The organism is Ruminococcus bicirculans (ex Wegman et al. 2014), assembly GCF_000723465.1.
Lineage (GTDB): Bacteria > Bacillota > Clostridia > Oscillospirales > Ruminococcaceae > Hominimerdicola > Hominimerdicola aceti.
In genome coordinates, this window is sequence record NZ_HF545616.1 from 1,153,429 (window position 1) to 1,211,099 (window position 57,671).

The window sequence follows — 57,671 nt, forward strand, 5'->3', positions numbered from 1 at the left end:
ATGAGGGTGACGAACTTGTGGGAAGCGGCATAATAATCATCGTTCATGGCGAACACGTCAAGGTAGCTGTCAAGAGTGGCAAGCTGCGTCATACAGCCGTATTCTGTCAAAGCGGTCAGCTGTCTAAGATCAGTTTTGCCGCTGCCAGAGCCTTTTTTGTTTAGAAGACGTTTTGCTGATCGTTCTGTGAAGCTTTTCAGCTTTTCCTCCAGCAGACAGCCTTCACCGCAATTGTAGGTATCGAAGCAAACGTTAGACAGGGCAGTGGTAAACCTTTTGCTTCTTGCCAAAAGCGACTTGTTTTTGTCTGTGACCTCAATTATTTCAGATTTGAAGGTTTTCAGCTTTTCTTCGTCCCAATACTCTCCTAAGTTGATTATTTTCTGACAAACTCCTGGATATGAACATTCCATAACGTGGGGCGCAGTGCCGTCGCAGATTATGGCCTTTGATGTATGCAGAACGATTGCATCAAGGGAAGCAGGGTCAGAGGAGCAATAAAACCTAGTGACGTCCTCTGTCGGCTCAAACTCAGCGGCTATCTTTTTCATAAGTGAAGATTTTCCCGTGCCTGCACCTCCTTTGAGTATGAATGTGAAATACTCCTTATCAGCCATTATCTTGCCAAATTCCGTGGAAAAACCATTCTGCGTCATTGCACCCAAAAAATACTTTTCTGACATAAATTACCCTCCATATCTCAAACGCATTAGATCAGTGTGACTGCGTTTGCATTTTCATTTTTATAATATGTCAGAAAAAGCATGATTGTTCAAAAAAAATAGGTGGACAAAAAAAGCTTGAAAAAAGCAAAGAAACTTTCATTGCATGACGTTGCAACTTGACATTGTAATAACGACTTTATCTTTCCTGCCTGCAGTCGGGTACAAAACGCCGTCCGCTTTATGCAGTGCCTTTTTTACTATTGCAGAACTTTTCATTATGTTCCGCCTTTCTTATCTATCTTACTATCTTACTTCTGCGGTATCATACAGCTAGTTATGACTAACTCGTAAACTTTTGTGATAGCACAACAAGGTGGAAATGTCAATAGAATTGGGGCGATGGAAGGCGGTAAGGACAGAAAAATACCGATACAGAGGGGGCTGTATCGGTGGAATATATGGGTAAAGCTTAGTCTGGAAATTCAAGAGATCTTGTACATATCATTTTTGTAGAACATTATTGAATCGTTTTTTTCAGGGCGCCTTAGAACGGTAAGGACATTATAAACATCTGGAAATGGCGAAACCATACCCATACACGCCATACCAAAATTCAATCCATTAAATACTCTAAATTCGGCAGGACTAATTAAAAATAATATAAAAGGAACCACCCCAAGAACAAAAGGCAGCAGACACATCAATATAAACCTATCTCGTTTTAATGGATATGATGCTAATGCCACAAATGTTGCCTTTCCTTTAATTCTTCCTATTGTTACATCTGCGTCCTTAGGATAAACGATTCCGTGTAACCACTCGTGAATTATCAACAATAAAAAGCCTAAAGCAAATCCCACCAGAATAAATATTGGAGAGATCACGACCACCTTGCACACAATGGTTTTACCAAGCATAGCGGCAAAAAGTAAAACACATAGAATTACAGCTATCGGCAACGCTTTTTTCATCAGTTCATCGACGCTCTTAGGCGTTTCTATCTTTATTGCATTATCGGGTAAGTTTCCTGTTTGATATTTATTTATATCTTTTATTGACCACACAATTTTTATCATATTACATACCTTTGTTTATCTAATCTCGATTTATCGTCTAACTATATCGTATTATTCATTATACCACACCATATGCCCCAAAGTCAAGCAAACTATTCGATCCGTTATAGTTTGAAACTATATCTATCCCACAGAAATAAATATTTTACTATCGCCCTTTTTCGTGCTATACTAAATACCAGCAAACCAATAGGAAATAAACTATAATAAAATGAAAGAGGTAATAAAAATGAGCAATAATATCAAAGCACCATGCCGCTACGATTTTGTGGGCAGCTTTCTCAGACCTGACTATCTGAAAAAGGCAAGAGCAGATTTTGAAAAGGGCGCTATCACAGCCCAGCAGCTTAAAGAGGTAGAGGATAAGGCTATCCTTGATCTCGTTGCAAAGCAGAAAAAGGCTGGTTATCATATCATCACAGACGGCGAGTTCCGCAGAGCAACATGGCATCTTGACTTTATGTGGGGCTTCAATGGCGTTGGTCACAGCAAGACACAGACAGGTCTGCCATTCCATGGCGAGGCCGCAATGATAGACGATACATATCTCACAGGCAAGGTATCAGTTGGCGACCACCCATTTGTTGAGCATTTTAAATTTGTTAAGGCTCTCGAGGACGAGAACACAGTCGCAAAGCAGACTATCCCTGCACCTGCACAGTTTCTTGAGCAGATGATAATGCCTTTCGCACTGGAGAACACAAAGAAGTATTATAACGATACAGAAGAGCTTGTTCAGGATATCGCAAAGGGCTACAGAAAAGTCATCGCTGATCTTTACGCAGCAGGTTGCCGCAACATTCAGTTTGACGATTGCTCATGGGGCATGATAGTTGACCCTAATGCAAAGGCTATTTTTGGAGTTGACGACGCAGGACTTGAGGATATAAAAAGACTTCTGCTGAGAATAAACAACCTTGCTATCGAGGGCAAGCCTGAGGATCTTGTTATCACAACTCACGTTTGCCGTGGTAACTTCCACTCAACATATGCAAGCAGCGGTGCTTATGACAGCGTTGCAGAAACACTTTTCGCAGGTGAAAACGTAAGCGCATATTATCTTGAATTTGATGATGAGCGTTCAGGTGGCTTTGAACCTTTGAAAGCTGTAAGCGGCGACAAGAAGGTAGTCCTCGGACTTATCACATCAAAGAAACCTGAGCTTGAGGACAAGCAGACTGTTATCGACCGTATCCACGATGCTGCAAAGTACATCTCACTTGACAGACTTTGCCTTAGCCCACAGTGTGGTTTTGCGTCCTGCGAGATAGGCAACAAGCTCACAGAGGAGGAACAGTGGGCAAAGCTTGCACTTGTTAAGGAAATCGCAGAGGAAGTTTGGGGATAACCAACAGATTTAACATATATCCCGAGGGATACTCAATATTCTTGATAAAAAATGACTCGCGTCAAAACATATCCGACTTCTTAACAGATCATACGAGTGCAGAGAAAAGGACAAATAAAAACAGGTAGATAACTCAATTGAGGTATCTACCTGTTCTGTTCATAGTTCACTATATAGGTCATTCATATTAGTTCTTTGAAAATGTCTATATGAGTATCTATCAAATTGATGTGAGTCATTTTTTTAGCTTAAATATGTTGCCACACGCAACATATTTTTATAGCCTATGTACCCAATCAATAGCCGCCTCTGCCCAATGAGCCGCCACCGGCTGATAGTGACCTTCCCATGTGGCAGTTGTTTCGTCGCACAATGCAAGTCCATGTCCACCGTATTCATAAATGTGGCTCTCGAATGGAATGTGATACTTTGAAAGACTGCACATATACCAAAGTGTGTTCTCAACCCTTACACAGCCATCATCAGCACAGTGCCAGATAAATGTAGGAGGAGTGTTCTCCGATACTCTCTTCTCCATTGAAACAAGCTCTCTGAGCTCCGATGATTTTTCCTCGCCAATAATATTGAGTATTGAGCCTTCATGAGTGTATTCAGGGTCGGATGTGATAACAGGATAGCCCAAGATAGAGCCGTTTACCTTGATGTCCTCAGGATTGCAGCCAAGAGGCTTTGTGAGCAGCTCGCTGTTCCAGAAGTTTGCCATTGTTGCCGCAAGGTGTCCGCCTGCTGAAAAACCGCATACTATTATCTTGTCAGGGTCAATGTCAAATTTCTCCGCATTATCTCTAACATATTTGACAGCCGCCCCACATTCCAAAGCGTCAGTAGGAAATTTTTTCTTGACGCATGAGTATCTTAGCACAAATGCACATATGCCTGCACCCAAAAATCTGAATGCAACAGGTTCAGCTTCACGCTCAGAACACCAATCATATCCTCCGCCCGGGCAGATTATAATTGCCTTGTGCTTCTTTCTGCCTATTTCCTCAGTAAGTGTGTTGTAATAGCAATCAAGCACAGGTGCGCAGCCTTCGCTTGAAACGCCAGCCTTTTCATAATCCACTTTTATTTCTACTGTTTCTTTAAGCATTTTATTTCCTCCGAAAAATTTATTCTGTAGCCGCCTGCTGGTCTGTCTGAGAGGACGAGTCAGCAGGTGCTGCATTTTCTGTCATATTCACGCAGACGATATAACCGTCAACGTTGTTGCCTGAGATAGTGTTAGGACGCTCATTGTTGCTGTCGTCAAGTGGTACAGGCACGTTCGTGGTGCTGCCCTTGTCTGCGGCAACGTAGTAAACTGAATACTCAGTGTCGTCAAAAGCCGTGAATGTGAGCGGTTTTTCAAATGTATAGTCCTTGACAAAATCTATGTATTCTTCAAGGCAAAGCTTGTTTGCTGTCATTATCTCAGCGTGAGGTATTCCCACATATCTGAAATGATAAGCCATAGGGCTTATACCTGTGATGTCAGCTTTGTCCTCTGGGTATCTGAGGATAAGTCCGTATTTCCAGCAGTTTTCAGATATCCAACTATAATCTCCTTCGCCTGTAAACTCGGGATATGCGCCTGTGCTTGAGTCATAAAGATGCAGGTCAAAGGCAAGTCCAGTGTCATGCTCGTAGCAGGCAGAGCTGCTGTCTTCATCATCTTCCGCAGGCATAGCTGTGTTTATCATAAGTGTTGATATCTTCTTGTCAGCATAAAAATCATTTCCCATTTTGCCAAAGGCTTCAAAGGTCTCTTTTTTAGCCGTCAGTTGAGTGCTGCTGGTGGACATTATTTGACTTCCGTTCTTGTCAAACAAATAGGAATAAACTGTGTCTGTGTTATTCACTGTACCGGTGAAGGAGTGGTCGCCATTAACGAGAATAAGATCTCCATTTACCATATCAGTTTTGTTTTTTGCGGTAACATACATATAATTGCCCGTAAGCTTTTTTACAGCTTTTTTACTGCTGCTGTCAGCCTTGACCGCAGAGGAGTTTGACGAGCTGTCGGAAATTTTCTTAGGGCTGTCAGCTTTTGAACTGCACGATGTAGATATTCCCAGAATGATCAAAAGCAGTATGGCAAGAGCCGCTGCAATATTCTTGTATTTATAACGTTTTACTTTTGGCACTTAACATCACCTTCCTGTATAACATACACCTAAATTATAACACATTTTTCGTAATAAGTGAACCATATGCCACTGTAGTGTCGGCACTTTTGTTATATCAGACAAATGTTTTGCGGGCGTTTTATGCAACAAGCACAAACAAAATAAGGGCTGTACCGCAAAACAGTACAGCCCTTAGCAATAAATATTCTGTTAGTTTCTTACATAGTCAACAACAGAATTTATGAACGCACGTCCCTCAGGTGACTTGGAAAGCTTATCAAAATCGCATGAGCAAACTACCACCTTGCCGCCGTCCTTTTCATACTCGTAGAGGAGTGAAAGATCGTGGTTGCGGTCGAAGTTGTCGATAGTTCTCACGATAACATTTTTCTCACCCTTAAAGTCGTCAAGAATAACCGAGCGTGAGTTCTGAACTATCTCCCACCACTGAGGTGTTGAGTATTTTTCCCCTGCAAAGCCTGCAAGAGCAGGGTGGTCGGTGTCGATAAGAAGTCCCATTGTGCCAACAGGGTCAGGCTTTTTCATCATCTGTGAGATGATACAGAACATATGATAGCACCAGAAGTCCTGACAGTAGAAGCCTTCGATAGAGTTTTCAAGCTTTGAAAGGTCAGGGACGATAAGCACTGTCTTGCCCTGTTTCAGCAGACTTTCAGCTTCCTCGTTTACCTCGTTAAAAATGTATGCGCCGCTTATATCTGTCTTTTCAACTGTCGGTATCACCCAAAGGTCATAGTGATTGTGTATGTCAGTACCCTCAATTTCAAGTGCAAGCACAGCCTTTGTGTTCTTTGTTACCTGTGGGAGAGTAAATTCTACATCGCAAATGTCAGTGTAGTTGCCTTCTGCAACAAAATTCTTTTTGACCTTGCCAATGACATCACCGTTTTCAAGAGTGAGAGTGCAAATAAGCTTGCCGTCTTTAAGGTCAGGTCTGTAATTGCAAAGCTCTGTGTGCGCCTTGAAACTGCTGACAGCTTCAAGAACATAGCTGTCAAAACGTGCCATTACAACAGCATCATTGCAGAACTCTCTCCACTCGCTGTCTGTGATAAGTCCCTTGCTGTCCATGAATGCGTCAAGTACACCCACAAGGGCAGTACCCTGACCGCTGAAATCCTGAATATCAAGTATCTGGAAACCGCCAAGAAGTCTTGAACGGAAAACAGCCTCCATTTCTTCTTTATAGCACTGCACAGCAAGCTTGCCTGAGCATTTGAAATAATCCTCAGCCAGCGGAAGCAGACCCTTTTCATCAAGTCTTTCTCTGAATACCTCAAAGTTTCTGGCTTTAAGGGAGCCTGTGTATTTTTCTATCTCCTTGAAGTTCGGATAAGTTTCATACTGACCTATTTCGTGAGTAACGATAGGCACTTCAGGGATAAAATCTGCGTCAGCATCGCTTGCCTTGACAGTTTTCATGGTCGTGCCGTACTGTATCTGAACAGTGCCGTCCTCTGAAATTTCCGTGGAGCTTGCCTGCTTCTTAGGTCTTATAATGCTGTCATAATCGTGATTTGCCGCAGGCTTGTCAGTCTGAATATGACCAAGTGGAGCGTCACACATAGCGTATGAACCTCTTATAAGCCTATCGTTTGCAAGTCTTACGCCAACAAAGAAATCGTCATTTTCTATAACGTTAGGAAACCACTGGAAATTGTTTGAACCTTGTGTGTAAAGGTGTCTGCTGTCGAACTTCTTATAACCGCCTATGATATCGTTAAGTATCTTCTTTGAACCCCAAAGCTCGTTGCCCATTGACATCATGCAGTAGGAAGGGTGATTGCCGAAGAATTTCAGCATATTGAAGCCCTCTTCAACGAGGAAATCCTGCTCCTCCTGATTGTGGTTCTCCTCGCCCTCTTCTGTGATAGTTCCCCAGAAAGGAAGCTGTGGCTCCATGTAAATTCCAAGCATATCCGCAGCGATAAACGCAGACTCAGGGGGACAGCAGGTGTGATAGCGGTAGTGGTTCATGCCGTATGACTTTGATATCTTCATTATCCTCAGCCATTCCTCAAGGTCGGTAGGTGCAAAAGCGGTCTTAGGGAATATCATGCCGTCATGTTTTCCTCTGAGAAAGGTTTTTTCTCCGTTTATGGTGAACTTTCCACCCTCAGTCCTGAACTCACGCATACCGATGATATGCTCGCTCACGTCGCCGTAGATATCTATTCTCAGCTTGTAGAGATTAGGCTCATGCTCACTCCAAAGCAGGCAATCGTCGCCCATTTTGTATAAAGCGTCAAGCTTGCCGTCTTTGTACTCAAAGCTCTGCACAGCAGGTGTATGATTCTTTTCACTGTTGAAGCTCTCTGCACTTATGACAGCTTTTCCACTTTTTCCGCCTGTTATGTTGGCTGTTACTCTTACTGTCTTGTTGTGGATATCGCACCAAAGCATAACATTTTCAGCGTGGGCGTTTTTGTAGCCTATAAGCTCGATGCGTCCTGTGATACCATTCCAGTTGGTTTGAGTGTCAGGTGAAGTCAGGTGTCCGCCCTTGGTCTTGTAGCCAACATTTGAAACGCAGATAGTCATTTCATGTATGCCAGTACCGATATACTCGTTCAGGTCATAGATGTGCGGAGTGCAAAGGCTCTCCTGCCTGCCTATCTTTTTGCCGTCTATATAAAGTTCAGTTATTCTTGTTCTTTCAAGATAAAGTTTAAGATTTTCACATTGCAGAGCAGAGAAGTCAACGTTTTTTCTGAACCATGCAAAGCCCTCAAATTTATATGTGTCTGTAAGAAAGCCTGTTTCTCTCTCAGTATTGTATTCGCCTTTTTTAGCGTTGGAAGTGGTGTTTGGAAGGTTTATTGTATCATCAAAAACAAGGTCAGTACCCTTACATTCCTTGTCAAGACACAGCAGCCACTCGCCGCTGAGGTCAAGCTTGTTTATCATTAAGCAACGATCCTTTCAAGTTCAAATTTTCAATATCCATTATAACATATGGTCTTGCCCATTTCAACCGAAATCGTTTGATTTAACCAAAATGCTATAAAATTTTGTTGTTTTTAACAATAAAATATGATACAATAAGATTAAAAGAAATCTGCCAACTGGAGGTGCAGGAAAAATGCTTGAAAATACAGATAGAAAGCTGTTGTGGCTGTGGCTCGATGTTGCGTTCGGACCTGCGGACAAGCGCTTGTGGGACGTTATGTCATATTATGACAGCGTCGAAGAAATGTGCGATGATCTATTGTCACTGCGCTGTGGATATGTTACTCAGCAGGAGGCTGAAAAGATAGCCTGCTGCACGTTCTTTCAGGCGAAACAGGTGGCTGAATACTGCGAGAAAAAGGGTATATATATCCTCACCCCTGACGATCCTCTTTATCCTGAACGGTTGAAACAGATAGAATGTCCACCTGCTGTGCTTTTCTGCCGTGGCGATGTAAGCTGTCTGTCTATTGAAAAGAGCGTTGCCATTATCGGCACTAGAGAACCAAGCGATTATTCTGTAGCCGTGGCGGAGGAGTTTTCAAGTTTTCTTGCAGAGCAAGGAGTAAATATCATAAGCGGATTTGCTATGGGTATCGACACTGCCGCACACCGCAGTGCGATGCGTGCAGGTGGAAGCACTGTAGCTGTTATGGGCTGTGGGCTAGAATATGATTATCCTCGTGGCAGGACGGGCTTCAAGCGTGAGATAGCAACACATGGGGTAGCCATATCAGAATTTTTCCCGCAGGCAAGACCTGTTCCTGAGAATTTTCGTATAAGAAACCGCATTGTTTCGGCACTTTCACATTGCGTTCTTGTGGTTGAAGCAGGAATACGCAGTGGCACCCTGAATACTGTAAATCATGCTTTATCCCAGAATAAAGACGTTTTTGTTATACCGCCTCATGACATTTTCAGTGAGAAATACGCAGGACAGTGTGCGCTTCTCCGTGACGGAGCGGTAGAAGCTTATTCTCCAAAAGATATTCTCTATTTTCTCAATAAAGCCAAAATGTAGAACTACACTTAGTTAGTGTTTAATATCATACCTGTACCAAATCAACAATATCTATGTTATTTGTAGGGGAGCGGCTCAATTTCTGTTTCGCAGAAATGCGACGTGCCGATCATTCGTTTTTACACTCTAAATGAAAAAGGCTGCGACTTTTTGCCGCAGCCTTTTGTGATATTTGAAATTACTTTGAAAGTGGGCTTTCTCTGTAGATGATGTCCTCTCTCTTTGGTCCGTTTGAAACCATCGTGATAGGGAAGCCGATATGCTTTTCAACGAAGTCGATATACTTCTTGCAGTTTTCAGGAAGATCTTCATACTTCTTGATGCCCCTGATGTCTGACTTCCAACCGTCGAGAACTTCGATAACAGGCTTTGCCTTTTCGAGCTTTCTTGTTGTAGGGAAGTCTGTTGTAACCTCGCCGTCTATCTCATAGCCTACGCATACAGGTATCTTGTCAAGATAGCCAAGAACGTCAACTACTGTGAAAGCAACATCTGTTGTGCCCTGGATACGGCAGCCATACTTAGTTGCAACGCAGTCGAACCAACCCATTCTTCTAGGTCTGCCTGTTGTTGCACCAAACTCTCCGCCGTCGCCGCCTCTCCTTCTCAGCTCGTCAGCCTCGTCGCCGAATATCTCAGAAACGAATGCACCTGCACCTACTGCGGAAGAATAAGCCTTAACAACAGTTACGATAGTCTTTATCTCATAAGGAGGTATACCTGCACCGATAGCACCGTATGCTGCCAGTGTAGATGAAGATGTTACCATTGGATAGATACCGTGGTCAGGATCCTTCAGTGAGCCAAGCTGACCCTCAAGAAGAACGTTCTTGCCCTCTTTGATAGCGTTCCAAAGGAATGCAGATACGTCGCAAACATATGGAGCGACCATTTCCTTATACTCCATAAGAGTATTGAAAAGCTCATCAGCGTCGATAGGAGGCTTATGATAAAGGTGTTCAAGAAGAATGTTCTTAGTTTCAAGAACTCTCTTGATCTTTGTCTTGAGAGCTTCCTCATCGAACAGCTCCTGTACCTGGAAACCTATCTTTGCATATTTATCAGAATAGAAAGGTGCGATACCCGATTTTGTTGAGCCGAAGCTTGCCTTTCCGAGTCTTTCTTCTTCGTACTGATCGAACAAAACGTGATATGGCATTACCATCTGCGCTCTGTCGGAAATAAGTATCTTAGGCATTGGAACGCCTTCGGAAGTTACCTTTTTAAGCTCATTGAAAAATACAGGGATATTAAGTGCAACACCGTTGCCGATAATATTTGTTGTGTGATCATAGAATACGCCGGAAGGCAAAGTGTGCAAAGCGAACTTTCCGTAGTGATTTACAATAGTATGTCCTGCGTTAGCACCGCCCTGAAATCTTACTACTATATCAGACTTTTCAGCAAGCATATCGGTAAGCTTGCCCTTACCCTCGTCGCCCCAGTTTGCGCCGACAATCGCTCTAACCATTTAATTTTATCCTCCTTGCCATAAAACAGCAAAATTAGTAGCAGATATTTATTAAAATCAATACTGCCACTAGGATATTATAGCACAAAACATTCTATATGTAAAGGCACTTTTAAACATTTAACACTTTTATAACATTTAGCGTATTACCATACTGCTATGATAAAGAATAAAAAGTTTTAATATATCTTGCAAAAATCAGATTTGTGTATTATAATATAGTGTAACGGCTCGTGCTGTGAGATAACAAAATAAAATACGAGGGGATAACGATGACAAAAAGAAAACAATGTGCGGCTCTTGCGCTTGCATTGACGCTGACAATTTCTATGTTCGGCTGTGAAAAAGACAAAGAAACAACACAGTCGTCTGCGGTGTCGCAGATAAAGACAAGCGACTCAGCTCAACCAAGCAATGTGAAGGTCAAGGAATACAAATTTCCGGAGTTTCTGAATAAAATAAAAAGCCTTGACGAGCTTTCACGAAAGCTTTATACAAGCTTTGACAGCACTCAGTATGTTGCCGAGGTTGAGGAGCAGCCTTTTGAGGAATATAAATGTGAAGAGCTTCTTGCAGATCTTTTCTTCACTTATCGTGACGGCAGAGCAGTGGGACTTCTTGACAAGTCGGGAAACGTTGTGCTTGAAGCTGATGAGTACACTGAAATAACTGTGGTGAGCAATGGTATTCTACAGCTTTCTTATGATAAAGAGCGCAACGCTCCTATGCAGTATATGAAATATGACAGCGACGGAAATTTAAGTGACTATAAGCATAAGAAATTCTCCGCTGACAGCCTTTATACATATGAGTCGCAGGCTGATGACAGCGGCACGGACGCTGTTTATTCACTTATGATTCCTGACGGTAAAAATGTTGTGTCATCAGACGGCTCGGATAAGTGGGATTCTGTTGAGAAGATATCAGCCGACAGCATAGATACAAATAAGGCGTACAAAGGCTTTTACAAGCTCACAAAGAATGGCGGCATATACTATGCTTGCTTTGATGACTTTTATAATTATGATATCTACGAGGGCGCATATGCAAAGGTTTGTGTGAAAGTAGGCGGAGAATACGGAGAATGCTATCTTGCCGATCATGATGATTACAACGAGCTTGTGAAAATGATAGACAGCTTCGGAAACGCTTCATACAGGACGGCTCCGTCTAAAGATCCGGGACTTGATTTTATACAGATAACTCTAGGACTTAAAGAGAACACCAAAACAGAGATAACCATTTCTTCTGACGGCTATTGCCTGACGGACACCATAAAAGCTGCTGAGGGTGAGGCTGTGAACAAGTATTTCTCCTATCTTGACAAGGAAGATTTCGCGGATCTTATACTTTGGTGTGAACAGGTGCTTGCTGAGGAGTATCAAAAATAGATTTAAACTTTTTATAAATAATTTGCAGGATAGCGTAAATTTCCTGCAAAATTGTTTTTTTTAGCCCTTGCAAGTTGTTGACATTAGGTAGAACTTGTGCTATTATATTAAAGGTGTGGCGGTTTTCCTGCATATTTTCAATGAACACTGCAAATACTTCTCTTGTGACGAAAGTTACTAATGAAGAACGGGAGGTATCTGAGTGTCTGAACAAGAAGAAAACGTAGAGAGCGAAAAGCTTGCTGAGGATATAAGGCAGATAAAGGAAATGGGTTCTGTCACATTGCCAGATGCAAAGCACGTTATACACTGCCTGAACATTATCGGTCAGGTGGAGGGGCATTATATTTTGCCTGCACAAAACAAGACCACCAAGTATGAGCATATCATACCTGCCCTTGTTGCTATCGAGCAGGATAGGAGCATAGAGGGGCTTGTGATAATCCTCAACACTGTGGGCGGAGATGTGGAAGCAGGACTTGCCATTGCAGAGCTTATTGCTAGTATGAAAACGCCTACTGTGTCAATGGTTGTGGGCGGAGGTCACTCCATAGGCGTGCCGTTGGCGGTGTGTGCGAAAAAGTCATTTATAGTGCCAAGCGCCACAATGACCATACACCCTGTTAGAATGAACGGGCTTGTGCTGGGAGTACCTCAGACGCTTTCTTATTTTGATAAAATGCAGGAAAGGATAGTTCGCTTTGTGTGCGATAATTCAGCCATAAAGCCTGAGCGTTTCCGTGAGCTTATGATGTCAACGGGCGAGCTTGTAATGGACGTTGGTTCTGTTATCGACGGGGAGCAGGCTGTAAAAGAGGGGCTTATCGACAGGCTCGGAGGGCTTTCCGAGGCGATAGACTGCCTTTATGATATGATAGAAAACAGTTCTGAAAAGGAGAAAGCTGAAAATGTTTCAGACAATAATCGACCTTTATGACGTATTCAGGACTGACGTAGATATCGGAGAAGAGTTTGAGGATGATGATACTGCTGTGGACACAGACCCGGCACATTATCTCAGCCGTGACGGCTTTTATCTCTGACAAACAACAAAATTTCGGAGGACAGCAATGGGTATCATCAATGCGATTTTTCAGGCTATAATTCAGGGCTTGACGGAGTTTCTTCCAGTTTCAAGTTCAGGACATCTTTCACTGTATCAGCATTTTACAGGAAACAGCGGAGAGGGAGCTTTGTTTTTCTCGGCGATACTTCACCTTGGCACGCTGGTAGCAGTATTTGTGGCTTTCAGGAAGACAATATGGGATATGATAAAAGAGCTTGGCGTTATGATAAAGGATATTTTTACAGGCAAGTTCACTCTTAAAAATATGAATCCTCCAAGGCGTATGATAGTTATGATAATAGTTTCCTGCTTCTGCCTTGTACCGTTCCTGCCATTTAAGGGCTGGTTTGAGGGCATTGCAGAGGATTCAAGCATTTTTGCAGAGGGCCTTTGTTTCCTTTATACATCGGCAATACTTTTTATGTCAGACCGCTGTATAAAGGGTAAAAAGACTCAGGGCAATATAGCTTATAAGGACGCAATAACGGTCGGACTTTTTCAGGGAGTTGCACTGTTGCCTGGCGTTTCAAGATCAGGCTCGACTATTTCAGCGGGACTTTTCTCAGGCATGACCAGAGAAACATCGGTAAAGTATTCTTTCATTCTGGGCATACCTGTTATACTTATGAGCTGTCTGCTTGAAGTCAAGGACGCAGTTTCAACACATACTGATATAGATTGGGTTAGCTGTGCAGTTGGATTTGTAGTTGCCGCATTTGTGGGACTTTGTGCTATCAAGCTTGTAAACTGGCTCGTTAAAACGGATAAATTCAAGGTGTTTGCTTATTATACCCTTGTGCTTGGCGCCATAGTCCTTGTTATCTCATTTATTGAGATGTGCATGGGTCACCCTATATCCTTTGCAAAGTAATGACATAAGATAATACAGTTTCTGTGAAAAAGCTTGAAATTCTGTTTTCAGGCTTTTTTGTGGGTTATAAAGGCAAATAACATTTTGCCTTTATTTGCTTAAATAAGACAAATACCGAAAGGAATGGTAAAATAAATGGCAGCTCAAAAGAAAGGCTCAAAGCCTGCGCCAAAGCAGACAGCGGCAAAGAAAAAGCCCGCACAAAAGCCTGCGCAAGCTGCAAAAAAGAATACAAAACAGCAAAAGCCTCAGAGCAAGCCGCCACAGTCAAATTCCATGACAGCAGTGAGAGAAAGAGAGAACAGACGCTTCTGGTCTTACATACTTTTCTTTTTCGGAATACTTGAACTGCTTATTACGTTCGTGGAAGGAGACGGCTTGTGGAAATGGCTCCATGAGCTGAACCGAGGATTTTTCGGCGTGACAGTATTTCTGTTTGCACCTATGATAATCTATGTTGCCCTTATGATAGCTTCAGATGTGACCCACAACAAGGTCATAGCGAAGGTGGTGGAGGGAAGCGTTCTTATGCTTCTTATAAGCGGCATGGCTCAGATAATCCAAGTGGGCTCTGTGGACGGAAGTTCGTTCTGGCTCAAACTTGTGGGGCTTTTCAATGATGGAAAACAGCTCCGTGGCGGCGGACTTGCAAGCGCATTGCTTGGCTGGCCTTTGCTTTCGCTTTTCAAAAGAGTTGGCGCAGGTATCGTTATCGTGCTTGTGGCGTTCACTTTTATAATGCTGCTTACAAATGTTACGCTTCTACAGCTTCTAAAGGCAGTTTCAAAGCCTTTTGTAAAGAGCTATGAAGCGGTGAATGAGGAGCGTATCGAGCGTGCGGCTCAGCCTCCGAAGCCTCCAAGAGAGAAGAAAGAACCAAGGCGTAATGGTAGGGTTGATATTGCAAAGTTCTATCCTGATGATGGCCCTGATACTGCGGCGGAAGCCTTTGTGCCTGTGGCTGATGAGGAAGAGGCTGCGGATAAGGTGGACGCCTCAAAGATAGATATGCCGGTCCACCCTGTGAAAGCTCCTGTGATAACACATGAAAAGCTTGAAGAAACGGCTAAGACTACCGATAATGAGGAGCTTAAAAAGATAATAGAAAACGCCATAGGCGACAGCAGAGAAGAAAAGAAGTCCAAGGATGAGCCTGTTAAGCCACCAGTAGTGAATGTTGATAAGAACGGTCAGACAACGTTCTTTGAGAAAGATAATAAAATATCTGCTTACGTTTATCCGCCTGTGGATATACTCAAATATGCTAAAAATCCTGTGGCTTCCGAGATAGTCCAGCAGGAAATACAAGAGAAATCTGCTAAGCTTGTGGAAACGCTTGAAACATATGGCGCTAAAACAAGGATCGTGGGCATACACAGAGGTCCGTCCGTTACAAGATATGAGCTTCAGCCTGCAGCAGGCGTAAGAGTGTCGAAGATAACGGGTCTTGCAGACGATATCGCACTTAACCTCGCGGCAATGAGCGTTCGTATCGAAGCTCCTGTGCCGGGCAAGGCGTGCATAGGCATAGAAGTGCCGAACGATCATAGAGATACGGTTTCTCTCCGTGAGCTTATCGACAGCGAGGAATACAGAAAGGCAAAGGGCAAGCTTACATTTGCAGTGGGCAAGGATATCGAGGGTAATATCATTATCGGCGATATCGCTAAAATGCCGCATATGCTCGTTGCAGGTACAACAGGTTCAGGTAAGTCTGTTTTTACAAACTCTATCATACTTTCTATACTTTACCATGCGTCGCCTGACGAAGTAAAGCTTATTCTTATCGACCCAAAGAAAGTCGAGTTTCCTATTTATAATAAGATACCGCATTTGCTTATCCCTGTTGTTACCGAGCCTTTAAAGGCGGCTGGTGCGCTTGGCTGGGCGGTAAATGAAATGAACAAGCGTTATCTTATGTTCGAGGCGAACAATGTAAAGAACTTGCAGGAGTTTAACGACATGGTTCTTGAAGAACGCAATAAGCCTGCCGAGGAGCAGGACGAAGTCCGTGCAAAGATCGACCTGCTGCCACAGATAGTTATTGTGGTCGATGAGTTCGCCGATCTTATGATGGCTGCGAGAAGCGAGGTAGAGGACTCAGTTTTAAGACTTGCACAGCTCGCTCGTGCGGCAGGAATACATATGATAATCGCAACACAGTCCCCTAGGGCGGATGTGTTGACAGGACTTATCAAGTCAAATATCCCATCGAGAGTTTCTCTCAGTGTATCCAGCAACGTTGACTCACGAGTTATACTTGATGAAAGCGGTGCAGAGAAGCTTCTTGGAAACGGTGACCTGCTTTATAAGCCTGTTGGCGTTAAAAAGCCTATAAGAATGCAGAGCGGCTATGCAGCGACTTCTGAGATAAGAGAGGTTGTAAACTTCCTAAAGAACGAGCATACCGCAGAATATAGCGACGAAGTTATCGCAGAGGTGGAGGAGAATACTCCACAGCCAAAGGACAGCGGTTCGGCAGGCAGCGATAATGTTTCCGTAAATCCTGATGATGACCTTGTAAATCAGGCAATATCCATAATAGTGCAGACAAACAACGCTTCCACTGCGTTCTTGCAAAGAAAGCTAAAGCTCGGTTTCCCTAGAGCCGCCCGTATCATGGACGAGATAGAGGAAATGGGCATAATAGGACCACAGGAAGGCTCTAAGGCACGAAAGATAAACATAACAAAAGAAGAATGGGCTGAAATGCAGGCTAGAAGATAGCTCAGGCGGAAAGGGATAACATGGCAGGCAGATCTGTGAAAAAGAAAAATTCGACAGCACCGCTTAAAAAGGCGGTAACGCTCATAGCGGTTTTTGTGGTGCTGCTTTTTACAGTGCTTGACCTGACGGGGTTAGTTTCTTTCGACAGCTTGCTAATCAAGGCAGGCGTTGAGGACAAGCCGGCGGAACACGCTCAGACAGAGGTGCATTTTATCGACGTTGGTCAGGGCGACAGCACCCTTGTGATTTCACAAGGGGAGGCTATGCTCATTGACAGCGGCGATAAAGATGACAGTAATAAAATAGAAAAATATCTTGAAAAGCAGGGAGTGACAGAGTTAAAATATCTCATTGCCACCCACCCTCACGCTGACCATATTGGTGAAATGAGCGAGATAATAGACCAGTTTCAGGTGGATAAATTCATTATGCCGAAAGTCAAGGCTGATATGACGCCCACCACAACGATATATGAGAAAATGCTCAAAAGCATAAAGGCAAAGGGCTTGAAGATAACACAGGCAAAGCCTATGGAATTTGAGCTTGGAAGCTGTAAGGTGGAGCTTTTCACACCAAAAAAGGATTATGATGATCTTAATAACTATTCCACCCTTGTGAAGATAACAGACGGTGAGAACAGCTTTCTTATCACGGGGGATTGCGAGACCACTGAGGAGAAAGATATACTTTCTCAGGGTTATGACGTTTCCGCAAAGGTGCTTAAAGCAGGTCATCACGGCAGTTCCACTTCTTCGGGGGTCGATTTTCTTAACAAGGTCATGCCGAGATATGCTGTTATATCCTGCGGCAAGGGCAACAAGTATGGTCACCCACACGAGGAAACTGTCACAAGGCTGAAAAAATATGCTTCCCATTTGTATGTCACTGCAGATGTGGGAACGATAGTTTTCAGCTCAGATGGCGAGGGGCTGAGCGTTTCTGCTGAAAAGGGAGAAAAGTGATATGGAAGAGATTCTTATAGTTGACAGGATAGAAAACGGCTATGCCGTGTGCGAAACTGAGCAGGGAGAAAAAAAGGATATACCGCTTTCTGAAACAAAAGACGTTCACGAGGGTGATGTGCTTATCTTAAAGGACGGCGTTTATATCCCGGATAAGGACAAAACAGAAGCAAGAAGAAAAAGGATACTCGCCCTACAGGAGGATCTGTGGGATTAAATATATGCTGAAAGGTATAGATAGAAATGGAAAAAGATTTATTTACGCTTATCAATGAAAAGCTTTCAGGCTTGTCAAAGGGACACAAGCTAATTGCGAACTACATTCTCTCCCACTATGACAAAGCGGCTTTTATGACGGCTCAGAAGCTTGGAAAAACTGTGGGCGTCAGCGAATCAACGGTGGTAAGATTTGCCTCAGAGCTTGGCTATGACGGCTATCCTGCCCTTCAAAAAGGCTTGCAGGAGCTTATGAGAAACAAGCTTACAACTGTTCAGAGAATAGAGGTCACTTCCGACCTTATGAGCAGTGACAACGTGCTTGAAAGGGTACTCAATCTCGACATCGACAAGATAAGGCGTACTTTGGAGGAAACCTCAAAGGAGGACTTTAACAATGCCGTTGACACTATCGTTTCCTGCAATACCCTTTACATAATGGGTACGAGAAGTGCAGCTTCTATCGCTTCGTTCCTTGCTTATTATCTGGGACTTATTTTCCCCCATGTAAAGCTCGTTCAGAGTACGACTACTTCCGAGCTTTTTGAAAAGATAATGAGAATAGACGAAAAGGACGCCATGATAGGAATTTCTTTCCCAAGATATTCAAAGCAGACTGTCAAGGCTTTGAAGTATGCAAAGAGCAACGGTGCGAACGTTATAGCTATAACAGACTCAAAGGCTTCGCCTATCGCAAAGTATGCAGACAGCCTGCTTCTTGCAAGAAGCGATATGGCTTCTTTCGTTGACTCTCTCGTTGCACCGCTGAGCCTTATAAATGCACTTATCGTTGCGGTATCCATAAGAAATATCGACAGAGTGTCCCAGACCTTTGAACGTCTTGAAAAGGTTTGGGCTGAGTATGACGTTTACGCAAAAAGCGAGGAAGATACACAGTGAGAAGATTTGACGCAGTTATAGCAGGCGCAGGTGCGGCAGGAATGTTCTGCGCAGTTCAGCTTGGCTGGCGTGGAAAGAGCGTTGCTGTTATCGAGCATAGCGGCTGTCAGGGCAGAAAACTCATGATAACAGGCAAGGGCAGGTGTAACGTCACAAACAACTGTACCGCTGACACTGTTATGAAAAATATCCCACGCAACAGCAAGTTCATGTATTCAGCACTGAGCAGATTTTCTCCAGAGGACGTTATGAGCTTCTTTGAGTGCCTTGGGGTGGAGCTTAAAACTGAGCGTGGCAACAGGGTTTTCCCTGTAAGCGACAAAGCAAAGGATATCGTCAAGGCTCTTGTGAAAGCCTGCGAGGACAGTGGTGTGCAGTTTATCGACGATGAGGTAAAAGAGCTTATCATAAAGGACGGCAGAGCAGAGGGCTTTAAATGCGAGCATGGATATTATTATGCAGACAGCGTTATCGTTGCAACTGGCGGAAAGTCCTATCCACGGACAGGCTCAACAGGCGACGGCTATAGGCTTGCCAAGTCTGTGGGGCATAAGGTCACGGCAATAACGCCATCACTTTGCCCTGTGGTCACATATGAGCGTGAGGAATGTGCTTCTGCAATGGGGCTTTCCCTTAGAAACTGCACCTTGACGCTTCGTGAAGAGGACAGAGATAAACCAATTTTCCACGAGCTTGGAGAAATGCTTTTCACACACTTTGGTCTGAGCGGACCGCTTGTACTTTCGGCTTCGGCTCACCTTGGTGATATGAATAAGTCAAGGTATTATATGGATATCGACCTTAAACCTGCACTGAGCCATGAACAGCTCGACAGCAGGATACTTCGTGATTTCGGTGATTTTCCAAACAGGGATTTTCAGAATTCACTGGGCAAACTCCTGCCTTCAAAGATAATACCACTTATAATAAAAAGGTGCGGCATCGATCCTGAGAAAAAGGTCAATCAGATAACCCGTGAGGAGCGTGAAAGGCTTGTTTCCACAGTGAAAAAGCTAACGTTCACAGTGAAGTGTATGCGCCCTGTAGAGGAAGCTATCATCACCCGTGGAGGAGTTGATGTTTCGCAGATAGACCCACGGTCAATGGAGTCAAAGCTGTGTAAAGGACTTTACTTTATCGGTGAGGTGCTTGACGTTGACGCTTATACAGGGGGCTTTAATTTGCAGATAGCGTTTTCCACGGCGTATAGCTGTGCGGATAAAATAGGATAAGGAGATTTTAATATGGGAATAAACGTGGCTCTCGACGGACCTTCCGGAGCAGGAAAGTCCACTATCGCAAAGGCGGTAGCGAAAAAGCTTGAATATGTATATGTAGACACAGGTGCGATGTACCGCTCCATAGCTTATTATGTTATAAGCAAGGGTGCAGACCTTTCTGACCCTGAGCAGATAAAACCCCTTCTTGGTGAGATATCCATAAAGCTTTGCTACACAGAAGCAGGGCAGAGAGTAATGCTCAATGACGAGGACGTTTCAGACAAAATAAGAACGCCTGAGATATCCATGGGTGCGTCAAAGGTGTCTGCTATACCTGAGGTAAGAGAATTTCTGCTTGAACTTCAGAAGAATATCGCAAAAGAAAACAACATCATCATGGACGGCAGAGATATCGGCACTGTGGTTTTGCCAAACGCTGACGTGAAGATTTTCCTCACAGCCGCACCAGAAGCCAGAGCGGAAAGACGTTTCAAGGAGCTTCAGGAAAAGGGCGACAAGTCTACATATGACGAGGTATTGCAGGATATAATCCAGCGTGACTATAACGATACACACAGAGAGATAGCACCGCTGAAAAAGGCTGATGATGCTGTTGAGGTGGACTCTACTGAGTTGACTCTTGAAGAGTCTGTTGAGGCTATCTACAAGGTAATAACCGACAAGACTAAAAAAAAGAGCGTAAGATAAAAGAGATAATGCCGGTGAGACCTGTGAAAAAAGAACACAGGCTTGGTCATTTCCATATGTTTTGGTACACAGTGCTGAGATATATCGTTATCGGACTTTATCATCTGTATTTTAACATCACTTTCGAGGGTACGGAAAATATCCCAAAGGACGGTGGGAATATATTCGCATCAAATCACAGAAGCTATCAGGACCCTGTTTTTATCGCACTGCCAACAAGAGTGCCGCTTTCTTATATGGCTAAGGAGGAGCTTTTTCATCAGAATGTGTTCTTCACTCTGCTTATAAAAGCGTTCGGAGCATTCCCTGTTACAAGAGGAAAGGGCGACACTCAGGTCATAGATACATCTATAGAAAAGCTTGAAAAGGGCAGAAACCTTGTCATATTCCCTGAGGGAACACGTTCAAAGGACGGCAAGGTAGGAAAGGGCAAAACAGGTGTTGCATTGGTGGCGGCTGTGGCTCAGGTGCCTGTGGTCCCTGTTGGTATCAATTTCGAGGGCAAGCTCAAATTCAGAAAGCGTGTAGTTGTAAGATTTGGAAAGCCTATAGTGCCTTGCGAGATAGGCGTTACAGCCACCGACCCTCATTCTCTTAGGACTATCAAGAACGAGATCATGAAAAATATCACGGAGCTGGTACATTAAATGTTAACAAAGTGTAAAATTTGCGTTGCAAAGACCGCAGGTTTCTGTTTTGGTGTAGACAGAGCCGTAAAAATAGTGTATAATGAATTAGATAACCGAAATAATGTTGTAACGTTAGGCCCAATCATTCACAATCCAAACGTAGTTTCTGACCTTGAAGCAAAAGGAGTTTACTCCACCGATGTGGATAAGGTCACGAAAGACCAGACAGTTGTTATCAGATCCCACGGAGTTGGACTGGACGTGTATGAAAAGCTTGCAAAGGTAGGTGCGGAGGTAATTGACGCTACCTGTCCCTTTGTGGCAAGGATACACAAGATAGCAGCCGAAAAATCGGGCGAGGGATACGTTATTCTTATCGCAGGTGATGAGGCTCACCCGGAAATAATGGGTATAAGAGGTCATTGCAGCGGAGAGAGTTATGTGTTCAGTTCATGTGACGATTTTGAAAATTTGGTGAAAGAGAAAGATTTTTCGTCAAAAAAGGTTGCAATTCTGGCTCAGACAACGTATAATAAGAATATGTGGAGAAAGTGCGAAGAGCTTTTTGAGAGGTATCTGCCTGAGGCTGTGGTGTATAACACCATATGCAGTGCCACTTCTGAAAGACAGAAGGAGGCGGCGGAGCTTGCGAAGGCTGCCGACATAATGATAATAGTCGGAGGGCTGCACAGCTCCAATACTCACAAGCTTAAAGCCATATGCGATGAATATTGCAAATGTTGGCTTGTGGAGGACGCCGAAGGACTGAGGGCATGTGATATTGACTTATCAGGTGCAAAATTTATCGGGATTTCTGCTGGTGCATCGACGCCGGCTTATATAATCAAGGAGGTACAACAGACCATGAGTGAAATGTTGAACAATGTTGACGAAGAATTTAATTTTGAGGAGGAACTGGAAAAGACTCTGAAAAAAATACATACGGGAATGAAGGTTGAGGGCGTTGTCACCGATATCAATAACGGTGAAGTAGCCGTAGATATCGGAACAAAGCACACAGGCTATATTCCTGCATCTGAACTTACAGATGATCCTACTAAGAAGCCAGAGGATATCGTAAAGGTAGGCGACAAGATCGATCTGATCGTTCTTAAGACAAATGACCAGGAGGGTATCGTTACACTTTCTAAGAAGAAGGTTGACGCAGTTCTTGGTTTCCAGAAGATAGTTGAGGCTAAGGAAGCTGACGCTACACTTACAGGTACAGTTACAAACGTTGTTAAGGGCGGTGTACTCGTATCAGCTAACGGTGTTAAGGTATTTATCCCTGCTTCACAGGCAGCTCCAAGAAGAGATTTCGATCTTAACGATCTGCTCAAGCAGTCAGTAAGCTTCAAGATCCTTGAGGTAAACGAGGCTAAGCAGAGAGCAGTTGGTTCTATCCGTGCAGTAGCAAGAGAGGAAAGAGCAGCAGCTCAGGCTAAGTTCTTTGAGACAGCTCAGATCGGTTCTGAGGTAGAGGGTACAGTTAAGTCTATCACAGATTACGGCGTATTCGTAGATCTCGGTGGTGTTGACGGCCTTATTAGAAGAATGGATCTTTCTTGGAACAGGATCAAGCACCCTTCAGACGTTGTTTCCGTTGGCGATAAGATCACTGTTACTATCAAGGATATCGACAGCGAAACAAAGAAGGTTTCATTGACATATAAGAAGGCTTCTGAGAATCCATGGGAGATCTTCAAGGCTAATTATGAGGTAGGTCAGGTAGTTAAGGCTACTGTTGTTTCTATCACAAGCTTTGGTGCTTTTGCACAGATCATTGACGGTATCGACGGTCTTATCCATATCTCTCAGATCGCTAACCAGAGAGTAAACAATGTTGCAGATATCCTTTCTGTAGGTCAGGTAGTTGATTGCCAGATCACAGAGATCGATCTCGACAAGAAGAGGATCAGCCTGTCTATGAGAGCTTTGCTTCCTGCTGATGACGAGGCTTCTGAGGACGCTGAATAAGCAATAAAATTCATGGGGGCGAGTGATCGCCCTCGTTTTTTATTTTCAATGAAATAACGGCAGCTTTGTTCTGTCAAAAAATCCTTAGAAAAAACTAAAGATTTACCGAAAAGACTTAACTTTTTGATTCGTATGTGGTATAATAATATCAGATCAAATAAAGACGAAAGGTTAAATTTATGGATGAAATAAAAAACACGGCAGTGAAAAAACGCAAAAAGAAAAGATCCACTAATCCTGCTGTCAGAGTTCTCAAAATATTAGGCACAGCTTTGCTGTCGATATTCCTGATACTCATTATCACCTGTTCTATATTTGCAACAGTTCTGACTATTTACGTCCTTAACTTTGCAGATACCACAACAACTATCAGCCTTGATAAGACGGAAACAAGCAACATTTCGAGATTTTTGTCTGTCAACCCTGACTATGATGAAGATGATGAGGATTCACAGGAGTATGACCTTTATTATGCTCTGAAAAACAGCAATAAGCACGTTGTATGGGCTGATCTTGAGGATATCCCTCAGTATGTTCAGGACGCTTTTGTGTACACCGAGGACGAGAGATTTTATTCTCATGACGGCGTTGACTTCAAGAGAACGTTCGCTTCATTTGTCAATGTATTCATTCCGATATACGGCGGCAGACAGATAGGTGGTTCGACTATCACTCAGCAGACTATCAAGAACATCACGGGTGATGACTCCAGAGATTCTATCCATGGTATCGAGCGTAAGATACGAGAGATCTTCCGTTCTATCAACGTGGAAAAGACCTACACAAAGGAAGATATCCTCCAAAGCTATCTTAACCTTGTGCCACTGACAACTCAGGAGTATGATATCATCGGAGTTCAGGCTGCTGCAAACTTCTATTTTGGCAAGGACGTAAAGGATCTTAACCTTGCTGAGGCAGCTTCACTTGCGGGTATGACAAGCTGGCCTGCTGCAAACAACCCATATGATAATATGAAAAACAACAAGCTCAGACAGAAGTATACGCTGGATCATATGCTCGATAATGGTGCAATTTCTGAGCAGGAATATAACGAAGCCCTCAACTATGAGCTTAAAATAACAGGCGATATAACCTACACAAGCTCATCTATCTATGAGGACGAAACAAAGGATCAGGGTCCGACATCTTATTTCATGGACGCTGCTATCAATCAGACTATACAGATAATCGCTGACTATTATGGCATTTCATGGGAGGACGCTTCCGCAAGACTTTATGACGGCGGATTTACTGCATATACCACTGTTGACAGAAGTATGCAGAAGAAGGTTGAGAAGGAAATGCAGAAGCAAAGCAATTTCACCACCTATGAAATGAACAAAAAGGACGATACTCTGTGGTCAGGCTTTATCGCTATGGACTACCAGGGCAATGTTAAGGCTATCGTTGGCGGACGTGATAAGAAAGAGGAGTCGAGAGTTTATAATATTGCTACTGATGCCAAACGTTCACCAGGTTCTTGTATCAAGCCTATAGCTTCATACGCTCCAGCGCTGGATCAGGATCTTATGACATGGTCAACCCTGTTCACTGATGAGCCTATCACTATTAAGGTAAAGGGCAAGGACAAAAAGTGGCCTGTAAACTATTCTGAAACAGGCGACAGTGCAAACTGGTCTTATCAGCAGCTTACAACTGTAGAAATGCTCACAAGGTCGCTGAACACTCTTCCTGCACAGCTTATCAAAAAAATGACACCTGCTTATTCCTATAACTTCCTTAAGGAAAAGCTTGACATCACTACGCTTGCAGACTCCGACGCTGACTATTCACCAGTAACTGTCGGCGGTCTTACAAATGGTACTAAGCTTGAGGAGCTTGTAGGCGCTTATATGATATTCGGCAATGGCGGTAAGAAGTATGACGTTACCTACGTTTCAAAGGTAGAGGACGCTGACGGAAACGCTATCTATGAAAAGAGCGACGGATACAAGCAGGCTATCAGCGAGTCTACCGCTTACGTTATGAACAGAATGATGCAGAATGTTATAACTCAGCAGGACGGTACTGGTAGATATGCTAAGCTAAACAATACTGACCTTGTCGGTAAGACAGGTACTTCATCTGACTGGTTTGACCTTTCATTTGTAGGCTGTACTCCTGACTACGTTTCAGGTATCTGGATAGGTTATGAAAACCCTGCCACTATCCCTACGAACGAGTATCAGAATATCGGTGCGATTTGGAAGAACGTTTTTGGTGATATCGCTGAGAATGAGAAGCATAAGTCATTTGACAAGACTTTCAAAATGCCCGATACAGTTGAAAAGCTCACCTACTGCACAAAGACAGGTAAGCTTGCGTCAAATTCATGCTATAGCACGGCAACTGGATATTACAAGAAATCCAACGAGCCTGAGTATTGTAGCGGAAATCATTAAAATTAAAGCCTCCATAACTCTATGGAGGCTTTTTTGAAAGGAAATCATTATGGAAAATAAACTGCGAATGTGCGTTCCATGCCATTTTGGGCTTGAAAGCGTGCTTGCATATGAGATAAAAAAGATAGGCGGTGAAAATCTTACCACAACTGACGGGAAGATAAGCTTTGAAGGTGGCTTTGACGTGCTTGCAAAGGCAAATCTTTGGATTGCCACAGGAGAGCGTGTGCTTATCGAGCTTGGCAGCTTTAGAGCAGAAAGCTTTGAACAGCTTTTTGACGGTGTTATGAATCTTCCGCTGGAGAACTTTATCGGCAGGGAGGACGCTTTTCCTGTTAAGGGTCATGCCCTTAATTCAAAGCTTCATTCTATCCCTGATTGTCAGAAGATAATCAAAAAAGCCTGCGTTAAAAGACTTGAAAAAGCCTATGGCATAAGCTATTTTGAGGAAACTGCATCGAAACATCAGATACAGTTTGCTATCCATAAGGACATTGCGACTATCTATCTTGATACATCAGGTGTAGGACTTCACAAGCGTGGCTACAGAAGAAATTCCAACGACGCACCTATCAAGGAAACACTTGCCGCAGGTATAGTTGACCTTGCAAGAGTTCGTGCGGACTCAGTTGTGGTGGATCCTATGTGCGGTTCAGGTACATTTCTTATTGAGTCGGCATACAAGGCACTGAAAGTTGCACCTGGTCTGAGAAGAAATTTTGCGGCAGAGCAGTGGTCACAGATACCTGAAACAGCGTGGCGCAATGCAAGAGCCGAGGCTATGGACGCTATCGACAGGCAGGGTGCATTCAAGGCGTTTGGCTTTGATGTTGATGATATAGCGGTTGAGCTTACAAGAAACAACGCTAAAAAGGCAGGAGTAGGCTCGAAGCTTACAGTAAAACAGCAGGATATCTCAAAATACAGCCAGATAGAGGGTTCGATAACAATTGTCAATCCCCCATATGGCGAGCGTATGCTTGAAATAAAGGAAGCCGAGGAGCTTTATAAGAAAATGGGACAAAGACTTTGCCCGTCAAAGGAGAACCCATGCTATATAATCTCCCCACATGAGGAGTTTGAGGTGTTTTTCGGCAAAAAGGCTGACAAAAAGCGTAAGCTTTACAACGGCATGATAAAATGTAATCTGTATATGTATTTCAAGTGAGGTGCGTGGTGGGTTTGAAATTATCAGAACTTGACGGGATCGTATTCGATATGGACGGCGTTATTTTCGACAGCGAAGTAATAGGTCTTGAAAGCTGGGAGCGCCTTGGAAAGAAATATGGTCTGACCAACGTTCACGAAAATGCTATGAAGTGCATTGGCAGAAGCACTGTTGATACAATGGCTATCCTAGAAGCCGCATATGGTGACAAAGTGTCAATACCCGAACTTTATGACGAAGCAAAAGCCATTTGTGCAGATATTATCGCTGAGTGTGGTTTGCCTCTGAAAAGCGGAGTAAGGGAGTTGCTTTCTTATCTTAAAGAGCGTGATATAAAGGTAGGACTTGCTTCATCAACGTCTTACAAAGGGGTTATCAAAAATCTAAAGGGAGCAGGTCTGCTTGATTATTTCCATGTGATTATTGGCGGAGATATGATAAAACATTCAAAGCCACAGCCTGAGATATATTTACTTGCCTGTGAGAAGCTGGGAGTAAGGCCTGAGAAAACTGTTGCTGTAGAGGACTCTTACAATGGCATAAAGGCGGCTTACAATGCAAAGATGATACCAATAATGGTGCCAGATCTTATTGCACCGACAGATGAGATATTGTCAATGGTGTACAAGAAAATGGATAGTTTGGACGCTGTCCTTGAATATTTTAAAGCATAAACAAAACCCCTCGGCTTATCACCGAGGGGCTTTGCTTTAAGTGTGATGAAATAAATGCAATGTACTCGTCAAATCCTCCACACTCTACTCTAAAAAACAGACCATGCAAGGAATTTCCATCCCAGCAGGAGCGAATAGACTTTTCTTTGGCAAACGCTTACGAAAAGAAACACCCACTCAGTTACAAAACTGAGTGGGCTTTTCGTTTCGCTTTTACTTGACAAAATAGACTTTTCTTTGGCAAACCCTCACGAAAAGAAACACCGCCAATAATCTCACAAGTAACGGTGTTTCTTTTCACTAAATCTTTGGGAGAAACCGCTTAGCCAATAGGCTTATGCAGTACCCTTTTGTCATTTTTATTATATCACAATGCTAATAAAAAGTCAAGAGCTATAAGTTCAGAGGATGCCGCTTCTTATCTTATTTTTCGTTCCAATACATTTTTAGATAGTTTTTCAGTTTCGCTACTAAAAAAGCTACACTACGCAAGATATTTTTTAGTGTGTTCTGTCTGCTCAAAAACGAGCTTGCCATTCTTTTCACGGCGTATCAGCAAAACCAACGGACACGGAGTATCATCAAGAAGTCCATTTGAACCTTTGCTTGGATCACGGTAAGACAACGCCACCGTATTCTTATTCCAGGATTGTGACAACTTTTCAGCCGTATCAAAGTTAAGACCCTGCTGCCTACAATAATCTTTAATTTCGTTTCTCCATTCATCAAAAAGCTTGCACATAATATCACTCCTTTGAGGAATTACCACGAATTATGAGTCTATCCTTGCCCTTTGTGAACAATGCAAACTCATCTCCTGTGTGAGCAGTCAACGCCGAAAGATCAGCCATATTAACGCTTTTCTTATCGACTATTACTTTGCTGTCAAACTCAGAAAGCTTTTCGAGTAGATCCTTTTGGCGATTATTAAGCTCAATACCAAAAACAGCGTTTGGATTGCCCTTACCTGTATGTTTCTGCTCAATAGGCAATTCAATAGTTTTTTCTATTGAATTTATCATTATATTTTCAACTATCTTTCTATCATTATACCTCTTTTCAGAGGCTTCTGTCAAGTCTATTTTTCCTCTGTTGCTGACCTCAACAAAAGAAAAAGGTCAACAAAAAAGAGAGCATCTTATATTTAAGACACTCTCTACTGAAGACATATTAACTTGTACTTATATTATATCGCATAGTCGAATGACGCAGTATAATAAAAGTTGACAAGTTACAATCAAAAGCCCATAAAAAAAGTCCCTCGGCTCACCACCGAGGGACTTTCATTTATGTCAGAAAGATTACTTTGTCATTGCTGCAACTTCGTCAGCGAAGTTCTCTTCCTTCTTCTCTACGCCTTCGCCTCTCTCGAAACGAACGTACTCAACAACGTCGATCTTGCCGCCAAGCTTCTTAGCTACAGACTCAACGTACTTGCCAACAGATACCTTATCATCCTTAACGAATGCCTGCTCAAGGAGGCAGTTCTCAGAATAGTATTTGCCAATCTTACCGTCGATGATCTTGTGCTTAACCTGCTCAGGCTTGTTAGCCATCTTAGGATCTTCAGCCATCTGAGCCAGCATGATCTCTCTCTCCTTGTCAAGAGCGTCAGCAGGAACAGCCTCTCTGTTCAGGTATGCAGGATTCATAGCTGCAACCTGAAGTGCACAGTCCTTACCAGCAGCAAGGAGCTCAGCATTGTCAGCTGCAATGTCAGAATCAAGCTTTACCATAACGCCGATGCTGCCTGCACCGTGAACGTAAGGAACAAGAATGCCTTCCATTCTCTTGAATCTTCTGATTACCATGTTCTCTCTGATCTTGATGAACAGATCCTGAAGTGTCTCTTCAACTGTCTTGTCACCACCGCTGATCTTTGTTGCCTTAAGTGCGTCAACATCAGCAGGGTTTGTCTCGATTACTGTATCAGCAACTGCTGCAACGAAAGCCTTGAACTCATCATTGTTAGCAGCAAAGTCTGTTTCGATGTTTACTTCAAGAACGCAGCCTACGTTGCCCTTAACTACAGCTGTGCAGATACCCTCTGCTGCAACTCTGCCGCTCTTCTTGGCCTGTGTAGCAAGTCCCTTTTCACGGAGAAGTGTTACTGCCTTTTCCATATCGCCGTCAGCTTCTACAAGAGCCTTCTTGCAGTCCATCATGCCAACGCCTGTTGCTGTCATAAGTTCTTTGATCTCTGCTACGGATACCTTACCCATTATTATTCCTCCTAGTGTTTTATATCGAAATAGGCAGACAAATATACTATAAATGCCTGCCTGAAATTTCAGCTCTTATTCAGCAGCCTCGTCAGCTTCTTCCACCTTATCTGCCTCTTCAGCGGACTCAGCGTCCTCACCCTGTCTGCCTTCGATTATAGCGTTAGCCATGCAGCCAGCGATAAGCTTAACTGCTCTGATAGCGTCATCGTTACCTGGGATAACATAATCAACATCGTCAGGATCGCAGTTTGTGTCAACGATAGCTACTACAGGTATGCCAAGCTTCTTAGCCTCTGCTACAGCGATCTTTTCCTTTCTTGGGTCAACAACGAAAAGTGCGCCTGGAAGCTTCTTCATGTTCTTGATACCGCCCATGAACTTTTCAAGCTTTTCTATCTCAAGCTTCAGCTTAACAACTTCCTTCTTAGGGAGAAGGTCGAATGTGCCGTCCTCTTCCATTGTGTGGAGCTGCTCAAGTCTCTTGATTCTCTGCTGGATCGTCTTGTAGTTTGTCATCATACCGCCGAGCCATCTTGCATTTACATAATGTGCATTAGCTCTCAGTGCCTCTTCCTTGATAGAATCTCCAGCCTGCTTCTTTGTACCTACGAAAAGTACCTCTTCGCCATTAGCTGAGATGTCACGGATAAACATATAAGCTTCTTCAAGCTTCTTAACGGTCTTCTGAAGATCGATGATGTAAATTCCGTTTCTTTCTGTGAAAATGTATGGAGCCATTTTAGGGTTCCATCTTCTTGTCTGGTGACCAAAGTGTACACCAGCTTCAAGAAGCTGCTTCATTGATACTACTCCCATTGTAGTAACCTCCTGTTTGGTTTTAGATTTCTGCTTATGCAGATGTTTTTATCCTCCGGACGGCTTTACTTGCTTTCACCTGTCTTACGGCAGGACCAACGGCAAAAACCTGTCCGTGCGAATTGCTTTAATATTATATCATATTTTCTATTTCATTTCAAGAGCTTTCGACAATTTATTTTAACAAATTTTCGATTTTTACAGTTCTGCTCTTTGTGCATACTGCACTATCGTTGAATTTTACAAGTATGGTATCTTCGCCGATAAGCTCGATATCCGAGCATTTTATGATAATATCCTCATCTCTGCCCATGATACCGAAAGCCCTTGGTTTGCCATAGACGATCAGTGAAACTATGTTCGCTCCCTGAGTATCCATTTCTATATCATCAACATAGCCTATTTTCAGTCCTGTTCGCATATTGACGACCTCTTTATTTCGTAAGCTTGAAAAACTACAGATCATGAAACCTTCCCCTTTCAAAAAAAGTGCATACCCTTTATAATAGGTATGCACTTTGGGGATCGTCCTATGTATGATCGTTTTTGTTTTTGTAATACATCTCCAGCTGATCGTTATACAAATGCTTTATATATAAAGCTATGGTGTTTATGTACATTGCATTTGTAGGCTTTGTTCCGTTAGCAAGGCAACTTTCAAAAAGCATTTGCTTATCCACAGGCTTCATTTTTTCCCAGCCTGAAACTATAGCACTTCTTGTTGAGCGTTCAATAGCTGCAGTGTTTTTTCCGTATTGTTTTTCAATGTCCTTATAAAGTTCGCCTATTTGTACTTTATTACCGTTATATTTGAATATAATAAGAAATATCATGTAGTAGATATGGTCATATCCTGAATGTTTGCGGTTTATGCCCGTTGATGTTATGATCCTATGTATCTCCTTTGAAATATTCTGTCTAAGGATATCAGGATCGACAGGTATCCTTTTTAGCTTGTCAAGCATATAGTGGCATACGTTCTTAGCGTCGTATGGCATAAGTATGTGCAGAATATCATCATAATCGAGAAGAATACGGATCGTTTCTGTGTCATCATAAGTGTAGATGTTATATATTATGGGATGAATGTCATCTTCGTGAAGTATCTCACGAAAATGCAGAAGCTTTTTATATCCCAGCTTACAGCAGTCAATAACGATAACGTCAGGAGTATATTTTACAGCACCTATCTCAAGCTCTATTTCAGTATCACCGCATATATGGACCTTTGTACCCTTGCGTTTAAGTTCCTCGGTCAACAGTTTATGCTGGCCGTCATATGACTCGGAAATAAGGACCGAATAATCAGTCAGCATACACTTCAACTCCCTTATGACGATTTAACATAATAACTCCTATATTATTATATCAAATTTTTTGACTACAAGCAACTTTAATGGCACATTATTAATCAAATTGTTTCAAAAAAGTGACCTTAATGTAATTGTATATAAGAAAAATATTCATAAATGTCGATTTAACGTATTGCGACAGAAGTTAGATACTTTTCTTGATGTGTTCCAATGCACCTTTTTCAAGCCGTGATACCTGTGCCTGAGAGATGCCGATATTTTTTGCTACCTCCACCTGAGTTTGTCCTTTGAAAAAGCGCAGGAAGAGTATATTACGTTCACGAGGCTGAAGCTCACTCATGGCTTGCTTCAATGAAAGCTCTTCAAGCCAGCTTTTATCGTCACAGGAGTCGCTCACCTGATCCAATACATAAAGAGCATCGCCGTTGTCAGAATACACAGGCTCATAGAGTGAGACCGGGTCGGTTATGGCTTCAAGGGCAATGACCACTTGACTAGGCTTTTCGGTGATAGTGTCTGCTATCTGCTCAACAGTAGGTTCTTTCTGGTTTTCGCATATGAGCTGTTCTTTCGCCTGCATTGCTTTATAAGCAAGGTCACGGAGAGAACGGCTCACCCTCATGGGCTGAAAATCACGAAGAAATCTTCTAAGCTCTCCTGCTATCATAGGCACAGCGTAGGTAGAAAACTTCACATCAAGAGAGGTATCGAAATTATCTATCGCCTTGATAAGCCCCACAACACCCACCTGAAAAAGGTCGTCAGGGGAGTCGCTTCGGCTCACAAACTTCTGCAAAACGCTCAGCACGAGCCTGAGATTGCCGTTTATAAGCTCCTCACGGGCTTTCTTGTCACCTGAATGGGCTTTTTTCAAAAGCTCCAGCTTTTCTGACTCTTTCAGCGTTTTAAGCTCATTGGTGTTCACTCCGCTTATCTCAACTTTATTGTACTGCATCGCACGCTCCTGTTAAAAAGCAGCATTTTATGCTGCCGTGATAATATAATTATTACCTTTCGATCAGGAACTATACAGATATTTTTCAGGAAAATCTGACCATAAAAAAATGCAGAGCCGTGTGACTCTGCATTAGTTCTATTCTTTTCTGTCGCTCTTGCGCTGATAGTAGACCGCCAGTATCGCTGTTATTATGGCTGATATGCAAAATGCCAGCAGAAGCTTGTTGGATATTTTTCTGTTTATGAAATTCATTGTAGGGTTGAGTATATCCAATATCCAGAATACAATGAACATTCCCGCAAGTATTATCGTGATATGTGGGAGAATTTTGCTTAGTCTTTTCATTTTTATCCTCCTATATAGATAATGTCGCTGAGGTCACGTCCACCGCCGTCAGGAGCGTTCACAATGCTTTTGTTGAAGTACATCATAGCGGACTTTCCACCGTCAAGATTGAACGCAGACATACAGCCCTCATCGCTCATGATAGCCGCAAGCTCGCTGAGAGTTGCGCCCTTTGAGTAGCCTTCGTTTCTGCCGTCAACTGTCACGAAAATATAGTGGCCTGCCGACACACAGCCGATAGCTGAACGTGGATTTGCACTGTTGAGATATTTTGTTGTGTTGAACGTTTCAAGAACGTTGCCACTTCCGTCAAGAAGCGCAGGACCAAAGTTCCAAGCCTGCCATGCACCTTTTGCTATAACAGCGTCGCTGTCATATTCAGACGGGGAGTAGGTCTGCATTGTGCCGTCTGTGAACAGCACGCACACGTCTGCGTCGTTGACATCATCACGGTATTTTATACCGTTTCTTATAACGATACTGCGTTCTGAATTACCATAGAAATCACCGTTTATGGCGAAAAGAGCTTTGTTTTCCACCGCCATACTGAATACTGAGTCCTTGATGTTCTTACCGAATTCTCCGTCTGCAAAGGCGGCTTTTATCTCGCTTGCGCTTGTGACATAAACATCAGCCACAAAATAGGTTATCTTGTTGCTGCCCTCACCGATAGATTTTTTGTATACTGTCACCTGAGCATTGTCAGTTGAAGCCGAGCCAAGCTCCGCAGAGGTTATGGCACCGTTTGTTATACTGCTTATAGCGTTCTGGTCTGAACGATAGTCGGCAGTGTCCTGATTGCCCCAGTTTCTGCGGTTCGTCTGCTCAGTACGCAGTGTGGTTGTAGCCTTTTCTGCCTGCGGAGCTGTTGTGGTAACTGCAGGCTCGCTGTCGTCCTGCGCAGTGCTTTCTGCCTGCGAGTTGTCAGCCGCATTTGGCAGGGTGAAGCTACCCTCTGCGGAGCTGTCAACTGTTGCGATCACTTCTCCCTTTATTCCTGAGCTTTGCGGCATAACGTAGTCAAAAAGCATGAACACGCCTATCGCTGCCGCTGTAAGCACAACGTCCGTTATGATCATTGCCCAGACAGGCATTGGCTTTTTTGTCTTATTCGTCAATTTTTCTTTCCCTCTTTCTGAAAACGAAACTTTTTTGCGCCGCCCAGCTTATAAAGAAAAGCAGCACTTCTATAAGTATTTTGCTGATATATTTGTTGTGTATGAGATATTTCACACATAGCTCTAGCATTATTGTGTTTGCAGCTAGTATTAATGCGGCAAGCAGAAAGTATTTTGTGGCTGTCTTTGCAATGCCTTCCTTATTTTTAAAGACGAATTTTTTGTTCATCGAAAAGTTGAAAATGGAGCTTATCACTCTTGCACATATGTTAGAAAACGCTACGTTCCCGCTTATCATTGCGAAAATGCTGTAGCAAATATAGTCCACGCAGAAGCTAAGAAGTGATGAGCATGAGAATTTCAGTATATCCTTGTATATTCTCCATGAGTCTTTGATAGGATTAAAATGTGATGACTCGTTTTTGCCAAGGTAAACTGTTTCGATAGGCACTTCATAGAATCTTATGCCTTCTCTTGCACATTCAAGTAGCATATTCATCTCAAACTCATATCTGTCACCGTTTACCGACAGCATAAAAGGTATGAGCTTTGAGGAAAAACCACGCAAGCCCGTCTGCGTGTCGCTTACCTTTACTCCTGCGGCAAATGAGAAAACAAATTTTGTGATATTGTTGCCGAATTTGCTTCGCAGCGGTATCTTTCCTGAAAATCTGCGACAACCCATAATAAGCTTGTCAGGGGAGCTTTTCAGGGCTTCCGACACCCTTATTATATCCTCCACCTTGTGCTGTCCGTCTGCGTCTGCGATGACGATGCCCACAGTGTCGGCTTCATGTTCTTTTATGTATTCAAGTGCGGTTTTTATGCCACGCCCCTTGCCTTTGTTTACCTCATGGGTGAGAACTATGGCTTTTTTTGCGGCTTCGGCAAAAATCGGCAGCTTATCCTTGCCGCTGCCGTCATTAATGACAATTATATGAAAATCGGTCAATGAAGATATATCGTCAATAACAGCCAGCATTTTTTCATCAGGCTCATAAGCGGGTATCACCGCATAAAATCTATCTATCGCCAAGATATCTTCTCCTTTCATTTATCGTATGGTCTAAGTATATCACATATGCTTTAAAATTACAATAAAACTTCTGAAGAATTTATACATAGTTTATCTGTCGAAATTTTGCGAAAATGAAATTGTGTCAGTATTATTGACAAAATAATAAAAATGTCGTATAATAAAAGAAACAATAAAAAATGTACTAATAAATTCAGCAAACGGAGGATTTGATTTCATGGAATATAGAGTTCTTGAAACACGTTCAGCCGATATTCTCACTAAGTACTACAGTAACGAGATAGACAGCTTTCTTAATGCCTGTCATGAAGACATTCTGTGGATAGGTCCTGCTGAGAAGCATGTGATACGCACCAGAAAGGAGCTTGTTGATGCTTTTTCGCAAGAAGAACACAAGCTTGAATTTGTGCTCAGCGACCTAAAGGTGTTTTCCATAGGTCTTACGGAATGTTCCTGCGAGGTCATAATGTTTTTCATTTTGGATACGATTTGGCCTGACAGCAGTGTTGGGAGAGCAGATCAAAGGATGCAGTTTACATGGGTGAGCGAGAACGGCGAGGAAAAAATAAAGCTTTGTCACATTTCCAATGCCATTAAATATGATGAACGTGACAGGATATATCCTGTACATTATGAAGAAATATACAAGAAAAATGTCTGTTCAGGTGAAAGGCGTACAAAGAGAGTGATAGTAAATGGCGTAGACAGGTCGCTTGTTTTTCTGGATAGGTCATGGATAGCTTATGTGGAAAGCAGTGGCAGTCACTGCGTCATATATACCATTGACGGCTCATTTGAATCAGTGCAGAGCCTTAAGGTGTTTGAAAGACGATATAGGGATATGTTTGTGCGCTGTCATGAAAATTATCTTGTAAATCCTGAATATGTAAGCCGCATAAGCCGTTACAGAATAGAGCTTACATATGGCAAGGTGATCCCTATTTCTGAGAAGAATTACACTGCTGTGAAAACAAAATTATCCCATATAACATAAAAACTGGTGAACATTTTGCGTGTTCGCCAGTTTTTTAATCAGCATATTTTTTCTAAATTTCGTCGTATGGATTTTATTATCCGCTTTTCAAGTCTTGATATGTAGGATTGGGATATACCGACTTCATCAGCGACCTGCTTCTGGGTCATTTCTTTTTTGCCTGAAAGCCCAAATCGCATTTTCATAATCTGCTTTTCACGAGGGCAGAGCTTTTCGATCTCCTCCAGAAGAAGCTGTTTCTCAACTTCGCTTTCTATGCCCTTGTTCACGGTGTCGTCATCGGTGCCTAGAATATCGGATAAAAGCAGTTCGTTGCCGTCCCAGTCAACGTTCAGCGGTTCGTCTATGGATATTTCATTTTTATACTGATTTGATTTCCTAAGAAACATAAGTATCTCGTTTTCTATGCACCGTGAAGCATAGGTCGCGAGCTTGATGTTTTTATCAGGACAGAAGGTGTTCACCGCCTTGATCAGCCCTATAGAGCCTATTGAGATAAGATCCTCTATGCCTGTGCCTGTTGACTCAAACTTCTTTGCTATATATACCACAAGCCTGAGATTATGCACGATAAGCAGTTCTCGGGCTTTTTTCGGGTCTGTTTCAAGAAGCTCAAAGGCTTTTTTCTCTTCCTCTTTGTTTAGAGGCGGCGGTAACGAATCTGCACCGTTTAGGTAATCTATAGTTTCGGGGTCGTCTGAAAACAAACGGCTCAAAAATCTGTTCAGCCCTAGAGCAAGTGTTTTAAGTGTGGTCATTTGTATTCCTCCTGTATTATCCCAGCAATGCGGGGTTGAATATAGCCCGTGACTTTCCGTTCAGCGAGGGCTTTATGCCCACATAACACCTGACGTTGTGTACACGGTCTTTATCGTCGATTATCTTTACGCTCCCTGCGGCGGTTATGTGGATAATTCCCTCGCCGCTGACAGTAGAGCAGGGGATAAGCCTGAAACCGCTTAGAGGGTCAGGCTCGTCACGGTCAAGGTCGTAGTGATAGAAAAGCCTGTCACAGCAGAAAACCACCACTGGCGTGCCGGTGAAGCTGTCGCAAAGCCTGTTCCCACTGTCGCATATGGCAGGGACTTTCACTATACAGCCACCATTTTCGTATATGGCTTCGTATTTTGCGACCCTGTTGAAACACCTGCGTGTGATGTTCTCATAAAGACAGAGCAGACCATATGCTATACCGCAGGCAAGGGCAAGCTTAAATAGAGAGATGTCAAAATACACAGTGAGGTTTCTGAAAAAAATCACCTTGCTCCCTGACATCTGCCAAAGGGTCACCACTATACCCGTGAAAACTGCGTCCACTGCACAGTATATGATAAAGTATCGAAGTAGTTGCCAAGGGTCTTTACACCCAAAGGCTATAAGCACTGTGAATACCGCACTGACAAGCTTTATCACCACAATAAGAACTGCAGTGAAATATCCTCTGCTGTCTATAGCCATAACAAGCGACGAAAGTCCTCCCACCGAGCAAGCTGTCAACAGCCGCAGCGGACTTATGACCTTGTGACATATCCTGCCTGCCGCTTCCAGCATTATAAGCGTCATAATGGCGTTTGTCACAAGGAGTATATCTATGTAAATTTTCATGGCGTTCCTCCCTTTGATATTATGATAGCACTGCTTGGATGGAAAAATTGTCGCAATGGGGACAAAAAAAGATCCGCCTTCCCGAAATGGGAAAGCAGATATGCTTATTTGATATCAAATTAGTCAGCAAAGAAAACTGAGAAAGCCTTATATGCCATATAAGTGTCTATCTTTGAGGTTATCTCAAATGGTGCGTGCATTGAAAGTACTGGTACGCCAACGTCGATAACGTTCATGTCAAGGTTTGCGATATACTGTGCGACAGTTCCTCCACCGCCGCCGTCGACCTTGCCAAGCTCGCCTGTCTGCCAAACGATGTTGTGTTCGTCAAAGAGCTTTCTTACTCTGCCCACAAACTCAGCAGAAGCATCGGAAGTGCCTGACTTGCCTCTTGCGCCTGTGAACTTTGTGGCAACAACGCCGTAGTTTATCTGTGATGAGTTTCTTATCTCGAACGGCTCTGAGAATGTTGGGTCATATGCCGCATTTACGTCGGCTGAAAGGCACTCGGAAGCAGAAATAACGTTTCTGCCCTCAAGTCCGTATACCTTTGCAAGGTCAGCAATGAAGTATGGCAGATATGAGCTGTTAAGTCCTGTGTTGCCGTCGCTTCCTGTTTCTTCCTTGTCTGTGAGTATGGTCATGCAGGTCTTTTTAGGGTCTTTGCATTTGAGGATAGCCTGCAAAGCTGTGTATGCACAAACTCTGTCATCCTGACCATAAGAGCCTACCATGCTTCTGTCAAAGCCAACGTCCTGTGCCTTGAATGCTGGAACAGCTTCAAGCTCTGCGGAAACGAAATCGTCCTCTACGATGCCATATTTCTCGTTAAGGATAGCCATTATGTTGAGTTTTACCTTGTTTGAAACAGTGTCATCTCTGAATGGTCTGGAGCCTATGAGCAGATTAAGCTCCTCGCCCTTGATGAGCTGTGGAGCAGGTCTTTTCATCTGAGCGTCTGCAAGGTGTGGCAGGATATCAGTTACGCAGAAAACAGGGTCGTCTTTGTCCTCGCCGATATTTACTGTAACGCTTTCGCCGTCAGCCTTTATAACAACGCCATGAAGTGACATTGGAACAGTTGTCCACTGATATTTTTTAATGCCGCCGTAATAGTGTGTCTTGAACAGGCAAAGCTCCTTGTCCTCGTAAAGTGGGTTCTGCTTAAGGTCAAGACGTGGTGAGTCGATATGAGCGGCAGCAAGTCTGATACCTTTTTCAAGACCGTCCTTGCCCATAACTGTAAGTATGATGGCCTTTCCTCTATTTACAAAATAGAACTTGTCGCCGGCGTCATACTTCTTGCCCTTTTCATAAGGCTTGAAGCCTGCTTTTTCAGCCTGAGCCACTGCCTCGATAACAGCCTCACGCTCTGTCTTTGCAGTGTTCAGAAAGCTTTTATAGCCCTCGCAGAACTTGTCTGCCTTTTTGAGTTTTTCTTCGCTAAGGCGAAGTCCACCGTTTTTCTTATCCGAAAGAAGCTTTTCTGCAAGCTTTTCGCCCTCGGACTTTTCTTTCTTCTTGTTATCCATTGTAAAGTCCTCCTTTTAATGTATTCTTATTGAAACTGCGTTACAATGGGCGGACACTGTTCGCCCCTGCGCATGGTTTTTCTTAACTGTTTTCTGTAATATCCCCATGACTGCTGAGTATATCCTTATAATTGTCATAGGCTTTGCGTATCTTTCGCACATAGTTTGAAGTCTGGTCATTTTCGTCAGGTATGTCGCTGACTTTGAAATTGTCAGGGTCAACAGTGCCGTTTTCTATCCAATTGTCAACAAGATTCATTCCGCAGTGATATGCCGCCGCTGTCAGCTCTACAGAGCCGTCATACTTTTCCATAAGATAGCTGAGATAATATGTGCCATATTGGATATTAAGTTCAGGGTCGAACATATCATCATAGGTGTTGTCACGCTGATCGTCAAGGCGATATTTTATCCAATCGTATGCGTCCTCCATAAGCTGCATAAGACCTCTAGCACCAACTGATGAAACAGCGTCCTTATTAAAGCCGCTTTCCACTTTTATTACAGAGAACACAAGCACAGGGTCGCACTTGTACTTGGTGCTGTATCTTATTACATACTCCTCATAATCTGTAGGATATGAAAAAGAGTTCGGAATATCCTTTGCCTTGTTGATTATCTGCTCGTGATAAAGATATGTGAGCCAGCCTATACCGCACAGCAGAAGTATGACTGCTATGAGTACGGGACCTTTTTTTATGTGCCTTTTCTTTTTACGCCTGCTGTTTTTTCCATTAGCCGCCATTATATCTTTCCTTTATTGTTTCTATGACCTCACAGGTCTTTTGGAATGTGTCATTCACAGAGCCGTTGTTTTCAATGACGAAATCGCTGTGAGCCTTGAAAAACTCCATAGTATGCTGAGAAGAAAAACGCTTTTTTGCAAGCTCCGCCGAAATGCCGTCTCTTTTGGTTATCCTTTCAAGCCTTATGCCAAAGTCTGCCACAACGCTTACGATAACACTGCAAAGCTTATCCGCACCTGCTTCAAAAAGGGTCGGTGCGTCAAGAAGTATGAACCTGCTTGGTGCGGCGTTTATCTTTTCGTCAATAAGCTTGTTTATAAAAGGGTATATGGTATCATTGAGCATTTGAAGCTTATTCTTATCTGAAAAAACTATCTCCCCGAGCTTCTGTCTGTCAAGAGAATAGTTCTCGTCAAAGCAGTTTGGGAAAAGCTTTGCAAGCTCTTTACAGCATTCGTTCCCTGCCTGTGTGACTTCTCTTGCGACTATATCGCAATTTATTATCTCAAAGCCATTTTCTCTGAAAGCGTCCGATATAGTTGTCTTGCCTGCACCGCTTTGACCTGTAAGCCCTACTACTGTTTTTTTCACAGTTTCACCACCTGAAAGCCTGCGGCTCTTAAAAGTCGGTTATACACTGCAAGCCCCACGCCGTCTTTGTTAGGACAGCGTGCATAGACTTTCTTTGCACCTATAATGTCAAGTTCTCTGAGAACGTCAAAAAGCTCTTTGGCTTGTTCCTCGTCATTTGCGCCATAGCAGATGTGGGGTATATCAAGCCCCTCGCAATCGCTGTCAGTGAACACCATAAGAGTGGTGTCATTGTCAGCGTGAGTTTTCACATATTCTCTGAAAGCCTCAAGACTGCTGTCAATGATAGTCACATCAGCCTTTGGGGCATAGTGCTTGTATTTCATACCAGGGGAGCGGACTTTTACATTCTCACCCAGCTTTTCCAAAACGCCCTTGTCGATAAGAACGTTCGGGGTGATCTCCATAAGATCCTCGGCTGAGATAAATCCCGGTCTGAGAAGTCTTATTCCGTCCTCGCCTTCAAAGCTTATAACAGTTGATTCAACGCCCACTCCGCAAGCTCCACCGTCTATTATGGCAGGTATCCTGCCGTGCATATCGTTAAGGACGTGCTGTGCTGTTGTAGGCGACGGGCTTCCTGAAAGGTTTGCCGACGGTGCGGCGATAGGGAAGCCGCAGGCTGAGATAAGCGCTCTTGCCACCTTATGTGACGGCATTCTTATGCCCACTGTGTCAAGTCCTCCGCTCGTTACCATTGGTATTTTTTCAGATTTTGGCATTATCATGGTGAGAGGTCCTGCCCAAAATTTTTCTGCGCACTTTACAGCAAGGGGCGGTATCCTATCCACAAGCCCCTCAAGCTGAGAAATGTCAGATATATGCACTATTAGAGGATTGTCGGCAGGTCTGCCCTTTGCTGCGAATATTTTTCTTACAGCCGCTTCATCAAAAGCGTTCGCCGCAAGACCATATACAGTTTCCGTCGGCATACCAACGACTTCACCCTGTGAGAGCAGCTTTGCGGCATATGCTATGCTGTCCTCGTCAGTGCCAAGTATTTTTGTGTCAAACATTTTTATTCTTCTTCCTGACTTGCAAGCTTGGCAGCCTGATCGGCTGTTGCAAGTGCGTCGATTATTTCATCAAGTGCGCCGTTAAGCACCTGTTCAAGTCTGTAGATAGTAAGACCGATTCTGTGGTCGGAAATTCTTCCCTCAGGATAGTTGTAAGTTCTTATTCTTTCGGAACGGTCACCTGTTCCCACCTGTGAACGTCTGTTGTCTGCGATCTCCTTGTTCTGTGCCTGAACTTTCTGATCAAGAAGTCTTGAACGGAGAACTTTCAGAGCCTTTTCCTTGTTCTTGAATTGTGAACGCTCGTCCTGACACTCAACTACCATACCTGTAGGCAGGTGAGTTATTCTGATAGCGGAAGATGTCTTGTTGATGTGCTGTCCGCCTGCTCCTGATGAACGGAACACGTCTATTTTCAGATCTTTTTCTTCGTTAAGGTCAAGCTCCACTTCGTCAGCCTCTGGAAGCACGGCAACTGTAACAGTAGACGTGTGAACTCTGCCCTGTGACTCAGTTTCAGGTACACGCTGAACTCTGTGTACTCCGCTTTCGTATTTCAGTCTTGAATATGCTCCCTCGCCTGACACGCTGAAAGTTATTTCCTTATAGCCACCAAGCTCTGTTTCGTTGGCGTTCATGACTTCTATGGTCCAGCCCTTTGAAGCGGCATACATTGAATACATTCTATAAAGAGAGCCTGCAAACAGTGCAGCTTCCTCACCGCCTGCTCCGCCTCTTATCTCTATGATAACGTTACGCTCATCGTTAGGGTCTTTCGGCAGCAGGAGAAGCTTAAGCTCTTCTTCAAGCTTAGCCATATCTTCCTTGGACTCCTCAAGCTGCATCTGCACCATTTCCTTGAAGTCCTTATCCATTCCGCCTGCGTCAAGAAGCTCGATGGCTTCGTCATTGGCAGCCTTTGCCTTTTTGTATTCGCCGAACTTTTCAACTATCGGCGTAAGTGTCTTGTATTCTTTCATAAGGCTCGTATACAGTGAAGTGTTGTTTACAGTTTCAGGCTGCATGAGCTTTTCGTTTATTTCATTGAATTTATCTTCGAGTGCTTTGAGTTTTTCAAACATAGTTATATTCTCCTGTCATTTTTATTTCATATCATACATTTGTTATATATCATAAATTGCGAGAATAGCTATGACTCAGCCTCTCTGATAATAGTTTTTACGTTCTTTTCGGCTTTGCTGCGTACTATCATGAACTCTCGTCCGCAGCCCTCGCAGCGCAGCTTGAAATCCATGCCTGAGCGCAGAACTATCATTCTGTTACTGCCGCAGGGGTGACTTTTCTTCATTACAAGAATATCGCCTTTTACAATATCCATTTTGCACCACTTTCCTTTCTTAAAAGGTGAAGCAGAGCGAATACTCTGCCCATACATCGTTATTATAACACATTTCTCCCTTTATTGCAATAGCGGAGAGGGCGGTTTTATTGCTGTACAAATATTATAGTCCATATATTTGATTTTTGTTGCATTGTTACAAAAATGACATTATAAGAAGCTGAATTTACAAAATGTTCATTGAATAGCTTTTGAAAAAGCGTTAATATTAGATTGTTCAAATTTGAAATATCTAATATTGGAGGTTTGACAATGAACGATAATATGACAACAGCAACGCATATGTTTGATCATTCAAAGAAGCTTGCAGAAGCATATGAAAAAGTCATGCAGCCCCTTTGTAAAAAGCTCGATATGCCAAAGACGGCGCTTGACGTGCTCATGTTCCTTGCGAACAATCCTGAGTTCAACACAGCGGGTGATGTGTGTAGATATAGGAATATCAAGGCGGCGCTTGTGTCTTTCCATGTAGAAAAGCTTGTGGAAGCAGGCTTTGTTGAAAGGCAGGCGGTAAAGGGCGACAGAAGAAAATGCCGTCTGGTCTGCACAGAAAAGGCCCAGCCTGTTATAAAAGAGGGCAGAGAGCTGCAGAAAAAGTTCGCACACAAGCTTATCGCTGGCTTTTCGGACGATGACATGGCACATTTCAAAAAATGCCTGCATATCGTTAGCAACAATATAGACAGCATTCTTAAAGAATGTATGTAGAAGGAGGTAACAAATATGATAAAACTGCTTAAAAAGATGGGCAAGCGTGAGGTGCTTATGGCTGTTCTCTGTGCACTTCTGGTGCTGGGACAGGTGTATTTTGACCTGACGCTGCCTGACTATATGACTGACCTGACCATGATGCTCAACACGGCAGGCAGTGAAACTTCCGATATCCTGAACGTCGGACTTAAAATGCTTGGCTGTACCCTTGCAAGTGCCGCTCTTGCTATCGTCTGCGGCTATCTTTCCGCAAAGACTGCCTCAGGATTCAGCTACACAATAAGAGAAAAGCTGTTCAACCATGTTATGGATATGGGCAGCGAGGAGATGCAGGACTTTTCCATACCGAGCCTTATAACAAGGACAACAAACGACATCACACAGATACAGATGATAGTGTCAATGGGACTTCAGATGATAATAAAATCTCCTATCATGGCAGTGTGGGCTGTTATAAAGATACTTGGCAAGAGCTGGGAGCTTTCAGCGGTGACTGCGGCGTTCGTTGTGGTGATATGCGTATTCGTTCTTGCAGTTATGGCGACCTGCATACCGAGATTCCGTATCGTTCAGAAGCTAACTGATAAAATAAACCGTGTGGCAAGAGAAAATCTCACAGGCATAAACGTTGTCCATGCTTTCAATGCTGAGAAATATCAGAACGACAAGTTCGATGTTCCAAGCAAGGATATGATGAACACACAGCTTAAAAACCAGAGAATGTTCGCACTTATGATGCCAGTTATGAATATCGGAATGAATGGTCTGACCCTTGCTATCTACTGGCTTGGTGCAGTACTTATCCAGCAGATAGCCCTGACGGCTGTTCAGGACAGGATAACGTTTTTCAGCAACGTTGTTGTTTTCAGCACATATGCCACATACGTTGTAATGTCATTTATGATGCTCGTTATGATATTCATGATGCTCCCTGCGGCTCAGGTATCAGCAGAGCGTATCAACGAAGTGCTTGAGCGTGACGTGAACATAAAAGAGGGCAGCGTCAGCGAGGGAAGAGAGCAGGGTACTGTGGAATTTAAAAACGTTTCTTTCAGATATCCTCATGCCTCTGAGGACGAGCTGAGCAACATAAGTTTCAAGATAGAAAAGGGTCAGACCCTTGCCATAATCGGTGCAACAGGAAGCGGCAAGACAACGCTTATAAGCCTTATACCAAGATTTTATGACGCAACAGAGGGCGAAGTCCTTGTGGACGGCGTAAACGTAAAAAACTATAAGTTCGACACCCTTTATGACAAGCTTGGATATGTCACGCAAAAGGCTGTGCTTTTTGCAGGCAGTATAAGAGAAAACGTATTTTTCGGCGAGAGTGCCGCTCCTGAAAGTGACGAGGAGCTAAAAAACGCTATCGAGCTTTCTCAGGCGGAGGAGTTTGTGGATAAGCTTCCTGACGGCACAGAGCATATGATATCTCAAATGGGCAGAAACGTTTCAGGCGGACAGAAGCAGCGTTTGTCTATTTCGAGAGCGCTTTCAAGAAAGCCTGAGATACTTGTATTTGATGATTCTTTCTCAGCCCTTGATTACAAGACAGACGCAAAGCTCAGAGAGGGTCTTAACGAGAAGCTTGGGGATACAACAAAGATAATCGTTGCGCAGAGAATAAGCACTATCCGTCATGCAGACAAGATAATAGTCCTTGACCGTGGCGAAGCCGTGGGCATGGGAACTCATGAGGAGCTTATGAAAAACTGCGACGTATACAAAGAGATAGCACTTTCACAGCTAAGTGCGGCAGAGCTTGCATAGAAAGGGGGACTGCACAATGAGAAAATACGAAAAGTCTAGTAAGGGCGAAATGGCGTCCGCTATGAAAAAAATAATAGAGTATATGAAAGGCAGTGTAGGTATCGTTGCCGTGGCATTGGTTCTTGCGGCGCTTGGTGCGGTGCTGACTATCATAGGGCCTGACAAGGTGGGCGAGATAACCGACCTTATAGCAGACGGACTTATGACAGGCATTGACCTTAAAGCGGTGGCAAGGGTAGGAATATTCCTTGGAGCGATATATATTTCAAGCTCGCTTTTTACCTTTATTCAGCAGTATATAATGGCAACTGTCACGCTGAAAATGTCATACAGAATGAGAAGCGACCTTTCAAGGAAGATAAACTGCGTTCCTCAGAAGTATTTCAACTCACATTCACAGGGCGATATACTCAGCCGTATCACAAATGATGTATCAACGTTACAACAGGGTCTTACAAACAGTCTTCCGACCATAATCAGTGCAGCGGCACAGTTTGTGGGCTGTCTTATAATGATGTTCGTTACAGAATGGCGACTTGCACTCATCTCACTGTTCATCACATTCTTGGGACTTTTCCTGATAGTTTTCATAATGTCAAAATCACAGAAGTTCTTCCTCGACAGACAGGAAAGCCTTGGTAAGCTCAACGGCTATGTTGAGGAGATGTATTCAGGTCACGAGGTAGTAAGGATATCCCGTGGAGCAGATAATGTAAAGGAACATTTTGGTGGACTTAACGAGGCGGTATACAACGCAAACTGGAAGTCACAGTTTCTTTCAGGCATGATGCAGCCGCTTATGAACGTTATCGGAAATATTGCATACGTTGCAGTATGCGTGTTCGGCTCAGTGCTTGCACTTAACGGCACTATAAAGTTCGGCGTTATAATCTCATTTATACTTTATGTAAGACTTTTCACATCTCCTCTTGGTCAGATAGCTCAGGGCATGACAAATATGCAGACAGCTTCCGCCTCGGCTCAGAGAATATTTGACTTTATCGAAAGCGAGGAACTTTCAGACGAGAGCGACAAGAGCAGTGAAGTCCCTGAGGTAAAGGGCAATGTAAGCTTTGAAAATGTTCGTTTCAGCTATCCTGATACTCCTGACAAGGTGATAATAAAGAACTTCTCCGCAGAGGTAAAGGCAGGTCAGAAGGTGGCTATCGTCGGACCTACCGGTGCAGGTAAGACCACAATGGTAAATCTGCTTATGAGATTTTTCGAGATAAATAGTGGAAGTATCTCCATAGACGGCACGCCTATATCACAGCTCAGCCGTGAAACGGTGCACAATATGTTCAGCATGGTTTTGCAGGACACATGGCTTTTTGAGGGCACTGTGAGAGAAAACCTTGTTTACAACATGGAAGGCATAAGCGACGAGTCCCTTGAAAGAGTGTGCAAAGCCTGCGGTCTGGATAAGTTCGTTCATACGCTCCCTGAGGGCTTTGATACAGTGCTTTCTGAAAGCGTGGCAATATCCGCAGGACAGAAACAGCTTCTCACTATCGCAAGAGCAATGCTCCAGAATGCGCCTATGCTCATACTTGATGAAGCAACATCTTCTGTCGATACGAGAACGGAGCTTCTTATCCAAAGGGCAATGGATAAGCTTACAAAGGGCAGAACGAGCTTTGTTATCGCACACAGACTTTCGACTATCAAAAACGCAGACCTGATACTTGTTATGCGTGACGGCGACGTTATCGAAAGCGGAAACCATGAAACCCTTATGGCAAAGGGTGGATTTTATGCCGAGCTTTATAACAGCCAGTTCGATCAGGCTTCATAAAGCAGGCTTTTATATGCAAAGCACACGGCTTTTACGGCTGTGTGCTTTGTGCTTTTTTTACTAAAATGGGTGTGACAGTGGTGTGGCTGTATTGAAAAATGACAATAAAGTGTATTTTATTTCTTAAAATCAGATATTTCACTTGACTAATCCGTATTAAAATGGTATGATGAATATGTATTTTTATTAATGTATGTAAAATATATTTTAGCAGAAGGATTGATATATAATGAAAACACCATTTATAACCAAGGAAAAGGCTGAGGAGATAATCAAGCAGTATCCTACACCTTTTCATATCTACGACGAAAAGGGTATCAGACAGAGAGCCAGAGATCTTTACAAGGCATTTAGCTGGAACAAAGGCTTCAAAGAGTATTTCGCTGTAAAGGCTACTCCTAACCCATTCATTTTGAAAATACTCAAGGAAGAGGGCTGCGGCGTTGACTGTTCTTCTCTTACTGAGCTTATGATGAGCGACTGCTGCGGATTCAGCGGAAGCGACATCATGTTTTCTTCAAACGTAACTCCAAAGGCGGATTTTCTCAAGGCAAGAGAGCTTGGCGCTTATATCAACCTTGACGATTTCACACACATAGATTATCTTGACGACCTTTGCGGTATTCCTGAAACTATCTGTTGCCGTTTCAATCCGGGCGGACATTTCGAGATAGAAACTCAGATAATGGACAACCCTGGTGAGGCTAAGTACGGCTTCACAAGAGAGCAGCTTTTTGAGGGCTTCAAGGTACTTCAGCAGAAAGGCGCAAAGCATTTCGGACTTCACGCTTTCCTTGCTTCAAACACTGTTTCAAACGCTTATTATCCAAAGCTTGCAAGAATACTTTTCGAGCTTGCTGTTGAGCTTCATGAAAAGACGGGTGCAGACATCAAGTTCGTAAACCTTTCAGGCGGTGTTGGTATAGCATATGAGCCTGACAAGCCACAGAACGATATCTTCGCTATCGGCGAGGGCGTTCGCAAGGCATTTGAGGATATAATGGTTCCTGCTGGTCTTGGTGACGTTGCTATCTTCACAGAACTTGGCAGATATATGCTCGCTCCATTCGGTCATCTCGTTGCTACCTGCACACATCATAAGCATACTTATAAGGAGTATGTTGGACTTGATGCTTGTGCCTGCAACCTTATGCGTCCTGCTATGTACGGTTCATATCATCACATTACAGTTCTTGGCAAGGAGAACGCTCCGTGCGACCACAAGTATGACGTAACTGGCGGTCTTTGCGAGAACAACGATAAGTTTGCGATCGACAGAATGTTGCCTGAGATAGACACTGGCGATATAATCGTTATCCACGATACAGGCGCACACGGTTTCTCAATGGGTTATAACTACAACGGAAAGCTCCGTTCAGCAGAGATACTTCTCCACGAGGACGGCTCATTCGATATGATAAGACGTGCCGAAACTCCTGCTGACTATTTCGCAACATTTGATTTCACTGATATTTTCGATAAATATACAAAGAATAATAAGTAATGACGCTTAGATCCACAGGGAATTTCTCTGTGGGTCTTGCTGTTTTCAGGGCGTTTGGTGAGCAAATATTAAAAAAATCGGAATTTATGTGATTTTTGCTTGCAAAATAGTATGAGATGTAGTATAATATTAAATTGAATTGGTGTATTTTTGCACCTAAGGCGTTGCCTTAATATTAAGAAAGGTCAGGGATTATATATGGATTTGAACATGGTCAAGTATCTGGCAGAGCTTAGCAAGCTGGAATATTCCGATAAAGAGCTTGCAGCCACAGCCGAGCAGATGACTGATATTATTGATCTTATGGATACCGTAAAGGAAATCGACATTACCTATGACGATCTCAAGGACAATCATGATGTTTACCTCAACGATCTGAGAAAAGACGAGGTCATCGAATCTATGCCTACTTCAAAGGTCCTTTCAAATGCAGTGAATACAAACAACTGCTTTGTAGTGCCTAAGGTCGTAGAGTAAATTTAACAGGAAGGTAGTGTGAAATTTGGACGTTTCTTCAATGAAAATCCGTGATATGCGTAAGGCTCTTGACAGTAAGGAAATTTCCGCTAAAGAGCTTGCACAGACATATTTTGAGAGAATAAAGAAATATGACGATAAGGTAAAGAGCTTTATCACTGTTACTGAGGAAAAGGCTCTGGAGCAGGCTGAAAAGGCTCAGGGCGTTATCGATAAGGGCGAAGCAAAGGCTCTCACAGGAATACCTGTGGCAGTAAAGGACAATATTTGTACAGAGGGCGTAAAGACCACCTGCGCATCAAAAATGCTCGAAAACTTTGTTCCACCTTATAATGCGACTGTTATGGAAAAGCTCGACGCTGAGAATATCGTAATGCTCGGCAAGACTTCCATGGACGAGTTCGCAATGGGAGGCTCTACACAGACCTCCGCTTTTGCAAAGACAAAGAATCCTTATGATCTTGACCGTGTACCTGGCGGCTCATCAGGCGGATCTGCTGCGGCTGTCGCTGCGGGACTTGCACCTGTTGCTCTTGGTACTGATACAGGCGGATCTATCAGACAGCCTGCTGCTTTCTGCGGCGTAACAGGTATCAAGCCAACATACAGCAGAGTTTCAAGATTTGGTCTTGTGGCTTTCGCTTCATCTCTTGACCAGATAGGCTCTATCGGTCTTGACGCTCATGACTGTGCTATACTCCTTAACGAGATATGTGGTTATGACTTCCATGACGGCACAAGCTCAAAGCTTGAAGTGCCTGACTTCACTGCAAAGATAGGCGAGTCAATGAAGGGCATGAAGATAGCACTCCCTAAGGAGTTCTATGCAGAGGGCATCAATGATGAGGTAAAGACTGCCGTTTTAAAGGCTGCTGAGGAATATAAGGCAATGGGCGCTGAGCTTATCGAGTGTTCTATGCCGTCGCTTAAGTATGCTGTTCCTTGTTATTATCTTCTTGCCTGCGCTGAGGCGGCTTCAAACCTGTCAAGATATGACGGTATCAAGTATGGCCACAGAACGCTCACAGCCGACAGCTATGAGGAGCTTATAATCAAGTCACGTTCAGAGGGCTTCGGCGAGGAAGTAAAGAGAAGAATACTTCTTGGAAACTACTGTCTGTCAAGCGGATATTATGACGCTTACTACAGAAAAGCAATGGCTCTCAGACAGCTTATCAGAAAAGAATACAACGATATATTCGAGAAGTGCGACGTTATTCTTACGCCGACAACTCCTGCTGTTGCATACAGCCCTGAGATGACTTCCGACCCTGTTCAGATGTATCAGGCTGATATATGCACAGTTACAGTAAATATTGCAGGTCTGCCTGCAATATCAACTCCTTGCGGCTATGACAGCAAGGGTATGCCTATCGGTATGTCTGTTATAGGCAGAAAGTTCGACGAGGCAACTATCATCAAGACTGCCGACGCATACGAAAAGGGCTTCAAGCCTGTTGCGCCAAAGCTTTAAGGGAGGTAAGACAAATGGAAAAATGGAGAACGGTCATCGGCCTTGAGATCCACGCCGAGCTGCTTACCAAAACTAAGATCTTTTGTAACTGCTCCGCTGAGTTCGGAGGTGCGCCAAATACAAGATGCTGCCCTGTATGTACAGGTATGCCTGGTACTCTGCCTATCATCAATCAGCAGGCTGTAGAGTATGCTGTAAAGGCAGGATATGCGCTCAACTGCGGTATCAACAAGTTTTCAGTATTCGACAGAAAGAACTACTTCTATCCTGACCTGCCAAAGGCATATCAGATATCACAGCTTTACAGACCTATCGTAGGTCCTGGATATGTGCCTATCGAGGTGAATGGTCAGAAGAAGAACATCAGAATAAACCATATCCACCTTGAGGAAGACGCCGGTAAGCTCGTTCATGACGCTTTCAACGGAATCTCAATGGCTGACTATAACAGATGCGGTATCCCGCTTATCGAGATAGTTACAGAGCCTGATATAGCGTCAGCAGAAGAAGCTATGGCTTTCGTTGAGCAGATATCTCTGCTTTTGCAGTATGCAGGTGTTTGCGACTGTAAAATGGAGCAGGGCTCACTGAGATGTGACGTTAATATCTCTCTTATGCGTCCTGACGCAACTGAGTTCGGTACTCGTGCGGAGATAAAGAACATCAACTCTATCAAGTCTGTTGGCAGAGCTATAAAGTATGAGGAAAAAAGACAGGCGCTTCTTCTTGAAGCTGGCAAAAAGGTCGTTCAGGAAACAAGACGTTACAACGCAAACAGAGATAAAACAACTTCAATGCGTACAAAGGAAAACGCTAACGATTATCGTTATTTCCCAGAGCCTGATATTCTTCAGGTAAACCTTACGGACGCTCAGCTTGATGAGATAAAGGCTAAGCTCCCTGAAATGCCAAGCAGCAGATTCAAGAGATACACTGAGGAATACGGTATTTCTGAGATAGACGCAAAAACGCTTATCCAAACAAAGATAATCTCAGATTTCTTTGAGAATGCACTTAAGAGATATAACAATCCTAAGAGCGTGGCTGTGTTCATTCTCGGCGAGTTTATGAGAAGAGTAAATCTGGGCGAGATAGATATAAACAATATCAGCTTCACACCTGAGGAGTTTGCAGAGCTTGTTGAAATGGCTGATACAGAGAAGGTATCAAAGAACGACGCTAAGACCGTGTTCAGAGCAATGGTAGAAGAGGGCGGCAAGCCTATGGACATTGCAAAGAGCAAGGGTATGATAATCACTGTGGATACTGCAAAGGTTGAGGCAGGCGTTGACGAGATACTCGCCGCAAATGCCGCACAGGTAGAGCAGTATAAGAACGGTGAAACAAAGGTATTCGGCTTTATCATGGGTCAGTGTACAAAGGCTCTCAAGGGCGTTGCAACACCTAAGATAATCAAGGAAATTCTTGAAAGCAAGCTGAAAGCTGCCGCTGCAAGCGCTGCTTCTGACGCAGAGAAGAAAGAGGACGTAAAGGACAACGTTATCGACACTTCAAAGCTCACAAAGTATGAGAACGCTGATAAGTATGTTCCTGAAAATGACGGCAAAATGCTTATGATAGATACGGCTGATGTTAAGAAAGAGTTTATGCTTGCTGACGCTAAGGCTAACATGGGCAAGGAAGTTGAGTTTTCAGGCTGTGTTCATAGAATAAAGAACATGGGAAGCATTGCATTTATCGTTGTAAGAACCTCAAGAGATGTTATACAGACAGTTTACTCTGCCGACAACTGCAAGGATTCTATCGAGGGTCTGAGAGAAGGCTTCTTTGTAAATGTAAAGGGTATCGTTAAGGAAAACCCTAAGGATTTCAATGGTCTTGAAATAGAGCTTAATTCTATCAAGCTTATCTCCACAAACGCCGCTGAGCTTCCTTTGAAGATATCACAGGGCAGACTTAACTGCACAATAGAAGTAAATCTTGACAACCGTGCGGCTTCACTGAGAAACCCTTATGAGAGAGCTATATTCAAGCTCCAGGAGGGTCTTGTTCAGGGTATGCACAAGTTCATGCAGGCAAACAACTTCACTGAGATACACTCGCCAAAGATTGTTGCACAAGGTGCAGAGGGCGGCGCTAACATCTTCCGTCTTGACTATTTCGGCAAGTCTGCGTTCCTTAACCAGTCACCGCAGTTCTATAAGCAAATGGCTGTGGCGTTCTTTGACAGAGTTTACGAGATAGCACCTGTATACAGAGCTGAAAAGCACGCTACTTCACGTCATATCAACGAGTATATCGGTCTTGATTTTGAAATGGGCTATATCGACAGTATGTATGACGTTATGAAAATGGAAATAGCAATGCTCAAGTCCATTTTCGAGTATATCAAGGAGAACTATCAGAACGAGTTGAAGATACTTGACGCTGACGTTCCTGAGATAAAGGAAGTTCCGTCTATTAAGTTTGCTGACGCTATCGAACTGCTGAGAGGCGGCGAGGGCAGCGGCAAGAAGTTCGATCTTGACCCAGAGGACGAGGTAAACCTCGGCAAGTATGCAAAGGAAAAGTACGATTCAGACTTTATCTTTGTTACACACTTCCCATCTTCAAAGCCTCCGTTCTATGCAATGAACTCCAGAGAAGACCCAAGAGAAGCATACAAGTTTGATTTGTTGTTCAGAGGACTTGAAATTACTTCGGGCGGTCAGAGAATACACGATTATAACGAGCAGGTAGAGAAGATGAAGGCTCAGGGACTTGACCCTGCTGACTTCAAGAACTATCTTGAGGCTCACAAGTATGGTCTGCCACCTCACGGTGGACTTGGTATCGGTCTTGAAAGACTTCTCATGAAGCTTCTTAACAAGAACAACATCAGGGAAACATCACTGTTCCCAAGAGATATCAACAGACTTCTTCCATAGTCTGCAAATATGTTTATCAAAGAACGGACGGTTTTTCTGTCCGTTCTTTTTTTCTTTTGAATACTGATTGAATATTTGTCCAATAAGAATAGTATAATTCAATGATACTGATTCGGAGGACTGATATTCTTGAAAAAAATTCTTACTTTACTTATTTGTTTTTTGACCCTTTGCTCCTGCGAAGGTGAGGTAAATTCCCAGAGGGACAGGCTTGTGACTATGGAAAAAGCATCGGTGATACCTGTGTGCGGAGAGAAAAACTACACTGATGTGGAAACGTCACACAAGCTTAATTATACTGTGCAGAAAGCTATATGGATATCCTATATTGACCTTGCTGATATGCTCACCGGGAAAAGTGCCGAGGAGTTTCGTGTGAATTTTTCGCAGGCGTGCGACAATGCTTTGAGCATAGGTTGTAATACGCTGTATGTTCACGTCAGACCTTTCGGGGACGCTATATATGATTCGGAACTTTATCCTGCATCAAGATATATAACAGGCATGGCAGGTGAGCAGGGCGGCTTCGACCCGCTTGATATAATGATACAGACCGCACATGACAAGGGGCTTTCTTTTCACGCATGGATAAACCCTCTCAGGTGTGAGAATGAGGACTGTTTTCAGAATTATGACGATAGCTTTCTTCTGAAAAAGTGGTATGACGAGGACAACGGCTATCTTGAAAGTGTTGAGGGCGACAGCCATTTGTGGCTTGATCCTGCTTATGATGAGGTAAGACAGCTTATCGCAGAGGGTGCGGCGGAGCTTGCAGAAAATTATGATATTGACGGCTTGCACTTTGACGATTATTTTTATCCCACAACGGCTGAGGACTTTGACGCACAGTGCTTTGCGGCTCAGACGGAGTTTGACGATCTAGCAAAATGGCGGCTGAACAATATCTCACTTATGGTGGGTGAGATATACAGTGCGGTAAAAGCAGTGGATAAGGATATCCTCGTGGGAGTTTCACCTCAGGGAAATATGGAAAATAACTATGAGTATATGTACGCTGATGTGAAAAAGTGGTGTAGTGAGGAGGGGTATATAGACTATATCTGTCCGCAGATATACTTTGGTTATGAAAATTCTGTCAAGCCTTATAAGGATACCCTACAGCAGTGGGCTGATATCTGCACAACTGATGTTACGCTGGTGGCAGGTCTGGGAGTATATAAGATAGACAGCGAGAGTGAATTTTCTGAAAATATCGGCATTATCGGCAGGCAGATAAATGACGCTGTAGTTAGTTATAACTACGCAGGAGCGGCGGTCTACGGCTATGCAAGCTTGTTTGGTGGCAGTGATAGAGGTGTTCAGGAGCAGGAGTTTATCGAAATTGCTTTTGATAAACTTGATACATCTGTAAAATGATATGCGATATATAAATTATGGTATGTTAAATGTAAACAAATTGTGATATATTATTATAAAATTTATGGAAGTAAACAAAAAACTATTGAAATTTCTTTTTAAATATAGTATAATGTTATATGCTGTAAGGCGATAATAGAAAATGTTTTTGTATTATTTGCCTAAAACAATATTATTTTGCTAATTATTCAGGGAGGGATTTTAGTGTACAAAATCGTAACAAGAAAGCAGCTCAACGACGCTGTTGTTCTTATGGAGATCGACGCACCTTACATTGCCGCTAAGGCTGAGGCTGGTCAGTTCATCATCTACAGAGTTGATGAGAAGGGCGAGCGTGTTCCGCTCACTATCGCTGACTATGACAGAGAAAAGGGCACGATCACAATTATTTTCCAGGTAGTAGGTGCATCTACAACTGAGCTTGCAAGACTTAATGAGGGCGACTATATCCATGACGTTGTTGGTCCTCTCGGCGTTGCTACAGAGTATGACGAGGGTATCAAGAGAGTTGCAGTAGTAGGTGGCGGCGTTGGTTGTGCTATCGCTTATCCACAGGCTAAGAAACTCCATAACATGGGCGTTGAAGTTGATCTTATCGCAGGCTTCAGAAGCAAGGATATCGTTATCCTCGAGGACGAAATGGGCAAGGCTTCTTCACATCTTCATATCTGTACAGACGACGGTTCATACGGCTATCACGGATTTGTTACAAACAAGCTTCAGGAGCTTATTGACGGCGGTGCTAAGTTTGACGAAGTTATCGCTATCGGACCAGTTCCAATGATGAAGTTCGTTTGCAAGGTAACAAAGCCTTATGACATCAAGACACTCGTTTCACTCAACCCTATCATGATCGACGGCACAGGAATGTGCGGCGGATGTCGTGTAACTGTTGACGGCAAGATCAAGTATGCTTGCGTTGACGGTCCTGACTTTGACGGTCAGAAGGTAGATTTCGACGAGCTTATGAGAAGAAACTCAACTTATAAGGAGCAGGAAAAGGCTCACTTGTGCAGACTTACTGGAGGTGTAAGATAATGGCTAATATGAGTTTGACAAAGACTCCTATCGCAGAGCAGGAGCCAAAGGTAAGAGCTAGAAACTTCAAGGAAGTTACTTTGGGTTACACCCCTGAGCAGGCTATAGAAGAAGCTCAGAGATGTCTTAACTGCAAGCACAAGCCTTGTATGACAGGATGTCCTGTAAGCGTTAGGATCCCTGAGTTTATCGCAAAGGTAGCAGAGGGCAAGTTTGAAGAAGCTTATGCTATCATCAAAACAACAAACGCTCTGCCGGCTGTTTGCGGACGTGTATGTCCACAGGAGCATCAGTGCGAGGGCAAGTGTGTAAGAGGTATCAAGGGTGAGCCTGTTGGTATAGGCAGACTTGAGAGATTCTGTGCAGACTATATGATGGACAAGGCAGTTGCAGTTGAAAAGGCTGAACCAAACGGTCACAAGGTAGCTGTTGTAGGCGGCGGCCCTTCAAGCCTTACAGTTGCAGGCGACCTTGCTAAGCTTGGTTATGACGTAACTATCTATGAGGCATTCCATACAGCAGGCGGCGTTCTTATGTATGGTATCCCTGAGTTCAGACTTCCAAAGGCTATCGTTCAGCACGAGATAGACAATCTGACAAACATGGGCGTACATATCATGACAAACATGGTTATCGGCAGAGTTCTTTCTATCGACGAGCTTATGGGCATGGGCTATGAGGCTGTATTCGTAGGCTCAGGCGCAGGTCTTCCAAGATTCATGGGTATCGAGGGCGAAGGTCTTGTAGGCGTTTACTCTGCTAACGAGTACCTTACAAGAATCAACCTTATGAAGGCATACAAGGACGATTATGAGACTCCTATCATGAAGTCTAAGAACGTAGCTGTAGTAGGTGGTGGTAACGTTGCTATGGACGCTGCTCGTTCTGCAATGAGACTTGGCGCTGAGCACGTTTATATCGTATACAGACGTTCAATGGACGAGCTTCCTGCAAGAAAGGAAGAAGTTCATCACGCTCAGGAAGAGGGCATCGAGTTCCTCGTTCTTAACAACCCTGTTAAGATAGTTGGCGACGAGAACGGTCATGTAAACGGCATGGAGTGCATCAAAATGGAGCTGGGCGAGCCTGACGCAAGCGGCAGAAGACGTCCTATCCCTATCGAGGGTTCAAACTTCATTCTTGACGTTGATACAGCTATCATGTCTATCGGTACATCACCTAACCCACTTATCAGAAGTACAACTCCTGGTCTTGAAACAAACGATCACGGCTGCCTTATCGTTGACGAGAACGAGTCAACAACTAAGGAAGGTGTTTACGCAGGCGGTGACGCTGTTACAGGCGCTGCTACTGTTATCCTCGCTATGGGCGCAGGCAAAAAGGCTGCTGCCGCTATCGACGAGTATATCAAGAACAAGAAATAATTTCTTGTA

52 protein-coding genes (1 of these 52 running past the window's edge) are annotated in these 57,671 nt (G+C 43.4%); 28 read left to right on the forward strand and 24 right to left on the reverse strand.

Annotation, left to right across the window (positions count from 1 at the left end; all coding sequences use genetic code 11):
• Together RBI_RS05250 and RBI_RS05255 are read right to left on the reverse strand one after the other, a co-directional pair.
• Positions 1–683 carry the 5' portion of an ATPase gene (locus RBI_RS05250; RefSeq protein ID WP_038671547.1) on the reverse strand. The gene continues 388 nt to the left of window position 1, outside the view, so only the first 683 of its 1,071 coding nucleotides appear in the window; the start codon lies at positions 681–683; the stop codon falls past the left edge of the window.
• Between the two features lie 464 nt (positions 684–1,147).
• Positions 1,148–1,741 carry a DUF3267 domain-containing protein gene (locus tag RBI_RS05255; RefSeq protein WP_038671549.1) on the reverse strand — a complete coding sequence of 198 codons (594 nt, stop codon included), beginning with the start codon at positions 1,739–1,741 and terminating at the stop codon, positions 1,148–1,150.
• A 229-nt stretch (positions 1,742–1,970) separates the two neighbouring features.
• On the opposite strand from RBI_RS05255, the gene RBI_RS05260 reads away from it, so the two are divergent.
• Positions 1,971–3,089, forward strand: coding sequence for a 5-methyltetrahydropteroyltriglutamate--homocysteine S-methyltransferase (locus RBI_RS05260; protein ID WP_038671552.1), 1,119 nt, complete (start codon positions 1,971–1,973; stop codon positions 3,087–3,089).
• Positions 3,090–3,366: 277 nt separating this feature from the next.
• Here the strand turns inward: RBI_RS05260 and RBI_RS05265 are convergent, their stop codons facing one another.
• The 3 genes from RBI_RS05265 to RBI_RS05275 form a co-directional block, all read right to left on the reverse strand.
• Entirely contained in the window at positions 3,367–4,200 is an 834-nt protein-coding gene (locus tag RBI_RS05265) for an alpha/beta hydrolase (RefSeq protein ID WP_038671553.1), read from the reverse strand.
• A gap of 19 nt (positions 4,201–4,219) precedes the next feature.
• The gene (locus RBI_RS14050; protein WP_051706485.1) at positions 4,220–5,233 is read right to left on the reverse strand and encodes a M15 family metallopeptidase; all 1,014 of its coding nucleotides are present in this window, start codon (positions 5,231–5,233) and stop codon (positions 4,220–4,222) included.
• A gap of 192 nt (positions 5,234–5,425) precedes the next feature.
• Positions 5,426–8,143 (reverse strand): beta-glucuronidase, encoded by a 2,718-nt coding sequence (locus tag RBI_RS05275; protein ID WP_038673138.1) that lies wholly within the window; start codon positions 8,141–8,143, stop codon positions 5,426–5,428.
• A gap of 175 nt (positions 8,144–8,318) precedes the next feature.
• On the opposite strand from RBI_RS05275, the gene dprA reads away from it, so the two are divergent.
• A complete protein-coding gene (gene dprA / locus RBI_RS05280; RefSeq protein WP_038671555.1) occupies positions 8,319–9,206 on the forward strand; it encodes a DNA-processing protein DprA in 888 nt (295 codons plus the stop codon).
• Between the two features lie 178 nt (positions 9,207–9,384).
• Here dprA and RBI_RS05285 read toward each other — a convergent pair whose 3' ends face one another.
• Positions 9,385–10,677, reverse strand: a complete 1,293-nt coding sequence (locus RBI_RS05285; protein ID WP_038671558.1) for an adenylosuccinate synthase — start codon at positions 10,675–10,677, stop codon at positions 9,385–9,387.
• A gap of 272 nt (positions 10,678–10,949) precedes the next feature.
• Between RBI_RS05285 and RBI_RS05290 the strand changes: the two genes are divergently transcribed.
• The 15 genes from RBI_RS05290 to RBI_RS05355 all read left to right on the forward strand — a co-directional run bounded on the left by RBI_RS05290 (position 10,950) and on the right by RBI_RS05355 (position 27,588).
• Positions 10,950–12,068 (forward strand): hypothetical protein, encoded by a 1,119-nt coding sequence (locus tag RBI_RS05290; RefSeq protein WP_038671560.1) that lies wholly within the window; start codon positions 10,950–10,952, stop codon positions 12,066–12,068.
• A gap of 268 nt (positions 12,069–12,336) precedes the next feature.
• A complete protein-coding gene (locus RBI_RS05295; protein WP_081856029.1) occupies positions 12,337–13,005 on the forward strand; it encodes a ClpP family protease in 669 nt (222 codons plus the stop codon).
• Entirely contained in the window at positions 12,977–13,111 is a 135-nt protein-coding gene (locus tag RBI_RS15415; RefSeq protein ID WP_022287311.1) for a hypothetical protein, read from the forward strand. Before RBI_RS05295 ends, RBI_RS15415 begins: the two co-directional genes overlap by 29 nt.
• A gap of 27 nt (positions 13,112–13,138) precedes the next feature.
• A complete protein-coding gene (locus RBI_RS05300; protein WP_038671562.1) occupies positions 13,139–14,005 on the forward strand; it encodes an undecaprenyl-diphosphate phosphatase in 867 nt (288 codons plus the stop codon).
• A gap of 135 nt (positions 14,006–14,140) precedes the next feature.
• Positions 14,141–16,732, forward strand: a complete 2,592-nt coding sequence (locus RBI_RS05305) for an FtsK/SpoIIIE family DNA translocase (RefSeq protein WP_038671563.1) — start codon at positions 14,141–14,143, stop codon at positions 16,730–16,732.
• 20 nt (positions 16,733–16,752) lie between these two features.
• Positions 16,753–17,694 (forward strand): ComEC/Rec2 family competence protein, encoded by a 942-nt coding sequence (locus RBI_RS05310; RefSeq protein WP_051706487.1) that lies wholly within the window; start codon positions 16,753–16,755, stop codon positions 17,692–17,694.
• 1 nt (position 17,695) lies between these two features.
• Positions 17,696–17,911 (forward strand): DUF3006 domain-containing protein, encoded by a 216-nt coding sequence (locus tag RBI_RS05315; RefSeq protein ID WP_038671565.1) that lies wholly within the window; start codon positions 17,696–17,698, stop codon positions 17,909–17,911.
• 26 nt (positions 17,912–17,937) lie between these two features.
• Positions 17,938–18,810: a MurR/RpiR family transcriptional regulator gene (locus RBI_RS05320; protein WP_022287306.1), complete on the forward strand. Its 873-nt coding sequence runs from the start codon at positions 17,938–17,940 to the stop codon at positions 18,808–18,810.
• Positions 18,807–20,042 (forward strand): NAD(P)/FAD-dependent oxidoreductase, encoded by a 1,236-nt coding sequence (locus RBI_RS05325; protein ID WP_038671566.1) that lies wholly within the window; start codon positions 18,807–18,809, stop codon positions 20,040–20,042. Before RBI_RS05320 ends, RBI_RS05325 begins: the two co-directional genes overlap by 4 nt.
• Before the next feature lie 12 nt (positions 20,043–20,054).
• Positions 20,055–20,738, forward strand: coding sequence for a (d)CMP kinase (gene cmk / locus RBI_RS05330; RefSeq protein ID WP_038671569.1), 684 nt, complete (start codon positions 20,055–20,057; stop codon positions 20,736–20,738).
• A gap of 23 nt (positions 20,739–20,761) precedes the next feature.
• Positions 20,762–21,385, forward strand: coding sequence for a lysophospholipid acyltransferase family protein (locus tag RBI_RS05335; protein ID WP_158455105.1), 624 nt, complete (start codon positions 20,762–20,764; stop codon positions 21,383–21,385).
• Positions 21,386–23,344 (forward strand): bifunctional 4-hydroxy-3-methylbut-2-enyl diphosphate reductase/30S ribosomal protein S1, encoded by a 1,959-nt coding sequence (locus tag RBI_RS05340; protein WP_022287303.1) that lies wholly within the window; start codon positions 21,386–21,388, stop codon positions 23,342–23,344.
• A 179-nt stretch (positions 23,345–23,523) separates the two neighbouring features.
• Positions 23,524–25,746 (forward strand): transglycosylase domain-containing protein, encoded by a 2,223-nt coding sequence (locus tag RBI_RS05345; protein ID WP_038671571.1) that lies wholly within the window; start codon positions 23,524–23,526, stop codon positions 25,744–25,746.
• 49 nt (positions 25,747–25,795) lie between these two features.
• Complete coding sequence (locus RBI_RS05350; protein WP_038671573.1) at positions 25,796–26,914, forward strand: THUMP domain-containing class I SAM-dependent RNA methyltransferase; 1,119 nt, start codon at positions 25,796–25,798, stop codon at positions 26,912–26,914.
• A gap of 14 nt (positions 26,915–26,928) precedes the next feature.
• A complete protein-coding gene (locus tag RBI_RS05355; protein WP_242843619.1) occupies positions 26,929–27,588 on the forward strand; it encodes an HAD family hydrolase in 660 nt (219 codons plus the stop codon).
• Positions 27,589–28,072: 484 nt separating this feature from the next.
• On the opposite strand, the gene RBI_RS05360 is transcribed toward RBI_RS05355, so the two are convergent.
• The 10 genes from RBI_RS05360 to RBI_RS05405 form a co-directional block, all read right to left on the reverse strand.
• Positions 28,073–28,330, reverse strand: a complete 258-nt coding sequence (locus RBI_RS05360) for a hypothetical protein (RefSeq protein WP_038671575.1) — start codon at positions 28,328–28,330, stop codon at positions 28,073–28,075.
• Between the two features lie 4 nt (positions 28,331–28,334).
• Positions 28,335–28,664: a hypothetical protein gene (locus tag RBI_RS05365; RefSeq protein WP_038671578.1), complete on the reverse strand. Its 330-nt coding sequence runs from the start codon at positions 28,662–28,664 to the stop codon at positions 28,335–28,337.
• 225 nt (positions 28,665–28,889) lie between these two features.
• Positions 28,890–29,810 (reverse strand): translation elongation factor Ts, encoded by a 921-nt coding sequence (tsf, locus tag RBI_RS05370; protein ID WP_022287299.1) that lies wholly within the window; start codon positions 29,808–29,810, stop codon positions 28,890–28,892.
• 75 nt (positions 29,811–29,885) lie between these two features.
• Positions 29,886–30,629 (reverse strand): 30S ribosomal protein S2, encoded by a 744-nt coding sequence (gene rpsB, locus RBI_RS05375; protein ID WP_038671579.1) that lies wholly within the window; start codon positions 30,627–30,629, stop codon positions 29,886–29,888.
• A gap of 175 nt (positions 30,630–30,804) precedes the next feature.
• The gene (locus tag RBI_RS05380) at positions 30,805–31,095 is read right to left on the reverse strand and encodes a YlmC/YmxH family sporulation protein (protein ID WP_038671581.1); all 291 of its coding nucleotides are present in this window, start codon (positions 31,093–31,095) and stop codon (positions 30,805–30,807) included.
• Between the two features lie 64 nt (positions 31,096–31,159).
• Complete coding sequence (locus tag RBI_RS05385; protein ID WP_038671583.1) at positions 31,160–31,945, reverse strand: sporulation initiation factor Spo0A C-terminal domain-containing protein; 786 nt, start codon at positions 31,943–31,945, stop codon at positions 31,160–31,162.
• A 181-nt stretch (positions 31,946–32,126) separates the two neighbouring features.
• Entirely contained in the window at positions 32,127–32,897 is a 771-nt protein-coding gene (gene sigG / locus RBI_RS05390) for an RNA polymerase sporulation sigma factor SigG (protein WP_038671585.1), read from the reverse strand.
• Between the two features lie 138 nt (positions 32,898–33,035).
• Positions 33,036–33,245: a hypothetical protein gene (locus RBI_RS05395; protein WP_038671587.1), complete on the reverse strand. Its 210-nt coding sequence runs from the start codon at positions 33,243–33,245 to the stop codon at positions 33,036–33,038.
• A gap of 2 nt (positions 33,246–33,247) precedes the next feature.
• A complete protein-coding gene (locus RBI_RS05400) occupies positions 33,248–34,363 on the reverse strand; it encodes a phosphodiester glycosidase family protein (RefSeq protein WP_242843621.1) in 1,116 nt (371 codons plus the stop codon).
• Positions 34,353–35,399, reverse strand: coding sequence for a bifunctional glycosyltransferase family 2/GtrA family protein (locus RBI_RS05405; RefSeq protein ID WP_242843622.1), 1,047 nt, complete (start codon positions 35,397–35,399; stop codon positions 34,353–34,355). The genes RBI_RS05400 and RBI_RS05405 overlap by 11 nt, the downstream gene beginning before the upstream one ends.
• Positions 35,400–35,616: 217 nt before the next feature.
• Here RBI_RS05405 and RBI_RS05410 point away from each other — a divergent pair, with 217 nt between their 5' ends.
• On the forward strand, positions 35,617–36,393 hold the full coding sequence (locus RBI_RS05410; RefSeq protein ID WP_038671589.1) for a LytR/AlgR family response regulator transcription factor: 777 nt from the start codon (positions 35,617–35,619) through the stop codon (positions 36,391–36,393).
• A gap of 38 nt (positions 36,394–36,431) precedes the next feature.
• Here the strand turns inward: RBI_RS05410 and sigE are convergent, their stop codons facing one another.
• The 8 genes from sigE to RBI_RS05450 all read right to left on the reverse strand — a co-directional run bounded on the left by sigE (position 36,432) and on the right by RBI_RS05450 (position 43,222).
• Positions 36,432–37,151 (reverse strand): RNA polymerase sporulation sigma factor SigE, encoded by a 720-nt coding sequence (sigE, locus tag RBI_RS05415; RefSeq protein ID WP_051706493.1) that lies wholly within the window; start codon positions 37,149–37,151, stop codon positions 36,432–36,434.
• 16 nt (positions 37,152–37,167) lie between these two features.
• Positions 37,168–37,998, reverse strand: coding sequence for a sigma-E processing peptidase SpoIIGA (locus tag RBI_RS05420; RefSeq protein ID WP_038671594.1), 831 nt, complete (start codon positions 37,996–37,998; stop codon positions 37,168–37,170).
• Between the two features lie 119 nt (positions 37,999–38,117).
• A complete protein-coding gene (locus RBI_RS05425; RefSeq protein ID WP_038671596.1) occupies positions 38,118–39,530 on the reverse strand; it encodes an aminopeptidase in 1,413 nt (470 codons plus the stop codon).
• 82 nt (positions 39,531–39,612) lie between these two features.
• Positions 39,613–40,275: a lytic transglycosylase domain-containing protein gene (locus tag RBI_RS05430; protein WP_051706495.1), complete on the reverse strand. Its 663-nt coding sequence runs from the start codon at positions 40,273–40,275 to the stop codon at positions 39,613–39,615.
• Complete coding sequence (gene coaE, locus RBI_RS05435; protein WP_038671598.1) at positions 40,265–40,867, reverse strand: dephospho-CoA kinase; 603 nt, start codon at positions 40,865–40,867, stop codon at positions 40,265–40,267. The genes RBI_RS05430 and coaE overlap by 11 nt, the downstream gene beginning before the upstream one ends.
• Positions 40,864–41,883, reverse strand: a complete 1,020-nt coding sequence (locus tag RBI_RS05440) for an L-threonylcarbamoyladenylate synthase (protein WP_038671600.1) — start codon at positions 41,881–41,883, stop codon at positions 40,864–40,866. The genes coaE and RBI_RS05440 overlap by 4 nt, the downstream gene beginning before the upstream one ends.
• 2 nt (positions 41,884–41,885) lie before the next feature.
• Positions 41,886–42,965: a peptide chain release factor 1 gene (prfA, locus tag RBI_RS05445; protein ID WP_022287284.1), complete on the reverse strand. Its 1,080-nt coding sequence runs from the start codon at positions 42,963–42,965 to the stop codon at positions 41,886–41,888.
• A gap of 68 nt (positions 42,966–43,033) precedes the next feature.
• On the reverse strand, positions 43,034–43,222 hold the full coding sequence (locus RBI_RS05450; protein WP_022287283.1) for a DUF951 domain-containing protein: 189 nt from the start codon (positions 43,220–43,222) through the stop codon (positions 43,034–43,036).
• 273 nt (positions 43,223–43,495) lie between these two features.
• Here RBI_RS05450 and RBI_RS05455 point away from each other — a divergent pair, with 273 nt between their 5' ends.
• From RBI_RS05455 to gltA, 10 genes are all read left to right on the forward strand, one after another.
• Entirely contained in the window at positions 43,496–43,951 is a 456-nt protein-coding gene (locus tag RBI_RS05455; RefSeq protein WP_051706497.1) for a MarR family winged helix-turn-helix transcriptional regulator, read from the forward strand.
• Positions 43,952–43,966: 15 nt separating this feature from the next.
• Positions 43,967–45,724, forward strand: coding sequence for an ABC transporter ATP-binding protein (locus RBI_RS05460; protein ID WP_038671602.1), 1,758 nt, complete (start codon positions 43,967–43,969; stop codon positions 45,722–45,724).
• Positions 45,725–45,740: 16 nt separating this feature from the next.
• Positions 45,741–47,519 (forward strand): ABC transporter ATP-binding protein, encoded by a 1,779-nt coding sequence (locus tag RBI_RS05465; RefSeq protein ID WP_038671604.1) that lies wholly within the window; start codon positions 45,741–45,743, stop codon positions 47,517–47,519.
• A 229-nt stretch (positions 47,520–47,748) separates the two neighbouring features.
• Positions 47,749–49,023: a diaminopimelate decarboxylase gene (locus tag RBI_RS05470; RefSeq protein WP_038671606.1), complete on the forward strand. Its 1,275-nt coding sequence runs from the start codon at positions 47,749–47,751 to the stop codon at positions 49,021–49,023.
• Between the two features lie 198 nt (positions 49,024–49,221).
• Complete coding sequence (gene gatC / locus RBI_RS05475; RefSeq protein WP_038671608.1) at positions 49,222–49,500, forward strand: Asp-tRNA(Asn)/Glu-tRNA(Gln) amidotransferase subunit GatC; 279 nt, start codon at positions 49,222–49,224, stop codon at positions 49,498–49,500.
• A 25-nt stretch (positions 49,501–49,525) separates the two neighbouring features.
• Positions 49,526–50,974: an Asp-tRNA(Asn)/Glu-tRNA(Gln) amidotransferase subunit GatA gene (gene gatA, locus RBI_RS05480; protein WP_038671609.1), complete on the forward strand. Its 1,449-nt coding sequence runs from the start codon at positions 49,526–49,528 to the stop codon at positions 50,972–50,974.
• Between the two features lie 14 nt (positions 50,975–50,988).
• Positions 50,989–53,862 (forward strand): Asp-tRNA(Asn)/Glu-tRNA(Gln) amidotransferase subunit GatB, encoded by a 2,874-nt coding sequence (gene gatB / locus RBI_RS15570; RefSeq protein ID WP_158455108.1) that lies wholly within the window; start codon positions 50,989–50,991, stop codon positions 53,860–53,862.
• A 219-nt stretch (positions 53,863–54,081) separates the two neighbouring features.
• Complete coding sequence (locus tag RBI_RS05495) at positions 54,082–55,239, forward strand: glycoside hydrolase family 10 protein (RefSeq protein WP_148303577.1); 1,158 nt, start codon at positions 54,082–54,084, stop codon at positions 55,237–55,239.
• Positions 55,240–55,443: 204 nt separating this feature from the next.
• Positions 55,444–56,277 carry a sulfide/dihydroorotate dehydrogenase-like FAD/NAD-binding protein gene (locus RBI_RS05500; RefSeq protein WP_038671612.1) on the forward strand — a complete coding sequence of 278 codons (834 nt, stop codon included), beginning with the start codon at positions 55,444–55,446 and terminating at the stop codon, positions 56,275–56,277.
• Positions 56,277–57,662, forward strand: a complete 1,386-nt coding sequence (gene gltA, locus RBI_RS05505) for an NADPH-dependent glutamate synthase (protein WP_038671613.1) — start codon at positions 56,277–56,279, stop codon at positions 57,660–57,662. Before RBI_RS05500 ends, gltA begins: the two co-directional genes overlap by 1 nt.
• Positions 57,663–57,671: the final 9 nt, after the last annotated feature.

Coding starts and splice junctions, on each gene's coding strand:
- RBI_RS05255 (WP_038671549.1), bottom strand. CDS start 1,741: ATGATAAAAATTGTGTGGTCAATAAAAGATATAAATAAATATCAAACA.
- RBI_RS05440 (WP_038671600.1), bottom strand. CDS start 41,883: ATGTTTGACACAAAAATACTTGGCACTGACGAGGACAGCATAGCATAT.
- rpsB (WP_038671579.1), bottom strand. CDS start 30,629: ATGGGAGTAGTATCAATGAAGCAGCTTCTTGAAGCTGGTGTACACTTT.
- RBI_RS05425 (WP_038671596.1), bottom strand. CDS start 39,530: ATGGATAACAAGAAGAAAGAAAAGTCCGAGGGCGAAAAGCTTGCAGAA.
- RBI_RS05300 (WP_038671562.1), top strand. CDS start 13,139: ATGGGTATCATCAATGCGATTTTTCAGGCTATAATTCAGGGCTTGACG.
- RBI_RS05470 (WP_038671606.1), top strand. CDS start 47,749: ATGAAAACACCATTTATAACCAAGGAAAAGGCTGAGGAGATAATCAAG.
- RBI_RS05360 (WP_038671575.1), bottom strand. CDS start 28,330: ATGTGCAAGCTTTTTGATGAATGGAGAAACGAAATTAAAGATTATTGT.
- RBI_RS05305 (WP_038671563.1), top strand. CDS start 14,141: ATGGCAGCTCAAAAGAAAGGCTCAAAGCCTGCGCCAAAGCAGACAGCG.
- gatC (WP_038671608.1), top strand. CDS start 49,222: ATGGATTTGAACATGGTCAAGTATCTGGCAGAGCTTAGCAAGCTGGAA.
- gltA (WP_038671613.1), top strand. CDS start 56,277: ATGGCTAATATGAGTTTGACAAAGACTCCTATCGCAGAGCAGGAGCCA.
- gatB (WP_158455108.1), top strand. CDS start 50,989: ATGGAAAAATGGAGAACGGTCATCGGCCTTGAGATCCACGCCGAGCTG.
- RBI_RS05395 (WP_038671587.1), bottom strand. CDS start 33,245: ATGAAAAGACTAAGCAAAATTCTCCCACATATCACGATAATACTTGCG.
- RBI_RS05285 (WP_038671558.1), bottom strand. CDS start 10,677: ATGGTTAGAGCGATTGTCGGCGCAAACTGGGGCGACGAGGGTAAGGGC.
- tsf (WP_022287299.1), bottom strand. CDS start 29,810: ATGGGTAAGGTATCCGTAGCAGAGATCAAAGAACTTATGACAGCAACA.
- sigE (WP_051706493.1), bottom strand. CDS start 37,151: ATGACCACACTTAAAACACTTGCTCTAGGGCTGAACAGATTTTTGAGC.
- dprA (WP_038671555.1), top strand. CDS start 8,319: ATGCTTGAAAATACAGATAGAAAGCTGTTGTGGCTGTGGCTCGATGTT.
- RBI_RS05345 (WP_038671571.1), top strand. CDS start 23,524: ATGGATGAAATAAAAAACACGGCAGTGAAAAAACGCAAAAAGAAAAGA.
- RBI_RS05315 (WP_038671565.1), top strand. CDS start 17,696: ATGGAAGAGATTCTTATAGTTGACAGGATAGAAAACGGCTATGCCGTG.
- RBI_RS05310 (WP_051706487.1), top strand. CDS start 16,753: ATGGCAGGCAGATCTGTGAAAAAGAAAAATTCGACAGCACCGCTTAAA.
- RBI_RS05495 (WP_148303577.1), top strand. CDS start 54,082: ATGGAAAAAGCATCGGTGATACCTGTGTGCGGAGAGAAAAACTACACT.
- prfA (WP_022287284.1), bottom strand. CDS start 42,965: ATGTTTGAAAAACTCAAAGCACTCGAAGATAAATTCAATGAAATAAAC.
- RBI_RS05385 (WP_038671583.1), bottom strand. CDS start 31,945: ATGCTGACTGATTATTCGGTCCTTATTTCCGAGTCATATGACGGCCAG.
- RBI_RS05265 (WP_038671553.1), bottom strand. CDS start 4,200: ATGCTTAAAGAAACAGTAGAAATAAAAGTGGATTATGAAAAGGCTGGC.
- RBI_RS05430 (WP_051706495.1), bottom strand. CDS start 40,275: ATGGCGGCTAATGGAAAAAACAGCAGGCGTAAAAAGAAAAGGCACATA.
- RBI_RS05465 (WP_038671604.1), top strand. CDS start 45,741: ATGAGAAAATACGAAAAGTCTAGTAAGGGCGAAATGGCGTCCGCTATG.
- RBI_RS05350 (WP_038671573.1), top strand. CDS start 25,796: ATGGAAAATAAACTGCGAATGTGCGTTCCATGCCATTTTGGGCTTGAA.
- RBI_RS05450 (WP_022287283.1), bottom strand. CDS start 43,222: ATGGATATTGTAAAAGGCGATATTCTTGTAATGAAGAAAAGTCACCCC.
- RBI_RS05290 (WP_038671560.1), top strand. CDS start 10,950: ATGACAAAAAGAAAACAATGTGCGGCTCTTGCGCTTGCATTGACGCTG.
- RBI_RS05320 (WP_022287306.1), top strand. CDS start 17,938: ATGGAAAAAGATTTATTTACGCTTATCAATGAAAAGCTTTCAGGCTTG.
- RBI_RS15415 (WP_022287311.1), top strand. CDS start 12,977: ATGTTTCAGACAATAATCGACCTTTATGACGTATTCAGGACTGACGTA.
- RBI_RS05275 (WP_038673138.1), bottom strand. CDS start 8,143: ATGATAAACAAGCTTGACCTCAGCGGCGAGTGGCTGCTGTGTCTTGAC.
- RBI_RS05340 (WP_022287303.1), top strand. CDS start 21,386: ATGTTAACAAAGTGTAAAATTTGCGTTGCAAAGACCGCAGGTTTCTGT.
- RBI_RS05410 (WP_038671589.1), top strand. CDS start 35,617: ATGGAATATAGAGTTCTTGAAACACGTTCAGCCGATATTCTCACTAAG.
- RBI_RS05455 (WP_051706497.1), top strand. CDS start 43,496: ATGAACGATAATATGACAACAGCAACGCATATGTTTGATCATTCAAAG.
- RBI_RS05295 (WP_081856029.1), top strand. CDS start 12,337: ATGGGTTCTGTCACATTGCCAGATGCAAAGCACGTTATACACTGCCTG.
- RBI_RS05380 (WP_038671581.1), bottom strand. CDS start 31,095: ATGATCTGTAGTTTTTCAAGCTTACGAAATAAAGAGGTCGTCAATATG.
- sigG (WP_038671585.1), bottom strand. CDS start 32,897: ATGCAGTACAATAAAGTTGAGATAAGCGGAGTGAACACCAATGAGCTT.
- RBI_RS05260 (WP_038671552.1), top strand. CDS start 1,971: ATGAGCAATAATATCAAAGCACCATGCCGCTACGATTTTGTGGGCAGC.
- RBI_RS05460 (WP_038671602.1), top strand. CDS start 43,967: ATGATAAAACTGCTTAAAAAGATGGGCAAGCGTGAGGTGCTTATGGCT.
- RBI_RS05420 (WP_038671594.1), bottom strand. CDS start 37,998: ATGAAAATTTACATAGATATACTCCTTGTGACAAACGCCATTATGACG.
- cmk (WP_038671569.1), top strand. CDS start 20,055: ATGGGAATAAACGTGGCTCTCGACGGACCTTCCGGAGCAGGAAAGTCC.